This is a genomic window from Pseudomonas sp. MWU12-2037, from assembly GCF_023242345.1.
In the GTDB taxonomy this organism is placed as follows: domain Bacteria; phylum Pseudomonadota; class Gammaproteobacteria; order Pseudomonadales; family Pseudomonadaceae; genus Aquipseudomonas; species Aquipseudomonas gingeri_D.
On the sequence record NZ_JALLIZ010000016.1, the window covers coordinates 57,386 to 113,884 of the forward strand.

A 56,499-nucleotide genomic window follows, 5' to 3' on the forward strand; every position below is an offset into this window, starting at 1 on the left:
GCAGTTTCGGGATCTGCGGAGTGAACGGCGTGTATTGCAGCTCCGGATGACTGTCCAGGCCGGTGATGCTGAACAGCCGTGTCAGGTTCACCGGACCGTTGACCTGGTACAGCTCGCTCTCGTTCAGGTTGAACTGCTTGAGCAGGTAGTCCGACAGGTGTTTCGGGCAGGTATCGGCCACTTCCAGGCGCACGGCGTCACCGTAGCGGCGCGAGAACAGCTCGCCGCGCAGGGCGCGGGCCAGGTCTTCGACGTCTTCGGAATCCAGCGCCAGGTCGGCGTTGCGGGTCAGGCGGAACTGGTAGCAGCCCTTGACCTTCATGCCCTGGAACAGGTCGTCGGCGTGTGCGTGGATCATCGACGACAGGAATACATAGTTATCGCCAGGCCCACCCACGTCTTCGGGTACCTTGATGATCCTCGGCAGCAGGCGCGGCGCCGGGATGATCGCCAGGCCCGAATCGCGACCGAAGGCGTCGATACCTTCGAGCTCGACGATAAAGTTCAGGCTCTTGTTCACCAGCAACGGGAACGGGTGCGTCGGATCGAGGCCGATCGGGGTGATGATCGGTGCGATCTCGTCACGGAAATAACGACGGACCCAAGTCTTCAGCTTGGTGGTCCAGTAGCGGCGGCGGATAAAGCGGACCTGATGTTTTTCCAGCTCCGGCAACAGGATGTCGTTGAGGATCGCGTACTGGCGATCGACATGCCCGTGCACCAGCTCGCTGATCCGCGCCAGGGCCTGGTGCGGCTGCAGGCCGTCGGCGCCGGCCTGTTCGCGGGCGAAGGTGATCTGCTTCTTCAGCCCGGCGACACGGATTTCGAAGAACTCATCCAGGTTGCTGGAGAAGATCAGCAGGAACTTGAGGCGTTCCAGCAGCGGATAGGACTCGTCCAGCGCCTGCTCCAGCACACGGATGTTGAACTGCAGCTGCGACAGCTCACGGTGGATATACAGGCTGCTGTCATCCAGGCTCGGAATCACCACCGCCGACGGCACCGCCACATGGGGGGCTTCGACCACCACCGGCGCGGGTTCCAGCTCCGGCGGGGTTTCGACGATCGGCTCGACCACCGCTTGAGCGTCTTTTACTTCAACTTCGCTGAGTCCTTCGGTATTCATCGAGTGTTCCTGTGAGGGCTATTTCTGCTCTCGTAGCAGTTGGGCGGCGCGGGCGGCAAAGTAGGTCAGGATGCCATCGGCACCCGCCCGTTTAAAAGCGGTCAGGGATTCAAGAATAACGCCTTCGCCCAGCCAGCCATTCTGGATGGCCGCCATGTGCATGGCGTACTCACCGCTAACCTGATAGACAAAAGTCGGCACCTTGAATTCATCCTTGACCCGAAAAAGGATATCCAGATACGGCATACCCGGCTTGACCATGACCATGTCGGCGCCTTCGGCGAGGTCGGCGGCCACTTCATGCAGGGCTTCGTGGCTGTTGGCCGGGTCCATCTGGTACGACGCCTTGTTCGCCTTGCCCAGGTTCAGGGCCGAGCCGACGGCATCGCGGAAAGGTCCATAGTAGGCGCTGGCGTACTTGGCCGAATAGGCCATGATCCGCACGTTGACGTGATCGGCCAGTTCCAGGGCTTCGCGGATCGCCTGGATGCGTCCGTCCATCATATCGGAAGGCGCCACCACCTGGGCGCCCGCCTCGGCGTGGGACAAGGCCTGCTTGACCAGTGCATCGACGGTAATGTCGTTCTGGACGTAACCGTGCTCGTCGAGGATACCGTCCTGCCCGTGGGTGGTGAACGGGTCCAGGGCGACGTCGGTGATCACCCCCAGTTCCGGGAAGCGGGCACGCAGGGCGCGGGTGGCGCGCTGGGCAATGCCTTCCGGGTTCCAGGCCTCGCTGGCGTCCAGGGACTTGAGTTCGGGCGGTGTCACCGGGAACAGTGCCAGTGCCGGAATCCCCAGCTCGACCCAGTTCGCCGCTTCTTCGAGCAGCAGGTCGATGGTCAGGCGCTCGACCCCTGGCATCGACGCCACGGCTTCGCGGCGATTCTCACCGTCCAGCACAAACACCGGCAGGATCAAATCATCGACTGTCAGAACATTCTCACGCACCAGGCGGCGAGAAAAATCATCACGGCGATTGCGACGCAGGCGGGTGGCGGGAAACAAGCGATTGGCGGGGGTAAAGCTCACGGCAGACTCCTGAGCCCGCACAAGCGGGCGAGCATGGCAGTTATAAGCGGCCATTATGACGAAGGAATTACAGTTGTGCTTACTCCTGCGACCCGTCGCCACAGCCGCTACCCTTGTAGGAAATGTTAACGTCGAGACACATTTCGACACTTTCCTCTCTGTCCTCGAAGGGTTAGGCTGCGCGTTCATTTCGCCAGCATCCAGACAATGCTCCAACAATTTCTGCAGGATTTCGGCTACTTCGCCTTGTTTCTCGGCACGTTTTTCGAAGGCGAGACCATTCTGGTACTGGCCGGCTTCCTCGCGTTCCGCGGATACATGGACATCAACCTGGTGGTTATCGTGGCGTTCTTCGGCAGCTATGCCGGCGACCAGCTGTGGTATTTCCTGGGGCGCAAGCATGGCCGCAAACTTCTGGCACGCAAGCCGCGCTGGCAATTGATGGGTGATCGAGCGCTGGAGCATATCCGCCGCCATCCGGATATCTGGGTGCTGACCTTCCGCTTTGTCTACGGTTTGCGCACGGTGATGCCGGTGGCGATCGGCCTGTCGGGTTATCCGCCGGGCCGCTACCTGTTGCTCAACGGCATCGGCGCGGCGATCTGGGCCGCGGCCCTGGCGGCGGCGGCCTATCACTTCGGGGCGATTCTCGAAGGGATGCTCGGCAGCGTGAAGAAATACGAGCTGTGGGTGCTCGGCGGCCTGCTGGTGGCCGGCCTGCTGCTCTGGAGCTGGCGACGCATCCGCAGCGCGCGCCTGGCCCGGGCCGAGGCCCGCCTGGCCGAAACTACGAACCGGCCAGACGAATGACCCGCGGCTTGCTGCAGTAGTACAGGCCGATCAGGCTCAACAGGCTGTAGCTGAACACGCCGATCCAGCCCAATGGGCTGGCTGGCCACAGCCCGACCAACGGTGCCCACCAGACCAACGGCAGGTTGGACGCCAGGCGGACCAGCTCCAGCCGCAACGCCCAGGGGCGATTCTCCAGCGCCGCGCCGAGCACGAACAACCCCAGCACCAGGGTGCCACAGCCCAGCAGCAGCGCCGCCAGCGGCAAATGCTCGCCGAAGTTCATCAGGTAGCTGCCCAAACCGACATAGACCGCGAATTGCAGGGCCAGGTAGATCTGCTGACGGATCTCCAGGGGCACCTCGAATTTGCGGAACTGGCTCAGGTCCGGCTTGTTCAGCGGGTATCTGGCCGCGACATCGGCCGGACGCCAGCCAGTGCGCATAAACCAGATCCGCAGCTTGTCCCAATAGCTTTCCGTACGCCGGGCATCGGCCCATAGCTGCGCATAGAACTGCAGGTTGGCCCACAGCGGGTTCCAGCTGGCCAGCGGCGTGGTCACGCCGAAGATCACCGGCTCGCGCTCGTCCTCTTCCTGGAAGGTGCCGAACAGGCGGTCCCAGAGAATAAACACCCCGCCGTAGTTGCGATCCATATACAGCGCGTTTTGCGCATGGTGCGCCCGATGGTTGGACGGCGTGACAAAGAACCACTCGTACCAACCCAGCTTGGGCACGTGCCGGGTGTGTACCCAGAACTGATACAACAGGTTCAGCGAGGCCACGCTGATAAACACCACCAGCGGCACGCCGAGCACGGCCAGCGGCAGATAGAAGATCCAGCTCAGGAGGAAGCCGGTGCTGGTCTGGCGCAGGGCGGTGCTGAGGTTGTAGTCCTCGCTCTGGTGATGCACCGAGTGGGCGGCCCAGAGGATATTGCGCTCGTGCCCCATACGGTGCAGCCAGTAGTAGCAGAAGTCGTAGGCGACAAAGGCGAACACCCAGACCCAGGGTCTTTGCGCGGACAGCTCGAACAGCGCCAGGTGCTGCAGCGCAAAGGCGTAGGTGAGGATCCCGACGCCCTTGGTCAACAGCCCGGTGGTGGTCGACAGCACGCCGGTGCTCATGCTGTTGATGGCATCCGCCATGCGATAGTTGCTCACGCCACGCCAGCGATCGGCGAGCAGCTCGATGACGATCAATGCAATGAAAAACGGTACCGCGTAAGGCACGAAGTCCATGGGGCCAACCTTCCAGAGTCGATCTGCAAAGATTAGGGGCTATGGCGGGAAAATCCGCTGACAATGAATGCCAAAGCTGTAGACATTTAACGCCAGAAACCAGGGAACGTCGAACGCGCTCCCTGTAGGTTCACGCGGCCCCTGTGGGAGCTGGCTTGCCCGCGAAGAGGCCCTCGAATCTTGCGCCGCTCATACGAACGTCTTCGCCGGCAAACCCGCATTATCAGGCCGCCTGGACCCGACGCTTTTCCGCCAACCGACTGCGGCTGTACAGCACCCCAATCGCCAGCAACGCCAACGCCTGGGCACCCAGCGAGTAGGCGTCGGCATGAATCCCCAGCCAGTCGAATTCAAAGAACGCCACCGGCCGCGTACCGAAGATCCCGGCTTCCTGCAATGCCTTGACCCCGTGTCCGGCAAATACCACCGACAAGGCGCACAGCAACCCGGCATTGATCCCGAAAAACAACGCCAGCGGCAGCTTCGCCGAACCGCGCAGGATCACCCAGGCCAGGCCGATCAGCAGCACCAGCGCGGTGCCGGCACCGGCCAGCACGGCGTTATGTCCCGCCGGCCCCGCCTGCAACCAGAGGGTTTCATAGAACAGGATGACTTCGAACAATTCCCGGTACACTGAGAAGAACGCCAGCAGCGCAAAGCCGAAGCGCCCGCCACCACTGACCAGGCTGCTCTTGATGTAGTCCTGCCAGGCCGCCGCGTGCCGGCGGTCATGCATCCAGACCCCGAGCCAGAGCACCATGACGCTGGCAAACAAAGCCGTGAAGCCTTCAAGCAATTCACGCTGGGCGCCACTGACATCGATCAGGTAAGCCGCCGCCGCCCAGGTCAGCAACCCGGCGACCAGCGCCAGCCCCCAGCCGACATGTACGCTGCGCACCGCCGACTGCTGGCCGGTATTGCGCAGGAAAGCCAGCACCGCCGCCAGGACCAGGATCGCTTCCAGGCCTTCACGCAGCAGGATCAGCAACCCGGAGATAAAGCTCAGCGACTGACTCAGGCCATCATTGCCCAGCAGATCGGCGGACTCCTTGAGCTTGCCCTTGGCAAAATCCAGGCGCTGCTCGACCTGCTCCAGCGGCAAGCCGTCCTGCAACGATTGCCGATAGGCCATCAGCGACTTCTCGGTGTCCTTGCGCACCGTGGCATTGACGTTGTCCAGGGAGCTTTCCACCAGCTCGAAGCCCTCCAGATAGGCAGCAACGGACAGGTCGTAGGCTTGCTCATGCTCGCCGGCGCGGTAGGCCGCGAGACTCTTGTCCAGGGTTGTCGCGGTGTAGTCGAGCAATTGCCCCGGACCGCGCTTGACCTGGGGCGGCTGGGCGCGCTGGGCACGGAAGGCGACGGCGGCGGCCGGACCTTCGGCGGCCTGTACTTCAGCCGGCGTCGAACGGGCCAGGTCGGCCAGGTTGTAGGTTTTCCCGTCGTTGGCGGCGGCAGGAGCGGCACTGAATCCGGCAATGTAAGTCGCCAGGTCCCAACGTTGACGCTCATCCAACTGGTCGGCGAACGCCGGCATATCGGTGCCTTCGACACCCAGGCCGAGGGTGGTGTAGATCGCGTAGAGGCTCAACCTATCCAGCCGCGCGGCATCGCGCAGGTTGGCGGGTGGCGGTGTCAGGCCGACACCGGCCGGACCGTCGCCCGCCCCCGCCTCGCCGTGACACACCGAACAATGCTGGGCATACAGCGGCGCACCACGAGTCGGGTCCGGGGTGATGATCGGTGCCTGGCTGACTTCATAGGCCACGGCCAGCTTCGCCCCCAGTTGCCGGGCCTGGCGGGCAACGCGTTCACCCTCCTCCCGAGCCGTCACGGCCGCCTGCAAACCCTCGATACCCTGAACCAGCTCAGCCTGTTCCGGCTTGGCCGGCAACGAGGCGACCAGCCCTTGCAGGACCTTGATAAATTCCAGCTGCTCGCGGTATTCGCCATCGTCGACCACCTGGCCCGCGTGCACCGTGGGCGGGTAATCGGCGCCGATATAGTCCAGCAGATGCAGGGCCTGGGGTGCGCCCTCCGCTGTTTCGGCCAACAGGTTGAAGCTGCAGAGAGCGAACAGCGGCAGCATCAGCCACGCGAGGAAACGAGAGGGAAAAGTCATGGAAAGCCTAAATCTAAATGCGAAGTAACACATTGTTCCCTCTCAATACGTTTGGCTCAACCCTGATCGGTCCGATTCCTCAATGTTTTGCTCTGGGTCATGTATCGAGATGGCCATGAGAATGCCATCTCGACCACGGCTTTGTGCATAATCCCCGCCCTCAAGTCCCACTGCCCGTCAGCCAAGGAAAGGACCGACACGCCATGCCCTCGCGCCTCTTACTCACACTGCTGTCCTGTGCGTTGCTCCTGGGCGGCTGCGGACTGCTGCACAACTACGACCGGGAACTCCAGGCCACCAACGAGCAGTTGATCTCGGGCAACGTCGATGGCGCGCTGCAGTTGCTCGAGCAACACAACCCCTGGGACGACAAGGACCTGCTCTATTCCCTGGAAAAAGGCGAACTGCTGCGGCTCAAGGGCGATCTACCCCGCAGCCAGGACGCCTGGCGCACGGCGGACCAACAGGTGTCCCAGTACGAAGAAGGGACGCAGGTCGTCGCCACCCTGAAAAACCTGGGGCTCGACCAGATCCTCGGCATCGGACTCATCGGCGACAAGTTTCATCGCTACGAGGGCTATGACTACGAGAAGGTCATGCTGACCACGCAAATGGCCCTCAACCAGCTGGCCCGGAACGACTTCGACGGCGCCCGCGTCGATATCAAGAAAAGCCACGAACGCGAAGCCCTGATCGCCACAGCGCGTGACAAGCAATACCTGGCGGTCGAAGACCAGGCCAAGGCCAAAGGCATCAAGCTGCGCTACAAGGACCTGCAGGGTTACCCGGTGACCACCCTCGACTCGCCGCAGGTCATTGCCCTGAAAAACGGCTACCAGAGTGCGTTCAGCCATTACCTCGCCGGCTTCGTCTATGAAGCCCTGGGCGAACGCGACCTCGCCGCGCCGGGTTACCGCCAGGCCATCGAATTGCGGCCCAATACACCGCTGCTGGAAAAAGCCCTGGCCAACCTGGGCAAACCCGCCGACACCTCTCCTGACAGCGACGTGCTGATCGTCGTCCAGACCGGCCTGGCCCCGGCGCTCGTTTCGCTGCGCGTGCCCATCCAGGTGCAAACCGAGGACGGCCAGGCGATCACCGTGAACCAGCCTTTTCCGGTGCTGGTAGCCGACAAGTCGACAGCGCCCCTCAAGCAGATCAGCGTGGATGGCAAACCACAGTCGCTGACCCTGCTCAACAGCACGACCCACATGTCATTGCGCACCTTGCACGACGACATGCCCGCGATCATCAACTTCGCCCTTGCGAGCGTGCGTTTCAATGCCGAACTGCAAGCCAAGGAGAACAAACGCAAGCCGGACAAGGCTTCGTCGGTTTACCAGGGCTTCACCGGTGACTCCGACACCCGCACCTGGCGCACCCTGCCGGACAACACCCAGGTCGTGCGCCTGCGCCTCAAGCCCGGCGCGCACAAATTGCTGCTGCCAGGTGTCAAAGGCGCGGTACCGGTCAGCCTGAATATCGAACATCCCTTCCAGGTGGTGAGCCTGCGGGTCATCGGCAACCAGGTCTTCCTCCTGCCCGGATGACGCTAAAAAGCCATTACATAGCCAATAGCCATGGTTATACTGCCCTGCCTTCGTTATTGCGATATGGCATTAAAAGCTCCTCGTTTAATGAGGAATTGGCAGGGTAGCCGCTTTCCCTCTCAATGGGTCCATCTCAGCCCGACCAGCATGCTCGGCTGATTTTTTCATCAGGGAAGATCCCATGGCATCCCGTGCCCTCCTCTCGTTCGCCCTCGGCGCCGCGACCTTGCTGTCCGGCTGTTCGATGATGCGCAGCTACGACACCGAACTGGCGCAAACCAACCAGCAACTGGCCTCGGGCAATGTTGACGGGGCGTTGGCCCTGCTGGAAAAGAACAACGGCGATGCCGACAAGGACCTGCTGTATTTCTTCGAAAAAGGCGAGTTGCTGCAAGCCAAGGGTGACCTGGCCGGTAGCCAGAAAGCCTGGGGCAGCGCCGACCAGATGGTGGGTCAGTGGGAAGACGCGGTCAAACTGGACAGCGCCAGGTACCTCGCCCAGTTCGGCAGCTTCCTGATCAACGACAAGGTCCGCCGCTACGAAGGCTATGACTACGAAAAGGTCATGCTGACCACGCAGATGGCGCTGAACCAGCTGGCCCTGAACGACTTCGACGGCGCACGTATCGCGATCAAGAAAACCCATGAGCGCGAAGCGGTGATCGCCGATCTGCGCGACAAGCAATACCTCAAGAGCGAAACCGAAGCCGACCAGCAAGGCATCAAGACCCAGTACAAGGACCTTCAGGGCTATCCGGTGGCCAGCCTCGACGCGCCGGAAGTGGTCGGCCTGAAGAACAGCTACCAGAGCGCGTTCAGCCATTACCTGGCCGGGTTCGTCTACGAAGCCATCGGCGAGAAAGATCTCGCCGCCCCCGGTTATCGCCAGGCCATCGAACTGCGCCCGAACACGCCGCTGCTGGAGCAGGCACTGGTCAATCTCGACAAGCCTGCCGGCAAGGATGACGACAGCGACATCCTGATCGTGGTGCAGAGCGGCCTGGCGCCGTCCCGTGCCTCCATCAGCATTCCGCTGCCGTTGCCGATCGACAAGCATCTGGTCATTACCCCGCTGTCGTTCCCGGTCATCCAGGCCGACACCTCGACGGCCACCTTCGCCCAGATCGGCGTCGACGGCCTGCCGCAGAACCTGACCCTGCTCAACAGCACCACCGCCATGTCCCGTCGTGCCCTGCGTGACGACATGCCGGGGATCATCCTGCGCACCAGCGTGCGGGCCATCAGCCGCGGCGCCGCGCAGGCCAAGCTGAACAAGACCAATCCGCTGGCCGGCCTGGCCGTGGGCATCACTTCCGCGGTCCTAGAAGGCGCCGACACCCGCACCTGGCGGACCCTGCCGGACACCACCCAAGTGCTACGCCTGCGCCTGAAAAAGGGTGAGCATCAGGTGACCCTGCCCAACGCCCTCGGCGGTTCCCGCGTGGCCTTCACCGTCGACCGACGCTATCAGGTGATCAGCCTGCGCGCCGTCGGCAACCAGGTGTTCACCAGCGGTGTCGCCACCGTGCGGATGGCGGATGCCGGGCCAACGGCCGTGGCCAGCCTCAAACAACCTTGAAGAAAGGAGTCTCGTGCATGCGTTTCAAACTGACTGTTGCCGTTGCCCTGGCCCTGCTGGCCGGGTGCGTCACCCCGCCGCCACCACCACCGGCCCCCGGTAGCGCGGCGAGCAAGATCGTCGCCATGGGCGAAATGGAGAACATCGAGGTCGGTGCCATCCGCGTCGCCCGGGAAAACGGCTTCCTGACCGTCAAGGTGCAGCTGAGCAACACCCGCACCAAGAACAAGATGATGTATTACCGCTTTGCCTGGTTGGGCAACGACGGTTTCCCGGTGAGTGACGACGAAGTCTGGAAGACCCTGAACCTGTATGGCGCCCAGAGCACCTTCCTGCCGGCCATCGCCCCGACGCCCAAGGCCACCGATTTCCGTCTTGAAGTCAAAACCCCCTGAGTCGACGCCGCCCTCTCGCGTCCTTTTGAAGAGAATCAGTCCATGTTTGCACGCCTGTCCCTCCTCGCCGTCGTCGCCCTGCTGGCCAGCGGCTGCGCCAACAACACCTCGCCCGTACTGGGCGGCGGAAACATCAGCTACGGCGATACCAAGGCCGTGGAACTGGTGACCAACGAGTTCGGCTCCACCGACCTGCAGATGATCGCCGAGTCCATGACCCGCTCCCTGGCCCAGTCCGGTGTCCTGCAAGGGCGTCCGGTGGTGCAGGTCTACGATGTGAAGAACAAGACCAGCGAGTACATCGATACCCGCGAGATCACCACTTCGATCAAGACCCAGTTGATGAAGAGCGGCACCGCCCGTTTCGCCAGCGACAACACCGAGATGCAGAGCCAGGTCGACCAGTTGAAGTTGCAGAACCAGAGCGGCCTGTACAAGAAGAGCACCGTCAGCAAGACCGGCAACATGATTGCCGCCAAGTATCGCCTGGAAGGTTCGATCAGCTCGATCGTCAAGCGCAGCAGCGACTACAAGGACGTGTTCTACAAGTTCAGCCTGCAACTGATCGACGTCGAAAGCGGCCTGGCCGAATGGATGGACGAAAAAGAGATCCGCAAAACCACGGAGCGTTGAACAATGCGTGCATGGATTGGCATGATCGGCCTGGTCTGCGCCTTTGGCGTCCAGGCCGCGCCCAAGGTGGCGGTGGCGGACCTGGCGTACCAGGCGCAAGTGGAGCAGTACATCCACACTATTTCGGCGCGGGACAATCACCAGGAAAGTTATTACGGCGCCAACGGCTCGTCGAGCTATGACGAGTACGAAAGCCGCAACAGCTATATCGAGCAGGGCGAGCTGCGCCGCTTCACCGGCGATATCAAGGGCGAGATCCTGCGCAGCGGGATGTTCCAGCTGATCCAGGGCACGCCTTATACCGCCAGTTCCAAGGGCGATGTCTACGACGTCATCAAGCGGATCAAGGGCGGCAACTTCAAGGGTGCCGACTACGTGCTGTTCGGTACGGTGTCGGACATCGACTTCACCCAGGACATCAACGAGCTGGCCAATACCAACAGCTACTCGGCAGTGCTGGGGCTGACCCTGGTGGGCGATTTCAGCCTGATCAATACCCGCACCTACGAGATCACCTCGGCGTTCACCGCCATGGGCGAAGGCCAGGACACCAAGCTGGTCAACAGCCGGGATGTCCACGTGTCGCTGAACCGTCCACGGGTGATCCGCGATGTGTCCAAGGCGCTGGGCGAGGATGTGGCACGGCAGTTGAGCCTGCAGTTGGGTGGGCCGGATATGGGCCCGGGGGCAGCGCCGCCGCTGCGTAATAACCTGCCGCCGGATGAGGCGCCACGGGTTCTGCACTGATCCGCAACCGAGTCGCCCCCTTCGCGGCGGTGCGGCATCTCGACAAGCTCCGCTCCCACAGAGGACAGGGTGTCCCCGGATTCCGGGGTCGACACAAAACCTGTGGGAGCAGAGCTTGCTCGCGAAGGCGTCCGCTCAGGCAACGATGAGCTTCAGGTGGTCGCCTTGTGCAAGGTCGCCAGAAAACCCGCCGCCCCCACGAACAAGCCAGCAAAGGTACGGTTCATCCGGCGCTGCTGCTTGGGCGTGCGCAACAGGCGCAGGACCTTGGCCGCCAGGCCCGTGTAGCCAGCCATGACGATCATGTCGACGCCGATCATGGTCACGCCGAGGATCAGGTACTGATGCACCAGCGGTGCATGGGGATCGATAAACTGCGGCAGCACCGCCAGCATGAACACCAGGGCCTTGGGGTTGCTGACGTTCACCAGGAAACCACGGAACATCAAGGTCAACGGCTTGCCCACCGGACGAATCGTCGACTCTTCAGCCATATTGCTGGGCAACGCGCGCCACTGCTTGACCGCCAGGTACACCAGGTAGACCACGCCGAACCATTTGATGGCGTAGAAAGCCGAGGAAGAGGCTGCCAGGATCGCCCCGACGCCCGCGGCAATCACCGCGATCTGCGCCGCCAGGCCCAGTTGCAGGCCTAGGGCATTCCAGTAGCCACGCAGGAAACCGTATTGCAGGCCGCTGGACATCGAGGCGATGGCACCGGCACCCGGGGATAGGCTGATTACCCAGCACGCGGCAAAAAAGGCCAGCCATGTCTCAAGCAGCATCACGCACCTCGGATCTCAAGAGTTGTTACAAACCCCTAAGCTAATCCGTGGGCGTGAAATTGACTATCGTTTTTTGTCGCTCAGGACAACGCTTCCAGCTCCGCCTGCATGCTTTCCAGCAGCTCCAGGGCTTCCATCCAGGCTTCTTCCAGCTGGGACTCGCGCACTTTCAACTTGGCCTGTTCGGCCAGCAGATCACGCAGCTCATCCTTGCGCGCCGCCTCGTAGACCGCGCTGTCACCCAGGCTCGCTTCGATCTTCGCCAGCTTCTCGTGCAGCTTGCCCAACTCGGCTTCGAGCTTGTCGGCTTCACGCTTGTGCGGCGCCAGTTGCTGACGCAACGCGGCGGCCTGCTGGCGCTGGGCTTTCTTGTCGGTCTTGTCGGCATTGACTGGCGTATTGCTCACCGGCGCATTGCGCTGGCGATACTCCACCAGCCAGCGGGCGTAGTCTTCCAGGTCGCCGTCGAACTCTTCGACCTTGCCGTCCGCCACCAGGTAGAAATTATCCGTGGTGCTCTTGAGCAGGTGACGGTCGTGGGAGACCACCAGCACCGCACCGCTGAACTCCTGCAAGGCCATGGTCAGCGCCAGGCGCATTTCCAGGTCGAGGTGGTTGGTCGGTTCGTCGAGCAGCAACAGGTTCGGCCGCTCCCAGGCGATCAAGGCCAACGCCAGGCGGGCCTTTTCGCCACCGGAGAAGTTCAGCACCGGCTCGTCGATGCGCGCGCCACGGAAGTCGAAACCGCCGAGGAAGTCGCGCAGGGTCTGCTCGCGCTCGGTCGGCGCCAGGCGTTGCAGATGCAGCAACGGGCTGGCCTTGGAGTCCAGCGAGTCGAGCTGGTGCTGGGCAAAGTAGCCGACCACGGTGTTTTCACCACGGGTCATGCGCCCCGCCAGCGGCGACAGCTCGCCGGCGAGGTTCTTGATCAGCGTCGACTTGCCCGCGCCGTTGGGGCCGAGCAGGCCGATCCGGGCACCCGGGGTCAGTTGCAGTTTGACCTTCTCCAGGACGGTCTTGTCGCCATAACCCAGGCGTGCGTCGGACAGGTCGAGCAGCGGGCTGGAAATCTTATGCGATTCGCGGAAGACAAAGTCGAACGGCGAATCGACGTGGGCCGCGGACAACTCTTCCATCCGCTCCAGGGCCTTGATCCGGCTCTGGGCCTGGCGGGCCTTGGTGGCCTGGGCCTTGAAGCGGGCGATGTAGCTTTCCATGTGCGCGCGCTGCGCCTGCTGCTTCTCGTAGGCCTGTTGCTGCTGGGCCAGACGCTCGGCACGGGCACGCTCGAACGCGGTGTAGCCACCCCGGTAGAGGGTGATCTTGCGCTGGTCGACATGGGCCACGTGATCGACCACTTCATCGAGGAAGTCACGGTCGTGGGAGATCAGCAGCAAGGTACCGGGGTAACTCTTGAGCCAGTCTTCCAGCCAGATGATCGCGTCGAGGTCCAGGTGGTTGGTCGGCTCGTCGAGCAGCAACAGGTCCGACGGGCACATCAGCGCCTGCGCCAGGTTCAGGCGCATCCGCCAGCCACCGGAGAATGCCGAGACCTGATGGTCCATCTGGTCGTTGGTGAAGCCCAGGCCGGCCAGCAGCTTGCGCGCGCGGGCATCGGCGGTGTAACCGTCGGCGCTGTCGAGCTCCGAGTGCAGACGGGCCTGGGCGGCGCCGTCATGGACCGCCTCGGCCGCCGCCAGGTCGTGTTGCACCTGGCGCAGGCGCACGTCACCATCGAGCACGTAGTCGACCGCCAGGCGTTCGAGGGTGTCGACCTCCTGGCGCATGTGGGCGATACGCCAATCGGCCGGCAGGAAGCAATCACCCGAGTCCGGGTGCAGCTCGCCCCGCAGCAGGGCGAACAGGCTGGATTTGCCGGCGCCGTTGGCACCGATCAGGCCGGCTTTATGGCCGGCGTGCAGGGTCAGCTCGGCGTCTTCTAGCAGACGTTGCGGGCCACGCTGTAAAGTCAGGTTCTGAAGTCGAATCATAATGGCGGCGGAGTCTACCAGCTTCCCTCGCAACTGGCGCGGATCTCACCATGCATGCTGACCTGTGGACGTTTTCCCTGAACACTTACGCCAAGCCCGGCGTGGAACAAACCTGCCTGGTGCTCCAGGCCCAGGGGGCGAATGTCTGCCTGCTGCTCTGCGCGGCCTGGCTGGGCCGACGCGGAGTGCGCTGCGAGGCCGAACGCGCGGGGCAATTGCAGGCTCTCGCCGAGCCCTGGCACGACCAGGTGGTGCAGCCACTGCGGCAGTTGCGCACGCAATGGCGCACGGCGGCCTTGGAGGACGTCGAGTTGAAAGTGCTGAGGGATCAGGTCAAGGCGTTGGAACTGGCCGCCGAGCAGCAGCTGTTGCAGCGACTGGAAGCGTTGGCTCGGGATTGGCCCGAGGTCGGCGCGGAAGATCTGGACACGTGGCTGGAGGCGGTGACCGCCCAGGCCACAGGCCTGAATAGCGACGCGCTGCAGCAGCTGCGCGTCGCGGTGAACCAGGCTTAGGAAGCGCTGGTCGGGGTTACGGCAGCAGGCGCGGCTGGCGCTGGAGCAGCCGGTGCGGCTGCGGCGACGCTGGCGGGCGCGACCGATGCAGGTGCCGCCGGCTTGGCTGCTACGGCTGGCTTGGCGGCGGTGACAGCAGGCTTTGCGGCCGGTTTGGCAGCGGCAGGCTTGGCAGCCACGGCTTTTGCAGCGGGCTTGACAGCAGCTGGTTTAGCGGCAACAGCTTTTGCAGCTGGCTTGGCAGCGGCAGGTTTAGCGGCAACAGCTTTTGCAGCTGGCTTGGCAGCGGCCGGTTTAGCGGCAGCAGCTTTTGCAGCAGGCTTGGCGGCAGCCGGTTTGGCAGCTACAGCTTTTGCAGCTGGCTTGGCAGCGGCTGGTTTGGCAGCAGCCACTTTTGCAGCAGGCTTGGCGGCGGCAGGTTTAGCGGCAGCAGCTTTTGCAGCTGGCTTGGCGGCGGCCGGTTTGGCAGCTACAGCTTTTGCAGCGGGCTTGGCAGCGGCTGGTTTAGCGGCAGCCACTTTTGCAGCGGGCTTGGCAGCAACTGGCTTAGCGGCAGCAGCTTTTGCAGCAGGCTTGGCAGCAGCCACTTTTGCAGCAGGCTTGGCGACAACCGGTTTGGCGGCAGCGGGTTTGGCGGCAGCGGGTTTAGCCGCGGCAGGTTTGGCAGCACGAGTCGACAGTGCCTTGGTGACAGCCTCTTTCACACGGCCAACACCCTGGGCCAGTTTCAGGCTTTCCTGGGCATCGCGCTTGAGTTGCAGGATGTAGCCACGGGTGTCCGACTGGCTGGCTTTCAGCTTGTCCAGCAACTCTTCGAGCTCGCCGACCGCGCTCTTGGCTTTGGCTTGTGCCTTGGCTTTTCCGGCAGTGGCCGAGTCCTGCAATTTGGTCCGCGCCTTGTGCAGTTTTTCCTGGGCTTTACCGCGTTGCTTTTCCAGTTTGGCGAGCAGTTTTTCAGCATCAGCCAAAGCCTGGGTGCAAGCAGTTTCCAGATGTTCGAGCAGGCTGCCCGACAACTGTTGGAGCAGATGCAACGGAGTATTTACGGGCTTCTTGGTGGCCGACATGGTGTACCTCCTGACTGATGTGAATGCGGCTCATACTAGCCCTCTGGGACTACCGCCGCTAGGGCATGTTGACAGTATCGAAGGGCCCGCGTTGCATGCCTTGAAAAATGCTTCTTCAACAACTCATCCAGAGCACTGGCATAATCCTCCGAACCTGAGGTCGGAGAGTGCTTATGCCGCGTTATTTTCTGCTGTCACTGTGTGTGTTCTGGTCGCTTGCGCACGCCGCGCCAGAGGTCGCGAACGATGACGCCCACGACCTGGCCTACAGCCTCGGCGCCAGCCTCGGCGAGCGTCTGCGCCAGGATGCTCCGGACCTGCAGATCAAGGCCCTGCTCGACGGTTTGAAGCAGGCCTACCAGGGCAAGCCGCTGGCCTTGAAGGACGAACGCATCCAGCAGATTCTCGCCGCGCATGATGCCCAGGTCGCTCAGGACGCGGCCAAACCCCAGAGCGAAATCGCGCTGGAAGCCGAGCGAAAATTCCTCACTGAAGAAAAGGCCAAGCCCGGCGTCCACGAATTGGCCGACGGCATCCTGATGACGGAACTGACGCCTGGCAGCGGAGAAAAAGTCGCGGCCAACGGCAAGGTCCAGGTGCGCTATGTCGGACGCCTGCCCAACGGCACGGTGTTCGATCAGAACCGACAGCCGCAATGGTTCCGCCTGGACAGTGTGATCAATGGCTGGCGCAGCGCCCTGCCCCAGATGCCTGTCGGTGCGAAATGGCGTCTGGTACTGCCCTCGGCACAAGCGTATGGCGCCGACGGTGCTGGCGATCTGATCGCGCCGTACACACCGCTGGTGTTCGAAATCGAGCTGCTCGGCGTGGCCAGCTGACGCTGGCACCAGAACGAAAAACGGTGCGCCTGAGCGCACCGTTTTCATGTGTAGCCATCGGGATCAGGCCTGGGCTTCAGCCTTTTCCTTGTGCGCGGTATGCAACACTTCGATCAGGCAATCCTCCAGCTCGAAGCGCTCGTGCAGCAAGCCGCCCAGTTCCTGGAATTTATGCGCCACACACTCGCCTTCATCGCACAGATCGTTGAAGGCCAGCAGCTTCTCGGTAATCACATCGATACGCGGGTAGATCGTCTCCGCCAGCTCCAGGCCACGCTTGTCGCCAAAGGCCTTGGCCTCGCCGGTCAACTGCTCGTAGATCTCGAAGTGGCCGGCCGAAACATAGTCAACCAGCAGACCGCAGAACTCCTGCAAGGGCTTGGGGTTCTGCGCCAGTGCACCCGGCTCGGCACCGAGGGCATCGTAGGCCCCCACGAGCTCGTGACGCTCCTTGAGCCAGCGATCGATCAGCAGATGCACTCCACCCCAGCGTTCCTGAGCATTCCGACAACTTTCGAGCATGGTGATCTCTTCCCTTCTGGGTCATGCCGACCGACGCCTCGGACACATCGAGGCTCCTGACTTGGCCAAACAGAACAAGCTGATTGCGATAACGCGATGCGGGCCAGATTATGCCCGCTCGACACCTGCTTCAAGGTACGCAGGAGAGAAAGTTCATACAAGTGTTTAATCCGAGGCACGACTGCCGGTTACTTTTACGCCCCGCCCGACACCGAATCCGGCCCCACCAGCTGATAGATCATCAGCAGGCTCATACCCACGAAAGCCAGCAGGCTCCACTCGGGAATGCTCAGGTCAAAGAGGGTCCACTGGATCTCCGCGCATTCGGCCGTGGCCCGGAACATCAACTTGAACGCCTGGAGGGTGGGTACCTGCTGGATCAGGCAATGCAGGTCAGGCTGGCAGATCATCAGCTGCTCGGCCGGCACCCGCTGCAACAGGACCTGCCGCGCCGCCGTGGCGGCACCGGCGAGGGCCAGCAGCAGGTCGAGGCCACCATAGACCCAGCGGCCGATACGGCCCGGGCCGTGCAGCACCGCCACCAGGCTGACCAGGCAGAACCCGGCGAGGAAAAAGCGCTGGACGATGCACAGCGAGCAAGGCTCCAGCCCGGTCACACGCTCCAGGTACAGCGACGCCCCCATGACCAGGGCACCTGTCAACAAGGCCAGGGAGAACAGAGAACGTGAGCGGGCCAAGAACATGGCTTATCCGTAACAGGAGAGACAGGCAGTTACGGTAGAGGAAAGCCCTTGGCCCTTTCAAGGCGAGCCAGAGCAGACAATTCCTTAAGCCTGTAAGGAATTACCGACGGACATCCTATGAAACCATTAATCCAGAAGTAGGAATCAGACTTCGTCACGGCAAGGGAAGCATCCTGACACGCAAAGACGGGATGCCTGAAGCCGCATCCCGTCTTCCAGGCCACCTCACACCGGTAGTGGCGAGGCCAGCAGACGCTTGTCCAACAGACCCAGGCCCTCCTGGAACAACTGGTTGCTGCGCTCGGTATCACCGAGTTGGGCCAGCAGTCGCGCCAGCTCCGCGCAGGCTTCAGGGTGGCGCTGCACCCGCAGGCTGCTTTCCAGGTAGTCGCGGGCCTTGCCCCACAGACTGTTTTGCAGGCTCAGGCGTCCCAGCGTCAGCAACAGGCTGGCATCCTCGGGATGGTCTTTCAACCAGCCTTCGGCAGTCTGCAACTGTCGGGCCGGGTCACGTCCGCGCAACAAGCCGTACAGACGTGCCAGATGGCTGTCGTACTGGCGCTTGAGCGCCTCGCGCAGGGCTTCTTCAGCCTGGGCGTCGGCGCCGAGCTGGCGTAGTTGCTCGGCATAAGCCAGCACCAATGGCGGCTCCTGGCGCTGGGCCGAGCTCAATTGCTGCCAGGCCCGCTCCAGCGCCTGCAGGCCCGCTTCGCCGTCCTCGCGCTGGGCCGCCAGGCTCAGATTCTCACCCCAGGCACGGCGTTCCAACTCGGCCAGTTCAGCCTTGGCCAGCACCTTGTCCTTGCGCAACTCCGGCAACAGACGGATCAACGCCGACCAGTCGCCACGTTGCTGATACAGGCGCTGCAACTGACGCAGGACCTGGATGCTATGGGGATGACGCTCGTGCATGGCCTGCAGGGTATTCAAAGCCCCCTCGCTGTCGCCACGGTCCACTTGCAACTGCGCGTGACTGAGGGCAATCGCCAACTCGGCCTGGGGCTGGCGGTCGAGGGCGCGCTCCAGCAGGCTGTCGCACTCCTCGTGCTTGCCTTGTTCGTTGGCCGCCCGGGCCGCGCCGAGGTAGTACAGCAGCGGCTGGCGTTCGGCCTCGGCGGCCCGTTGCAAATGGCGCTGGGCACTGGCCCAGCGGCCCTCGGCCAGGTCCATCTGGCCTTGCTCGATGGCCACCTGGGTGCGCCGGCTGCGATTGCGCCGGGACCAGGGATTGGCCACGGAGCCCGAGGTGGTCACCAACCCCACCAGGAATTTCACCAGCCACAGCACCAGCCATGCCAGCAGCAGCACGGCCAGGAAGGCCCACAGGCTCGATTCGTAACGGAAGCTGTCATAGGCGATCAGGACGTAACCCGCGTGCCGCGAGATCGCATAGCCGAGGCCCGCCGCAATGGCGACGACCAGTACCAGGATCAGGAGGAAGCGCTTCATGGGCTGGTCCCCTCGACCGGGGTCACGCTCGGACTGACCGGGGTCTCGATCTCGACATGTCGCCGCTCGAGATAGGCCTGCACCGCCGCCAGGGTTCCGGCCAGATCAGGCGTGACCACCGTCACCGGCTGTTTGCTCAGCTCGGCCAGGCGCTCGAGCATGACCTTGCTCTGCGGATTGTCCGGATTGAAGCTACCGGTCAGCACGTCGCGGGCCTCGGTCAAGGCCTGGGTGTAGACCCCGGCCTGACCGTTCAAGGCGGCCCACTGGGCCTGTTCCAGGGCCAGGCCAAGGGCCAGACGGACCTGCGCCAGGCTCTGCCCGGCGAGCAACGGCCGGATGTTCTTGTTGGCATTGAAGTCGATGCGGATATAACGCGAGATCTCATCCCACCACAGGGCCCAGCGGCTGGCGCCATCGCCGTCGGCGGTCAGGCCGAGCAGGGAGTCGCCGCGATCCTTGTACTCCGGCGCCAGCTCGTTGAGCTGGGGCAACTGGTCGCGCAAGGCGCCCAGTTGCAGGAACAGGCCGGTGCGGTCCGGTTGCCCGGTGCTGCGCAGCGCGGCCAGGCTCTTGGCCACCTGCTCGCGGGCGGCAAAGGAGCCCGGATCGTTCTGTTCACGCAGGATATCGTCGGCGCCCTGCACCAGGGCCAGGGCACTGGTGATGTCCTGCAACGCCGACAAGCGCAGGCTGGCCAGGCGCAGCAGATGCTCGGCCTCGGCCAGGCGCCAGTCCTTGCGGCTGGCACCCAGCACGCTTTCCAGCTTCTGGTTCAGACGCTGCTGATCGCCCTGCAACTGCGTCACCAGGCGACGACGCTCCTCCAGTTCACCGGCACCCGGCAACTGATCCAGGCGCGCGGCCAGTTGCTGTTCGGTCAGCTTGAGGGACTGCGCCTGGCTGCCCAGGTCTTGCAGTTGTCCGCTCTGCTGCTGATGGTTGGCTTGCAGGTTGCGCACCTGCCAGACACCCCAGCCACCCGCCGCCGCGCCGGCGGCGCCGAGCAACAGGGCGAGGAGCGCCAGGCCATTGCCACGACGCGCCACGGGCGCCACCGGCGATTGAACCGGGGTATCGACCACCGGCTGGGCTTCTTCTTTCGGCAAGGCTGTTTCGCTCACGTGTCCATCCTTTGCATTCTAGAGAGCGGGTACGGGATGCTCCCGCAACGCCGCTAGCAAAGCCGTGGCACTGGCACCACGACAATCCACCACATGTTGGGCCCCTGCGGCGCGGGCCATTTCGGCCACCCGCGGGCTTGGAACAAACAACGGCAGGCGCGCCAGTTCCGGCCAGGCCGTCGCCGCCAACTGGAGCAGGTGTTCAAAACCCTGCCCACTGCTGACCACCAGGGCGTTCAGGCGTTCCGCCGCGACACGCTGGGCCAGGATGCCCTCGGCATACTCGGGCAGCAGCCGACGGTACAACTCAAGGTAGTCGACACTAGCACCCTGGCCGCGCAAACGCTCGGCCAGCAGCTCGCGTCCGCCCTCTCCGCGCAGGATCAATACCCGCGGCTCGGGGCACGCCAGCGCCTGCTGCAACGTCGGCAACGCCAACAAGGCCTCACTGTCGTCGCCCTCGGCGGGATAATCAACCTCGAGGCCGTAATCGGCGAGGATCCCCGCAGTCGCGGCACCCACCGTGAACCATGGCAGGAACGGCGGCTGCGGCCAGTACTGGTCCACCAGCTCAACCGCCAGGCGCGCCGCCGGCTTGCTGACCACGATCACCGCACTGTAGTGGGCCAGGTCGTAGATCATCGTCCGCCCGGCACCGTCGAGGGGCACGGGTTCGATCTCCAGCAGCGGCAGGCTGCTGCTGAACATCCCGGCCGCGGCCAGGGCGCTCGCCAGCTCCGCCGACTCTGACGCCGGCCGGGTCAACAACAGGCGCCAACCACTCACTCTTCGCCAGCCTCGCCATAGACGGCCTGGAGAATCGCGTCCGCGCCCTGGGCCAGCAGCGCTTGTGCGACCTGCACGCCGAGGGCCTGGGCATCAGCTTGCGGCGCCCGGGCATCGGCACTGAGCAGCAGGCCGCCCTTGGGATCGCCGACCAGCCCACGCAGCCAGATCTGCTCGCCTTCGAGCACGGCGTAACAGGCAATCGGCACCTGGCAACCGCCGTTCAGATGTTTATTCAAGGCGCGCTCGGCGGTGACCCGCACGGCGGTGTCGGCATGGTGCAGGGGTGCCAGCAGGGCATGGATTTCCGTGTCGGCGCTGCGGCATTCGATACCCACCGCGCCCTGGCCACCGGCCGGCAAACTGTCTTCGACACTGATGGCCGAGGTGATGCGATCTTCAAAACCGAGGCGGATCAGGCCGGCGGCGGCGAGGATGATCGCGTCGTACTCGCCGGCGTCCAGCTTGGCCAGGCGGGTGTTGACGTTGCCACGCAGGAAGCGGATCTGCAGGTCAGGCCGACGGGTCAGCAATTGTGCCTGGCGGCGCAGGCTCGAAGTGCCGACCACGCTGCCGGCCGGCAGATCCTCAAGACTGGCGAAGGTATTGGAAACGAAGGCATCGCGCGGGTCTTCGCGCTCGCAGATGCAGAACAGGCCGAGGCCTTCGGGGAAATCCATCGGCACGTCTTTCATCGAATGCACGGCGATATCGGCCTCGTGCTCGAGCAGCGCGGTTTCCAGCTCCTTGACGAACAAGCCCTTGCCGCCGATTTTCGACAGCGGTGAGTCCAGCAGCTTGTCGCCGCGACTGACCATGGGGACCAGGACCACCGACAAACCGGGATGAGCCTGCTCCAGGCGGGCCTTGACGTATTCGGCCTGCCACAGGGCCAGCGCACTTTTACGGGTAGCGATGCGGATTTCGCGAGAAGACATGGATCGATCCGTACTGAATAGATACGGCAGATAATAACAGCTCGGCCCGGCCCGCTTTGACTTGTATCAGCCAATAAGCGGCCTCCCTGGCCTGGAAATACCGGGTAGACGGTACCTTGCGCCACGCGCAAGGCACGGATTAAAGCTGTTGCATCATCTTGCGCACGCCGGCGACATGGCGTCGGCTGACGATCAGCGCGTCACCGCCCAGGCCCTTGAGGAACAGCTGGAAGTGGCCCAACGGCGTACGTTGCAGGCGCTCGATGCGTTCGCGGGCCACCAGCGCGTTGCGATGGATACGCACGAAGCGGTCGCCGAACTCGTCTTCCAGGGCCTTCAACGGCTCGTCCAGCAGCACTTCGCCACCCTCGTGGCGCAGGGTCACGTACTTGTGGTCGGCAATGAAGTAGATCACCTGGTCCAGGGGAATCAGCTCGATGCCCTTGCGGGTGCGGGCGCTGATATGACTGCGCGGACCGGCACCGGATTCAGCGGCGGGTCGTGTCAGGGCTGCCAGTTGCACGCGGTTGGGACGCTCGGCCTTCTTCAGCGCTTCGAGCAGGTGCTCGGCGCGCACCGGCTTGACCAGGTAACCCACGGCGCTGACCTGGAACGCTTCCAGGGCAAACTCGTCATGGGCGGTGCAGAACACCACGGCGGGCGGTGCTTCGCGCTCGCACAACCGCGCAGCCACTTGCAGGCCATCGAGGCCGGGCATGCGGATATCGAGCAGGACCACATCGGGCCTCAAGCTCTCGATCAGGGACAATGCCTCTTCGCCATTGGTGGCGCTGGGCTCCAGGACACTGTAACCCTCGAGTTCGCCGACCAAACGGCTCAGGCGCTCGCGGGCCAGGGGTTCGTCATCAACGATCAGGACATTCATATTGCACTGGATTCCTGCGTGAGTCTCGCACAAGGATAGCGTAGACAGGTGAAGTGACGACCGTCACGGCGATCCACGCTAAGACTAGCGCGAGGCCCGAAAAGTGCCGTAAGTCGGGCACCGATATTTGCCAGTGCCAATTGAGTACCGCCCGACACCTGCCGCGGTGCGGCATCGTCGTAGGGATTGCTGATACACAATATGAACTCTCCCTCTTTGTAGTCGGCTTCGACCCTGACCACGCCGCCTTCGATGCGCGGTGCGATGCCGTAGATCAGAGCGTTTTCCAACAGTGGTTGCAAGGTTAATTGCGGGATCGGCAAATCCTCTGGAATTGTGCCCACCCTCCAGTCCAACTGTAGACGGTTGCCAAGACGATATTGCTCAATCGACAAATATCGTTGCGCTAATTCCAGCTCGTCACGCCAGGTCACCAGGTTGCCGGGCCTGGCCAGGCTGGCGCGGAACAGGTCGGACAGATCCAGCACGGCCTGCTCGGCCTGTCGCGGATCGCTCACCACCAGGCTGGCGATGCTGTTCAGGCTGTTGAACAGGAAGTGCGGGCGGATCCTCGACTGCAAGGCTTCGATGCGCGCCTGCAACTCCGCCTGCTGCTGGCGACGCCACTGACTCTGCAGATAAAAGTAGCGCAACATCAGGGCCGACATGATGAGGCTGATCAAACCATGGCGCAGATAGTGCCCAAGCGTACCTTCACCCGAGGGCGGGCCGGCCAGGGAAAAGTACTCGGTCAGGCCGGTACAGGCCAGGCTCAACCCGACCACCAGGGCACAGCACAGCACCCCGGCCAGCCCCGGGCGCAAGCGCGCCAACCAGGCCCGCGCACTGCACAACAACGCTGCCGACAACAGCACGATCCACTGCACATACAAGGAAGTCAGCGCCAGGCGCACCCAGTCGAAACCGACGGGCATCGGCTCGGCCAGCACCAGCACCATGACCAGCAGCTCGGCCAACACCACCAGCACCAGCAGCGCCTCGGGCAGGCAGAGTTCCGGAAGGAAGAATTCCTGGGTCGCGGGCGCGTCACGCCCTTCGGTCGATCGTGAAATAGGCATAGGCCCAGTCTCTGCGCCCGCGCCCGTGCCGACAAGCCGTTCGACAGATTCGGTCGAAATTTAATCCACCACGACCGCAAATCCACCCTGTGCACGCCGGCCGGCTGACGGGCCTCGGCGCAACCCTGTTATGATCGGTGACAACTTTTCCGGCAACCCACTTTCAGCAGATCACGAGCGAATCCATGAGCACCGACAAGACCAACCAGTCCTGGGGCGGCCGCTTCAGTGAACCCGTCGACGCCTTCGTCGCACGCTTCACCGCCTCCGTCACGTTCGACCAGCGCCTCTATCGCCACGACATCATGGGCTCCATCGCCCACGCCACGATGCTGGCCAAGGTCGGCGTGCTGACCGATGCCGAACGCGACAGCATCGCCGACGGCCTGAAAACCATCCAGGGTGAAATCGAGGCCGGCCAGTTCGACTGGCGCGTGGACCTGGAAGACGTGCACATGAATATCGAAGCGCGCCTGACCGACCGTATCGGTATCACCGGCAAGAAGCTGCACACCGGTCGCAGCCGCAACGACCAGGTGGCCACCGATATCCGCCTGTGGCTGCGGGACGAGATCGACCTGATCCTGGCTGAAATCACCCGCCTGCAAAAAGGCCTGCTGGAACAGGCCGAGCGCGAAGCCGGCAGCATCATGCCCGGCTTCACACACTTGCAGACCGCCCAGCCGGTGACCTTCGGGCACCATATGCTGGCCTGGTTCGAAATGCTCAGCCGCGACTACGAACGCCTGGTCGACTGCCGCAAGCGCACCAACCGCATGCCCCTGGGCAGCGCGGCGCTGGCCGGCACCACCTACCCGATCGACCGTGAATACACCGCCCAACTGCTGGGCTTCGACGCGGTCGGCGGCAACTCCCTGGACAACGTCTCGGATCGTGACTTCGCCATCGAGTTCTGCTCGGCGGCCAGCATCGCGATGATGCACCTGTCGCGCTTCTCCGAAGAGCTGGTGCTGTGGACCAGCGCGCAGTTCCAGTTCATCGACCTGCCGGACCGCTTCTGCACCGGCAGCTCGATCATGCCCCAGAAGAAGAACCCCGACGTGCCAGAGCTGGTGCGCGGCAAGACCGGCCGGGTGTTCGGCGCGCTGATGGGCCTGCTGACCTTGATGAAGGGCCAGCCGCTGGCCTACAACAAGGACAACCAGGAAGACAAGGAACCGCTGTTCGACGCCGCCGACACCCTGCGTGATTCGTTGCGGGCGTTTGCCGACATGATCCCGGCGATCAAACCCAAGCACGCGGTGATGCGCGAAGCGGCGCTGCGGGGTTTCTCCACCGCGACCGACCTGGCGGATTATCTGGTGCGTCGTGGCCTGCCGTTCCGTGATTGCCACGAGATCGTCGGCCATGCGGTGAAGTACGGCGTGGAAACCGGCAAGGACCTGGCGGAAATGAGCCTGGAAGAACTGCGTACGTTCAGCGACCAGATCGATGACGACGTGTTTGCGGTATTGACCCTGGAAGGCTCGGTCAATGCCCGCAACCATATCGGCGGGACTGCACCGGCGCAGGTGAAGTTGGCCGTTGCCCGCGGTCAGGCGCTGCTCGCCAGCCGCTGATCCCTGTGTAGGAGCCGGCTTGCCGACGATGAGGCCGGCAAGCCTTGTATTGATCTTGCGGGCGCCATCGCCAGCAAGCCGGCTCCCACAGAACCGTGTTTCACCGCGAGATACCGTCGAGCCCCGCTCCTTGTAGGAGCCCGGCTTGCCGGCGATGGCGTCCTGATGAGCGCTACAAAGCTATTTCTTGGCCGCAACCATCGCCAGGAACGCCGGCATCCCGGCTTCCTTGTCCGCGGCTATCCGCCGCACATTCGGCCACTGCTGCAAGCGTTCCAGCAACGCTTTGGCCTCAGGCATCTCGGCCAACAAATCAATCCCGAACAGCTTCTGGCCGACCGCGCAGGCCAGGTCGACGCTGTAGAGAAAGTAGATATCCGCCACGCTGAACTCGCTGCCCGCCACATAAGGGCCGAACGAGCCATGACGCTTGAGCGAGGCAAAACCCAGCAGCAATTCGGCCCGGGTCTTCTCCTTGATCGCCTCCGGCACCGGCATCCCGAAGAAGGCCTCGGCGAACGACGCCCGCGCCGGCAACTCGATGTACAACTCGATTTCCTTGGCCAGCGCCAACACCCGGGCCCGCTGGAAAGGATCGGCCGGCAGCAGCTTCACCCCCGGCTGGGTGTCATCGATATAGGGCAGGATCACCGCGGTTTCGTTGATAAAACCCTGCTCTACGCCCAGCACCGGGACCTTGCCACGGGGGCTTATCGCCAGAGCCTCCGGGGTCTGCCCGGCATAAAACGGCACTTCCTCGAAAGGCAGGCCCTTTTCCAGCAGCGCCAACTTGACCATGTTGTAATAGTTGCTGACCGCGAATCCATAAAGTTTGAGCATCACAAAGCCTCCAGGCCGTGCAGGGGGTTGGCCCCGGCAGTTATAGAACCTCGAAGGCTCTCTCGCCAGCAGCATCACGCCCCTGAATGCAGTTAAACTGGCCGCCTTTCCTTGAGGAGTCCGCCATGAGCGAGCCAACCGATATCGACAACGACGACGAAGCGTTCGCCGAAAGCACCCTGGTCCAGGCCATCGAAAACCAGATCGAGACCGATAACCCGCCGGCGGCCAAGGCGATCTTCAACAAGCTGACCCTGGTGGGTTACGAGCGCGAAGAGATCCTCAACCTGATGGCCCACGTGCTGGCCGTGGAGATCGATGCGATGTTGGATGAAGATCGCCCGTTCAATACAGAATGGTACGAGACCGCCTTGCGTGCCCTGCCGGAACTGCCTCCCGAGATTCAGTAACCCCACTGGATTTGCAGCGCCCCCTGTCTACACTGATATCGCCCCCTCACCACTCGGTCCCGGGGCGCTGTCCCCACCGTTCGACCGCATCCACATCGAAGACTGGACAGAGCGCTCAACTGCGATCACCTTAGGGGCGCTGTCGTCCAATAATTCCTAGAAAGTCTGGAGTCCTTATGTCGTATACCCCTGAGTTGGTTGCCGAACTGGAAATCCTTGCACTGTTCAATCTGGGCAATTCCCAGGAAGGCCTGAAAATTCATCAGACCGCCGCGCCAAAAGCCATCGCCGCCGCCCAACGCCTGTTCGAGAAAGAGCTGATCACCCAAGCCGACGGCGGTTACCTGACCAGCCTGGGCCGTGACGCAGCCGAGCATGCCCAAGGCCTGCTGACCATCCTGGCGATCAAAGAAGCCGCCTGACCCTTCGCCGCGCCCACGGGATCTCCTTCTGCCGGATCTCGCGGGCGCCGACGACAAAAACACTGAAAAACCGGCAGCACGAAGAAATTCTGTTTAAGCGTCCTGGCACTTCGGCGCTAAACTGCCACCCTTGCGAACCCCTTCCTTTCGAGCCCCGCGAGCCGGTTTGAGTTAGACATGACGCGTACCCACGAAATTCGCCCGAACCTGGACGAGGGAATCGATCGCAAAGTCCTCAGCCAACTGCGTGCGCGCTTCCTGAAGCTCAACCAGGGGCGCATGAGTCGTGCCCTCGAAGGTCTGTCACCACGCCAACAGGTGGTGCTCAACCTGCTGCCGCTGTTTTTCCACGTCAATCACCCGTTGCTGCCCGGTTATGTCTCCGGTAGCACACCGGCCGGACTGTCGGACTATGAGCCCGGCGAGCTGGCCCTGGCCGAAGCCCAGCGCCTGACCCGCTCGTTTTCCTACAAGACCCGCCACGGCAATCCACCGCGGCCGATCCACGGCCTGTTCCTGATGGGCAGCCTCGGCACCCTGGCCCAGGCCGAGCAGAGCGACATGGACATGTGGGTCTGCCACGCCAGCGATCTGAGCCAGGGCGAGTTGGCCGAACTGCGCAAGAAGTGCCAGCTGCTGGAGGAGTGGGCCGCCAGCCAGGGCGCCGAAGCGCATTTCTTCCTGATCGACCCGAGCCGCTTCGTGCGCGGCGAGCGCGATACGCAACTGAGTTCGGAAGACTGCGGCACCACCCAGCATTACCTGTTGCTGGACGAGTTCTACCGCACCGCCATCTGGCTCGCCGGGCGCACGCCGCTGTGGTGGCTGGTGCCGGTGTATGAGGAACAGCACTACGACCAGTACACCCACACCTTGTTGTCCAAGCGCTTTATCCGCGCCAACGAAACCCTCGACCTCGGCCATCTGGCGCGGATTCCGCCGGGGGAATTTATCGGCGCCGGGCTCTGGCAACTGTTCAAAGGCATCGAGTCGCCCTACAAATCGGTGCTCAAGCTGCTGCTGATCGAGGTCTACGCCAGCGAACATCCCCACGTCGAGTGCCTGAGCCTGCGCTTCAAGCAGGCGGTGTTCGCCAATCACCTGGACCTCGACGAGCTGGACCCCTATGTCGTGGTCTACCGACGTATCGAGGAGTACCTCAAGGCCCGCAATGAACCGGAACGCCTGGAACTGGTGCGGCGCAGCCTGTACCTGAAGGTCAACCGCAAGCTTACCGGCCAGAGCACGCGCAACCAGAGCTGGCAGCGCCTGCTGCTGATGCGACTGGCCGCCGAGTGGGGCTGGGACCGCCGGCAACTGGCGCTGCTCGACAGCCGCAGCCAGTGGAAGGTCCGCCAGGTCAGCGCCGAACGCCGGGCCCTGGTCAACGAACTCAACTACAGCTACCGCTTCCTGACCCAGTTCGCCCGCACCGAGCAGGCAGTCAGCCTGATCAACAAGCGCGACCTGAATGTCCTCGGCCGCCGTCTGTACGCCGCGTTCGAGCGCAAGGCCGGCAAGATCGAGTTCATCAACCCCGGCATCGCCCCGGACCTGGCCGAAGACACCCTTACCCTGGTCCAGTCGCCCAACCGCAAGGAACCGGGGCAAACCCACTGGGCCCTGTACAACGGCAGCCTGAATGCCCTCGAATGGGAAAACTTCGCCCCGATCAAGCGCAGCCGCGAACTGCTGGAACTGCTGGCCTGGAGTCATCGCAATGGTGTGATCGACCCCACCACACGCCTGTCGCTGCACCCCGGCAGCAGCGACCTGACCGAGTTCGAACTGTTCAACCTGCTCGGCAGCCTGCAACAGACCATCGCCCTGCCCCTGGGCAGCGTCAGCGAGGACCAGTTGCTGCGCCCGAGTATTGCGGCCGAAGTGCTGATCCTAGTGAATATCGGGGTCGACCCGCTCAAGCACCACCGCGACCTGAATATCCTGATGACCACCGAGCGCACCGACTCCCTGAGTTACGCCGGCGTCAGGGAAAACCTGGTGCTGACCCTCGACCAGGTCACGCTCAACAGCTGGAACGAAGTGCTGATCAACCGTTACGACGGCCCTCACGCGCTGCTCGACTGCCTGTGCAACTACCTCAACCACCTGCCGGTCGGGCGCCAGCTGCCGCGCTTGCGGGTGCGCTGCTTCTGCCACAACCGCGCGCAGTTCATCGCCCAACGGGTCGAGGAAGTGCTCAACACCGCCCAGGAACTGTTGCTCGGCAACCTCAATCATCGTTATCTGGTCCAGGTCCAGCAGCACTATCACGTCCTGGAGCTGGTGCAGGGCCGTGTCAAACATATCGCCCTGGACAGCCTGGCGGAGTTGCTCAGCTACCTGAACCAGGAACTGTCCGCCTACAGCCCGCTGTACGTGGACATCCGGGCGATGGAGGAGCACGACCTGGCGCAGGTGCTGCCCATCGGCCAGCCCGAATGCGTGCAGGTGTTCTACCGGATCAACGACACCTACGCCGAGCTGTACGTGCTGGATGAGTTCAATGCCCTCTGGCAACAGCGCCTGCCGTTCCATGACGAGCAAAGCCTGCTGGTGCCGCTGCAACGCTTCCTGCAGTCGATTCTCTACCGCCGCGAGGCGCTGATGCCCATGGAGACGACAGCGTCTTCGGCGGCGCTGGAAATCCTCTACTACCAGGTGCTGCCCTCGGGACCCGGGCGAGCACGCCGGATTGAACCCCGGCCGGCGCCGCAAACCCCGGTCAACAAGCCGTTCTATGACGTCCAGGCGATTGTCGGCAAAACCGGGACGGATACGGTCCAGGTCACCCTGTACTGCAATCAGCGGGAGTTTTCCGAACTGGAATACGGCGACCAGTTGTTTATCACGGTCGCCCGGGAAATCGTCGGGCAGCGCCGGGAAATCGAACGCTACCGCTGCTACATCACCGACCTGGACCTGAGTGCGCTGATCGGTGACGGACAGGGTTCGAGCAATCTCTACCTGCGCTACAAGGCCGAACTGGAAAGCGCGCTGAACCTGGCACTGGACCAGGTCTGAGGGCGCCAGGGTGGGCTCAGAGGTGGAAGTCGCCGGCGGCTTCCGGCTGATATTCCACTTCCAGCAGGTTCAGCTTCAGGGTCTTGCCGCCCGGAGCGGGCCAATCGATGTGCTGGCCGACCTGCAAACCGAGCAAGGCGCTGCCCACCGGCGCGAGAATGGAAATCCGCCCTTCATCGGCATTGGCGTCCTGCGGGTACACCAGGGTCAGGCGATAATCCTTGCCGCTGACCTCTTCACGGCAGTGCACCCGGGAATTCATGGTCACGACACCGGCCGGCACTTCTTCGTGGCCTACCACGCTGTCGGCACGGTCCAGTTCGGCTTGCAACGCGATGACACCGGGCAGCGTTTCGTCCAGGCTGTCGATCAGGCGCTCCAGACGTTGCACGTCAAGGCGGGTGAGGATGATGGAAGGTGCGGTGCTCATGATCCAGGCAGACTCCTTTTTTCTGCACGATAAAAGCAAAACCCCGCCACGAAAGGCGGGGTTTTCACAGGCCTCGTCGACACAAGGCGTACCCGGACACTACCACAGCGGCGTAAATACACAACCCGAGGCGGAAGGGGTTTGCCCCCGACAATCCGTCAGGCCTGCGCCTGGCGCTGCCGGGCCTGCTCGCAGATCTCCCGCCGGCGCGCATCATCCGCCGCGCGCCACTCGCGGATATCCTCGACGTGCCGAAAACAGCCGATACAAATTTTCTGCTCGTCCAGCCGACAAAGGCTCACACAAGGCGACGGCACGGCCGGGCTGACGTTGCTGTACAACGGCTTGGCGGGGCGTGCCGGAGCGGTTTGCTGCGTCACGATCAGATCTCTTCGAAGTCCAGGTCGACACCGGCCTGTTCCAGGGTAAAGCGCGCCAGGATCTCGTTGAGCTTCTCTTCGCTCTTCACACAGAACCAATAGCTGCCGTCTTCATCCTCGCTGCTGCTTTCCTTGTACTCGAAGTGATAACCACCGGTGGGCTTGGCCGTCGCCAGCCAGAGCTGACGCAGCGGCTCCTGGCGACTGAAGATCAGCTGGCTGCCGCCTTCGAACTTCGCGGTGAGCACACCGGCGGAGTTTTCCAGGTCCACATCCAGGCCACTCTCATCGAACACTTCTTCCAGGTTTTCCAGGGTGGAATCGACCAGATCGTGAAAACGGGCTTCAGTCAAACTCATTGCGCGAACCTCGAAAAATGCGTGTCCCTTCAAGCGCCGCAAGATACGAGCGCTCCCGGACGATTGCAAAGCATAACCACGTGAAGCCAAGAGTGACATCAATAATCCACAAACGGTGCCCGGGTGCCGCCGGACGGGCAGCGGCCCGCATAGGCAAGCCGCCGGGTGGCCGGTATACTCCGGCGCAATTAATGCTTTTTCAAAGGATTTCGCCATGAAGCGCCTGATCTCTTCCCTTGCTGCGCTCCTCGCGATCGCTTGCCTCGTCTCCGCCTGTGGTCAAAAAGGTCCGCTGTATCTGCCCGATGGCAGCCAGAACCCGGACGACCAGGCCAAGTCCTCGCAGGCCAAAGCGCACCAGCACGACACCTACTAAGGGATCACCATGGAAGCTTTTAACTACCGTGGCGGTGAGCTGTTCGCGGAAGGTGTAGCTTTGTCCGCCATTGCCGAGCGCTTTGGCACGCCGACCTACGTCTATTCCCGCGCCCACATCGAGGCGCAGTACAACGCCTATGCCAATGCCCTCGAAGGCATGCCGCACCTGGTCTGCTTCGCGGTCAAGGCCAACTCCAACCTGGGCGTGCTGAACGTCCTGGCGCGCCTCGGTGCCGGTTTCGACATCGTTTCCCGTGGTGAACTGGAGCGGGTCCTGGCCGCCGGCGGCAGCGCCGACAAGATCGTCTTCTCCGGCGTCGGCAAGACCCGTGAAGACATGCGCCGCGCCCTGGAAGTCGGTGTGCACTGCTTCAACATCGAGTCCACCGACGAGCTGGAACGCCTGCAAGTAGTGGCCGCCGAGCTGGGCGTGCGTGCGCCGATCTCGTTGCGGGTCAACCCGGATGTCGACGCCGGCACCCACCCGTACATCTCCACCGGCCTTAAAGAGAACAAATTCGGTATCGCCATTGCCGATGCCGAGGATGTCTACATCCGCGCCGCACAGCTGCCGAACCTGGAAGTGCTGGGCGTCGATTGCCATATCGGCTCACAACTGACCACCCTCGAGCCCTTCCTCGATGCCCTCGACCGCCTGCTGGCGCTGATCGACCGCCTCGGCGAATGCGGCATCTACCTGCAGCACATCGACCTCGGTGGCGGCGTCGGCGTGCGTTATCGCGACGAAGAGCCACCGCTGGTCGGCGACTACATCAAGGCCGTGCGCGAGCGTATCGCCGGTCGCGACCTGGGGCTGATGTTCGAGCCGGGCCGCTATATCGTCGCCAATGCCGGCGTGTTGCTGACCCAGGTCGAGTACCTCAAGCACACCGAACACAAGGATTTCGCCATCGTCGACGCGGCGATGAACGACCTGATCCGTCCGGCCCTGTACCAGGCCTGGATGGGCGTCAGCGCCGTACGTCCGCGCGAAGCCGCCGGGCGGGTCTACGATATCGTCGGGCCGATCTGCGAGACCGGCGACTTCCTGGCCAAGGAACGTCAGCTGGCCCTCGAGGAAGGTGACCTGCTGGCCGTGCACTCGGCCGGCGCCTACGGTTTCGTCATGAGCTCCAACTACAACACTCGCGGCCGCGCCGCCGAAGTGCTGGTGGATGGCGAGCAGATGTTCGAAGTGCGTCGTCGCGAGACGCTCGCCGAGTTGTATGCCGGCGAAAGCCTGCTGCCGGAGTAAGACCATGCTGCTGCGTTTTACCAAGATGCACGGCCTGGGCAACGACTTCATGGTCCTCGACCTGGTCAGCCAGCACGCGCATATCCAGCCCAAGCACGCCAAGCAATGGGGCGACCGCCACACCGGTATCGGCTTCGACCAGTTGCTGATCGTCGAGGCACCGAGCAATCCGGAAGTGGATTTCCGCTATCGGATCTTCAACTCCGACGGTTCGGAAGTGGAGCAGTGCGGCAACGGTGCGCGCTGTTTCGCCCGTTTCGTGCTCGACAAACGCCTGACCGCCAAGCGCCTGATCCGCGTCGAAACCAAGAGCGGGGTCATCGAGCTGGATGTCCGCCAGGACGGCCAGATCAGCGTGAACATGGGCCCGCCGCGCCTGGTGCCGGCCGAAATCCCGTTCCAGGCCGAGCAACAGGCCACGAGCTACGCCGTGGATGTCGACGGCCAGAACGTCGACCTGGCGGCCGTGTCCATGGGCAATCCCCATGCGGTGCTGCGGGTCAGCGATATCAACAGCGCGCCGGTGCATGAACTGGGACCGAAGATCGAACATCACCCGCGCTTTCCGGCCCGGGTCAATGTCGGCTTCCTGCAAGTGATTGACCGCCACCGCGGACAACTGCGAGTCTGGGAACGTGGCGCCGGGGAAACCCAGGCCTGCGGGACCGGTGCCTGCGCCGCCGCGGTGGCAGCCATCAGCCAGGGCTGGATGGATTCACCGGTGACCCTCGACCTGCCCGGCGGACGCCTGTCCATCGAATGGGCGGGTGTCGGCGAACCGGTGATGATGACGGGTCCTGCCGTTCGGGTGTATGAAGGACAAGTGCGTCTATAAGCGAGCCAATACCATGACCGACCAGCCTCAGGTTCCAGCCGAACAGCCCAACGAGTCGCCTGCACAGAGCCTTGAGGCGGCGCAGGTCGCCGCCTATCTGGAGGCCAATCCGGATTTCTTCGTCGAGCACGAGGAACTGCTGCCGGCGCTGCGCATTCCTCATCGACGCGGCGATACGGTGTCGCTGGTCGAGCGCCAGATGAAGATCCTCCGCGAGCGCAACATCGAGATGCGTCATCGCCTGTCGCAACTGATGGATGTGGCCCGGGACAACGATCGCCTGTTCGAGAAGACCCGCCGCCTGATCCTCGCGCTGATGGACGCCACCAGCCTGGATGACCTGGTCATGGCCGTGGAAGACAGCCTGCGCCAGGACTTCCAGGTGCCCTTCGTCAGCCTGATCCTGTTCGGCGACAACGCCATGCCGGTGGGCCGCTGGGTCAGCCATGCCGAAGCCCAGCAAGCCATCGGCGGCCTGCTCTCGGAAGGCAAGAGCATCAGCGGCAGCCTGCGTGAGCACGAGCTGGACTTCCTGTTCGGCGAAGAACAACGCAAGCAGATCGGCTCCACCGCGGTGGTCGCCATCAGCTATCAGGGCGTACATGGCGTCCTGGCCGTGGCCAGCCGTGACCCGCAGCACTACAAAAGCTCGGTGGGCACCCTGTTCCTCAGCTACATCGCCGAAGTCATGGGCCGCGTGGTTCCGCGCTTCACCCCCGCCCTGCGCTCGGTGCGCTAGCCATGGAGCGGCAGCTGGACGCCTACTGCGAGCACCTGCGCAGTGAGCGCCAGGTGTCGCCCCATACGCTGCTGGCTTATCGCCGCGATCTGGACAAGGTCCTGGGCTTTTGCACCAAGGAACAGATCGGCAGCTGGAGCGCTTTGGATATCCAACGCCTGCGCCGCCTGATCGCCCGCCTGCACCAGCAGGGCCAGTCCTCCCGCAGCCTGGCCCGCCTGCTGTCGGCGGTGCGCGGGCTGTACCAGTACCTCAACCGCGAAGGCCTCTGCACCCACGACCCGGCCACCGGCCTGGCACCGCCCAAGGGCGAACGCCGCCTGCCCAAGACCCTGGATACCGACCGCGCCCTGCAATTGCTGGACGGCGGGGTGGAGGATGACTTTATCGCCCGTCGCGACCAGGCCATTCTCGAGCTGTTCTACTCCTCGGGCCTGCGCCTGTCGGAGCTGACCGGGCTCGATCTGGAGCAATTGGACCTGGCCGACGGCCTGGTGCAGGTTCACGGCAAGGGCAGCAAGACCCGCGTCCTGCCCATCGGCCGCAAAGCCCGGGAAGCCTTGCAGAGCTGGTTGCCGCTGCGCGCCCTGAGCAATCCCCCCGACGACGCCGTATTCGTCAGCCAGCAAGGCCGTCGCCTGGGTCCACGGGCCATTCAACTGCGGGTCAAGGCCGCCGGCGAGCGAGAACTGGGGCAGAACCTGCACCCGCACATGCTCCGGCACTCCTTCGCCAGCCACCTGCTGGAGTCGTCCCAGGATTTGCGCGCCGTGCAGGAGCTGCTCGGCCACTCGGATATCAAGACCACGCAGATCTACACCCACCTGGACTTCCAGCACCTGGCAACCGTCTATGACAGCGCCCATCCCCGGGCCAAACGCAGCAAGGACAGTGAGTAATGACGATTCAGCTGATCACCTTCGACCTCGACGATACCCTGTGGGATACCGCGCCGGTTATCCACAGCGCGGAGGCCGTTTTGCGTGAATGGCTGGCCGAGCATGCCCCGAACCTGGGCGGCGTGCCGGTGGAACACCTGTGGGCGATTCGCGAACGGGTATTGCTCAAGGAGCCGACGCTCAAGCACCGCATCAGCGCCTTGCGCCGGCGGGTTCTGTTCCACGCCCTGGAAGAGGCCGGTTATCCTCATGCGCAGGCTTCGCAGCTGGCGGAGGAGAGCTTCGAGGTGTTTATCCACGCCCGGCACCAGATCGAGGTGTTTCCGGAGGTCGAGCCGACCCTGGAGGCTTTGGGCCGCTCCTTTGCCCTGGGAGTGGTCACCAATGGCAATGCCGACGTGCGCCGCCTCGGGCTCGCCGACTATTTCCGCTTTGCGCTGTGTGCCGAAGACCTCGGCATCGCCAAGCCGGATGCACGGCTGTTCCACGAAGCCCTGGTGCGCGGCGGCAATGTCCCGGCCAGCGCGGCGGTGCATATCGGCGATCACCCCGGGGATGATATCGCCGGGGCCCAGCAGGCCGGCCTGCGGGCGATCTGGTACAACCCGACGGGCAAGGCCTGGGAAGCAGAGCGGCAGCCGGATGCACAGGTTCGCAGCCTGAGCGAGCTACCGGCACTGCTGGCCGGTTGGAATATCCCTGCCTGAGCGCATGCCCCTGTAGGAGCAAGCTTGCTCGCGATCACCGGCGCAGCCGGTGCCAAACACCTCTGTCCGCCCATGAAAAAGCCCGCAGCGACGGCGGGCTTTTTCAACAAAGCAGAAAACCGACGCTGAGACTCAGATAGGCCGGCTGCCGTATTTGTTATCGGGCTTCTTGGGCGGATCGGCCACCACATTGGCCTCGACTTCCTGCACCTTGCCGCCACGCGCCAGGAACTCTTCCATGGCCTTGGCCAGGGCGTCGCGTTCCTTGTTCTTGGCTTCAACGCTCGGCAGTTCGTCAACCGACACCGCAGCCTTGGCTTTGCCCTTGGCAGTCGGTACCGGTGCATCACCACCGTCGTCATCGGCAACATCTACATCTTCAGCTGACGCCGCTTCCAGACCTTCTTCGGTTTCGTCGTCTTCACCGACCTCGAGGTCGTCGTTTTCCAGATCATCGTCGCTCATGTTCTACCTCATGACTTGCGAAAAGCAGATTAGTTATAGCCCAGCTGTGCCGACTGTCGAAGGCCGCCGGAAAAAAATCAACATCCGCTGCATACCAGCGGCTTATGCCCCGTCACCGTAAAGGGTGGCAAGGACTTTACGAGCACCGCCATGATCCCGGTGCTCGCCCAGATAGACACCTTGCCAGCTACCCAGAGCCAACCGTCCCGCCGTCACCGGCAAAGTCAGCTGACAGCCTAGCAAACTGGCCTTGAAGTGCGCCGGCAGGTCGTCCGCGCCTTCGTCGTTGTGTTCATAATCGGCCTTGACCTGGGGTACCAGCCGGTTGAAAAAACGCTCGAAGTCGCGACGGACCGCCGGATCGGCATTCTCGTTGATGGTCAACGAGGCCGAGGTATGCTGCAGCCACAGATGCAAAAGACCGACCTGGCACGCCTGGAGTTCAGGCAAACCGTCGAGCAACTCCTGGGTCACCAAATGAAAACCCCGGGGCCTGGCCCGCAAGGTAATCAGGGTCTGTTGCCACATACAGTTCTCCGCCCTTCGGCGCGCATTCTAGCGCGCTGTGGAAAAAAGCAAAGCGCCTAATCCTCTTGCTTTGCTGTAAGCAATCGACCCTTACAAAAACGCCCTGGGGTTTTGGCCGTAATGCCTTTGGATAAATCCTTTCAGTCCCTTTTTCAATGACAAACTCCAGGCAAAAAAATGCCCGGCAAGCCGGGCATTTTTTTCAGTGCGGTTACACGTTCAAGCCACGCTCGTTGTGTTGCGCCAGGTCCAGGCCCACCGACTCTTCTTCGTCGGTCACACGCAGCCCCATCACGGCATCCAGCACCTTGAGGATGATGAAGGTGACGATCGCGGTGTAGATGACGGTGAAGCCGACGCCTTTGCACTGAATCCAGACTTGTGCGGCGACATCGGTGGTAGCGGTGTTGAAGCCGCCCATGGACGGTGCGGCGAACACACCGGTCAGGATCGCGCCGAGCATACCGCCGATACCGTGCACGCCGAAGGCGTCCAGGGAGTCGTCGTAGCCCAGTTTGCGTTTCAGCGTGGTGGCGCAGAAGAAGCACACCACACCGGCCGCCAGGCCGATGATCAGCGAGCCCATAGGGCCCACGGTGCCGGCAGCAGGCGTAATGGCAACCAGACCGGCGACCACACCCGAAGCGATGCCCAGGGCACTTGGCTTACCGTGGGTCAGCCACTCGGCGAACATCCAGCCCAGCGCAGCGGCGGCGGTAGCGATCTGGGTGACCAGCATCGCCATACCGGCGGTGCCGTTGGCCGCTGAGGCGGAACCGGCGTTGAAGCCGAACCAGCCGACCCACAGCATGGCCGCGCCCATCAGGGTGTAACCGAGGTTGTGTGGCGCCATCGGGGTGCTCGGGAAGCCTTTGCGCTTGCCCAGCACCAGGCAGGCCACCAGGCCGGCAACACCAGCGTTGATGTGCACCACGGTGCCGCCGGCGAAGTCGAGCACGCCCCAGTCGCCCAGCAGGGAACCCGGGCCGCTCCAGACCATATGCGCAATCGGCGCATAGACCAGGGTGAACCACACGCCCATGAACACCAGCATCGCGGAGAACTTCATGCGTTCGGCGAAGGCACCGACGATCAGCGCCGGGGTGATGATGGCGAAGGTCATCTGGAAGGTGACGAACACCGCCTCGGGGAACAGCGCCGTCGGCCCGGTGATGCTGGCCGGCGTGATGCCCGCGAGGAAGGCCTTGGCCATACTGCCGACGAAGGAGTTGTAGTTGACGACGTTGGCTTCCATCCCGGTGGTATCGAACGCAAGACTGTAGCCATAAATGAACCACAGAACGGTGATCAGCCCGGTAATGGCGAAGCACTGCATCATCACGGAAAGAATGTTTTTCGAACGCACCATGCCGCCGTAGAACAGCGCGAGGCCTGGGATCGTCATGAACAGCACGAGGGCTGTGGAGGTCAGCATCCAGCTGGTATCGCCGGAATTGAGGACTGGAGCAGGTACCGGGTCCGCCGCCATGGCCAAGGCCGGCATTACGAGGGACAACAGGGCTCCTAGCCCTGCGAATTTACGCAGAGTCATATTGTTTTCTCCTGGGGCGTTGGGGTTTGGCGGCTTAGATTGCGTCGGTATCGGTTTCGCCGGTACGGATGCGAATAGCCTGTTCCAGATTGACCACAAAGATCTTGCCGTCACCAATCTTGCCGGTGTTGGCCGCCTTGGTTATCGCCTCGATAACCCGGTCAAGATCCTTGTCGTCAATGGCGACATCAATCTTCACCTTGGGCAGGAAGTCGACCACGTATTCCGCGCCGCGATACAGCTCGGTGTGACCCTTCTGCCGACCGAAGCCTTTGACCTCAGTAACGGTAATGCCCTGCACGCCGATCTCGGACAACGACTCGCGCACGTCGTCCAACTTGAACGGCTTGATGATGGCAGTGACTAGCTTCATGAAAACTCTCTCCCGAATTGGTGGACTTGCCCCAGGAAAACAAACCCGACTCAAGTCTAAGCGCAGTGCCTGGCTTTGTAACGCATCGTCGGTCCACATCTACCGCCCGACGCCAGCTAACCGCTGCCGGCAAAACTTCCCAGCTTCGCCTGCCGCACTGCATTCGTCACAGCGACTGCATCAGTGCATGGGTCACTGGCAACTAAGCAGAAAGCTTGCCAGCTCCGTAAAAACCAATGATTTCAGTCCCTTGGTCGCTATGGAGGGTGAAAAAGCACGTTGCGCCCGGGCTATACGCACAACAACGGTGCGCACTGCGCCAGCGCGATGCGCGATAACCGTGCGCCCGCCCCATGGAAATGACTATAGACACTGCGTGGTACACTGGTCGGTAATCTGTTTCCGGAACCTTAGCCATGCTTGCACCCAAAGCTTTCCTCGATGCCCTGAGCGGCCACGCCTCCCGTTTGTTCAGCGGTGAAACACCCCTGCCCCGCCAGGAATTCGAAAGCCAGTTCAAGGTGCTGTTGCAGAGCGGCTTCAGCAAGCTGGACCTGGTCAGCCGGGAAGAGTTCGACAGCCAGATGGTGGTGTTGGCCCGGACTCGCGCGCGGCTGGAGAGTCTGGAGGCGAAGGTGGCGGAGCTGGAGGCGCGGCTGGCTCCAGCCCAGCAATAACCAGCATCAGGCCGCTAAGTAGCTACCCGAACGCATTCGGTGCATGGGCAAGTCAGTACCATTCCTGGCACATAGGGTCAGAGGCGGAAACGGCTGACCAGCGTGTTGAACGAAAGGGCCAGGTTCGACAATTCCTGGCTCGAAGCGCTGGTCTGGTGCGCACCGGCGGCGGACTGGGTCGAGAGATTCTGGATATTCACCAGGTTGCGATCGACCTCACGGGCCACATGGGCCTGCTCCTCCGAAGCCGTGGCGATCACCAGGTTACGGTCATTGATCTGCGCAATACCGTCGGCGATCTGCTCCAGGGCCTCGCCAGTGGTCTGGGCCAGGCCCTGGGTCTCGGTCACCAGCGCCTGGCTCTTGCCCATGGCCTCGACTGCGCTGTCGGCACGGTTCTGTACCGAGCGAATCATGCTCTCGATTTCACCGGTGGACGCCTGGGTGCGCGCAGCCAGGGCGCGAACCTCATCGGCGACCACGGCGAAGCCGCGCCCCTGCTCACCGGCGCGGGCGGCCTCGATGGCCGCATTGAGGGCCAGCAGGTTGGTCTGTTCGGCGATCCCGCGAATCACGTCCAGCACCTTGCCGATATCGCGAACCTGCACGGCAAGGTCCCTGACCAAGCCGGTGGATGACGTGATTTCCAGGGTTGCATTGTTGATCGCCAGCATCGCGTTACGTGCCTGGTCGCGGCCATTGCTGGCCTGCAGACTGGTCGATTGCGAAGCTTGCGAGGTGGAGACGGCATTGCGAGCCACCTCTTCGACTGCCGAGGTCATTTCAGTCACAGCCGTGGCCGCCTGCTGGATCTCGTCATTCTGCCGGGTCAAGGCACGGCTTCCATCGTCGGTGACAGCCGTCAGTTCCTCGGCGGCGGAAGCCAACTGATCCGAAGCGCTGGCAATCTGCTGGATCGTCGACTTCAGGCTGGCCTGCATGTCCCCCAGGGCCTGGAGCAACTGGCCGGCTTCATCGCGGCGCGGGCTGGTGATGGGCTGGGTCAGGTTGCCCTGGGCGATGCGTTGCGCGCAATCGACCGCCGTGGCAATCGGTCGGCTGATCAGGCGGCTGATAAACAGGCCCAACAGCAACGCAGCTACAAAGGCCGCGATAATGCCGCTGTACAACAGGGTCCTGGCCGACACCTCTTGAAGCTTGGCAGCCTTGGCATCTTCACTGATCTGGCGATCATTGGAGTCGATCATGATAGTCAACTGATCCATCACTTTGCGATAAGCCTTCTGCAGGTCACCCAGCAGCAGGGGGTACCCCTTCTCCAGGTCGCCGGCCGCCATCAGTGCCACATACTGCTGCACCATCGCCTGGTAGACCGGCCAGTCGCGGGCCATCTGGTCGCCGGCAATGCGCTCGTCTTCAGCCAGGAGCCCTTTGCGATACGCGGCAAACGCCTGCTCGCTGGCCAACTGGTTGCCTTTCATCGAGGCGAGAAACTCATCCTTCATGCTCTGCGGGGCATTGCCGGCGGTGGCGACATAAAGCCGGTACATGTCGCGCATCTGGCCAACCGCCTTGGTCTTGGTCTGCGACGTGTTGGCGACCGAGACCAGGTTGTTGCCGAACACCGCCTGCAGGCGCGCCGACAGCGCGGAAACACCGCTGATGCCAAGCATTCCCACAGCGAGTGTGATCAAGGCACAGAGGACAAAGGAAGTGATCAGTTTGGTCGAGAATTTTGCATCATTGAGCCAGTTCATCGGTGGTTCCTCATAGGGTGCTGATCGCACAGCCCTGTTATGTGTGTATTTCCCCGCCCTGCGTAATGCCAGGTGAAGGGACCGTGTCGGTACTCCATCGCCACTCGGGCCCGCCTGGCGACAGTGCAGGCACCGCCAGCGCAATGCCTGGCACGTTTTCTTGAACATGACGTCGTACCACGCCACAAACGCACAAGCCAAAACACCCGCTGGCTCTCAAGTATGAGGGAGTCAAAAAGGACAACTTTCTTTCTTGCCGTCCCATCGCACTCACGATGTTTCCGGCCAACATCACGCTGAAATACCCATTCCAGAGCCATCTACTGGAAAAAATAAATAATGGCTATTTGCCATATTTGTTGAGAAAGATTACCTCATGTGAAATATTGATCGCAATGTACGACATCGTATGACTAGGAAAAAACTTTGGCCCTCCCCACCAAGATCACGCGTGTGGGCCAAACCATGAGGAGTTACCTATGCATCCGCAGAGGATGGGTCAGCCATTGCCAGGTGCGCGCAAGGCAAAACCCATGAAGATTACGATCGCAGGGTGCCTGGTCCTGACGGCGGTCAGCCTGGCGGCCCATGGCCAGGCGCTCGATGCCAGTGCTTCGCCAGGCAAGCGTCTGGCGGTGGCCGCTGATTGCGTGGCCTGCCATAGCAGCGACGCAGGCAAGCCCTTTGCCGGCGGTTACCCACTCAACTCGCCGATGGGTGTCATCTACTCGACGAATATCACCCCCTCGAAAACCGCCGGTATCGGCAATTACAGCCAGGCAGACTTCTCCCGCGCCGTACGCGACGGCGTGACCCCGGATGGCACCCGCCTGTACCCGGCGATGCCCTATACGTCCTACGCGAAGCTGACCGATAGCGATGTCGCCGCCCTGTATCAGTACTTCATGCAGGAAGTCGCGCCGGTGGATATGCCCAGCCGCAAGACCGAACTCGACTTTCCGTTCAATATCCGCACCTCGATGCTCGGCTGGAACCTCCTGTTCCACCGCCAGGAACGCTTCGTGGCGGATCCGGGCAAATCCAGGCAGGTCAATCGCGGCGACTACCTGGTCAATGCGCTGGCCCATTGCGACACCTGCCATACCCCCCGCAACTTCCTGATGGCCGCGGATAATGACAAGGCGCTGTCCGGCGGCTCGCTGGGGACTTGGTACGCACCGAACATCACCTCGGACAAGACCAGCGGGATCGGTGCCTGGTCGAACGACGAGATCGTCGCCTACCTGCGTAGCGGCCATGTCGAGGGCAAGGCACAGGCTGCCGGCCCCATGGCCGAGGCGGTCGAGCACAGCTTGCAGTACCTCGCCGAAGATGACCTCAAGGCCATCGCGGCCTACCTGTTGCAGACCCGCCCCATCACCAGCGACGAGCGCCAGGCCCGGCATACCTTCGGCCAGGCGTCGAGCGACGAGCTCAGCCTGCGCGGCGGCAACCCGCAGGACAATCCGGGCTGGCACATCTTCAGCGGCACCTGCGCCAACTGCCACCAGGCCAACGGCCAGGGCACCCGCGAGTACCCATCACTGTTCCATAACACCGCGACCAGCCGCCGCGACAACCTGATCGCGACCATCGTCTACGGTGTGCACCGCGAAGTCGACGGCGTGGCAATCGATATGCCGGCCTTCGGTCCCGACGCGCGGTTCACCGATCGCCTCGACGACCAGCAGATCGCCGATGTCAGCAACTATGTCCTGTCCCACTACGGCAATCCCGAACCGAGCGTGACCGCCGCCGATGTGGCGCGCGTACGCGAGGGCGGCCCCAAGGCGCCGCTCGCCGTGCTGGCGCAGCTCAGCGTGCCAGGCCTGATCATTCTCGGCCTGCTGATCATCCTGGCCCTGTTCAGGTTCAATGTTCGCCGTCGGTATAGGGAAGCCTGAGCAATGGAAACTTCGATGACTGACAAGCACGTGCCCGTTCCATCCGCCCCCTCCCATGCCTTGTCCCGCCGCAGCCTGCTAAGCGGCTCGGTCACCCTGGGCCTGGCGGCCCTGGTCGGCGGTCTCGGCCCCTGGCAACCGGTCATGGCCATGGCCGAAAGCGACCAGGACTTTATCGTTTTGTCGCAATTCCTGGTCAGCCGACCGGTCAACCCGGTCCTGGCGGCACGCTACTACCGCGCCCTGAGCCGGCGCGCGGCGAATTTCAGCGGCAATGTCGCTGCCCTCAAACAACTGATCGTCGGACAGGGCTTCAAGCATGTGGATGAATACCTCGCCCTGGCCAACCCCGACCCATCATTGAAGGCGACCGCGACCAGCATCATTTCGGCCTGGTATCTGGGCACCGTCGGCGAGCTCGCCGACGCCGAGCTGGTCAGCTACGCCGAGGCACTGATGTACCGCCCGACCCACGGCATCCTCATCATCCCAACTTACGGTGGCGGCCCCGACTCCTGGGGCAGCAAGCCAGCCGACACTCAGGATTTCAAACTATGAGCAGCATGGCTTACGACGCCGACGTGATCGTCATCGGTTCCGGCGTGATGGGTGGCCTGATTGCCAGCAACCTGGCCAAGGCGAACAAATCCGTGATCATCCTCGAAGCAGGCCCGCGGGTGAACCGTCGCGAGATCGTCGAGACCTTCCGCAATTCCGCAGTCAAACTGTCGCTGGCCAATACCAAGCTGCAGGGTGCCGGCTCGCCCTATCCGAGCCTGCCGCACGCGCCGTCCACCTATGGCGACTACCTGCAGCAGGTCGGCCCGGTCAAATACAACACCTCCTACCTGCGCGTGGTCGGCGGCACCACCTGGCACTTCGGCTCCTCGCTGTGGCGCATGCTACCCAACGACTTCCGCCTCAACGCCCTCTATGGCCGAGGGCGCGATTGGCCGATCAGCTACGACGAACTGGAGCCCTTCTACGCCCGTGCCGAAACCGAGCTGGGCGTCTCCGGGGTCGATGGCCAGGACGAAAGCGGCCAGGGTGGCAAGGCCTATCCGCCGCGCTCGATCCCCTACCCGATGCAGGGCCTGAAGCCGAGCTATATGTTCCAGCGCCTCTCGACCCTGCTGAGCAAGGGTGGCTACCACCCGATCCTCGAACCCAATGGCCGTGCCACCCGCCCCTATGGCAAGCGCCCGCCGTGCGCAGGCAACAACAACTGCAACCCGGTCTGTCCGATTGCCGCCAAGTACGATGGTTCGATGCATATCGACGAGGCCGAGCGTCATGGCGCCAAGCTCCTGGACAACTCGGTGGTCTACAAGATCGAGGCCGGCGACGATGGCAAGATTACCGCGATCTGGTACATGCGCCCGGACAAGACCCAGCATCGCCTGACCGCCCGTTACTTCGTGCTGGCGGCCTATGGCATCGAATCGCCGAAGCTGTTGCTGATGTCCACGTCCGAGAAATACCCCAACGGTATCGCCAACACTTCCGACCAGGTCGGCCGCAACCTGATGGATCACACCGGCGTCAGCATGAACGTGATGACCAAGGAGGACATGTGGCCCGGCGAGGGACCGACCCAATTGCTGGTGTACCTGAACAGCCGCGACGGCGCCTTCCGCAAGGACTACCCGAGCTACAAGATCAAGGTCCGCAACACGGTCCCGACCTCGCAGATCACCAGCAACCTGATCGCCAAGGGCGTGCTCGGCTCGAAGCTCGACGAACAGATACGCCTGCAATCGGCACGCTCGCTGAACTGGGCAGTGGACTTCGAGACCTTGCCGCTGCCGGAAAACCGCATCACCCCGAGCAAGACGCGCTTCGATGCGATTGGCCTGCCGATGCCGGAGATCTACTACAGTGTCCCTGACTACTGGCATGCCGGTAAGGAAAAGGCGCTGGAGGATCTCAAGCAGTTCGCCCACCTGCTCGACGCCGATATCCTCGGCACCGATGTCAACTTCCAGAACCGCCAGCACATCATGGGCACCACCATCATGGGCGACGATCCAAAAAACTCGGTGGTCGACCGCGACTGCCGCAGCCATGACCACGCCAACCTGTTTATCGCCGGAACCAGCGTGATGCCCTCGTCGTCTTGCGTGAACCCCACATTGACCGGCGCCGCGCTGAGCATTCGTATCGCCGATCAATTGCTGGGGGAGGTCTAGACCTCTACCGTGACAAGCCAACCTGGCTTGTCACGCGCCCTCGGGCACTGAGCGAATTGTCTCTTTATTAGAATCAATGATTCCCTTTTTTGCCGGATTGTCCCGAGAGATATTGAACAATAAAGTACACCCATGCCGCAGCCACTGACCGAAACGACAAGCTGCTGCCGAATTCAATCTCTCAACACTCCCGACTCATAAGGAAATCAATCATGTCCAACCGCGAACTGCTCAACCCAACCAACTCCACCCTGATCCTGATCGACCACCAACCGCAAATGTCCTTCGGCGTGCAATCGATCGATCGCCAGACGCTGAAGAACAACACCGTGGGCCTGGCCAAGGCAGCGAAGATCTTCAACGTACCGACGATCTATACCTCGGTGGAAACCAAGAGCTTCAGCGGTTACATCTGGCCTGAGTTGCTGGCAGTGAACCCGGGCGCACAGCCGATCGAGCGCACCTCGATGAACTCCTGGGAAGACAAGAAATTCGTCGAGGCGGTGAAGGCCACCGGTCGCAAGAAGCTGATCATGGCCGCACTGTGGACCGAGGTGTGCCTGAACTTCCCGGCCCTGGAAGCCCTGGCCGAAGGTTTCGAGGTGTACATCGTCACCGACGCGTCCGGCGGCACCACCCAGGAAGCCCACGACATGTCCGTGCAACGGATGATCCAGGCCGGTGCCGTCCCGGTGACCTGGCAGCAGGTACTGCTGGAGTTCCAGCGTGACTGGGCGCACAAGGAAACCTACGACGCGGTGATGGATCTGGTGCGCGAGCACAGCGGCGCCTACGGCATGGGCGTGGATTACGCCTACACCATGGTGCACAACGCACCGCAGCGCACCCTGAGCTGATTCTCCCGACAATTTGCCCGCCAGGCTGCATGCTGGCGGGCTTGCATTGTATTTTCCAGAATCAAGGGAGCTCTCCCATGCCACATGAAGGCAGCCTGCTGCAGGCCTCGGTCATTCTCCTGATGGCCGCCGTCATCATCGTTCCCCTGGCCAAGCGCCTTCAGCTCGGTGCCGTGCTCGGGTACTTGCTGGCTGGCGTACTCATCGGCCCACAGGCGCTGAAATTGCTGGGCAACGCGGAAAACGTCGCGAGCTTCTCCGAGATGGGGGTGGTATTCCTGCTGTTCATCATTGGCCTGGAGCTATCGCCCAAGCGCCTCTGGCTGATGCGCAAGGCGGTATTCGGCGTCGGGCTGGCCCAGGTGCTGCTCACCGGATTGGTGATCGGCACGCTGGCCATCGTCGCCTTCGGCCAGACCCTCCAGGCGGCGGTCATCCTCGGCTTGGGCCTGGCACTGTCATCGACGGCACTGGGATTGCAGAGCCTCGCCGAGAGCCGCCAATTGAACAGCCCCCACGGCCGGCTCGCCTTCGCCATCCTACTGTTCCAGGACATCGCCGCCATCCCCCTCATCGCCCTGGTACCACTGTTGGCGGTCACCGGCGCGCAGGCCACCGGCGAAAGCGGCCTGGCCCACGGGCTGAAGGTGCTCGGCAGCATCGCCGTAGTGGTGGTGGGGGGTCGCTACCTGCTGCGCCCGTTGTTCCGCGCCGTGGCTCGCACCGGCCTGCCGGAAGTCGCCACCGCCACCGCACTGCTGGTGGTGCTCGGTACCGCCTGGCTGATGGAACTGGCGGGAGTGTCGATGGCGCTGGGGGCGTTCCTTGCGGGCCTGCTGCTGGCCGACTCGGAATATCGCCATGAGCTGGAGTCACAGATCGAGCCATTCAAGGGTCTGCTGCTGGGCTTGTTCTTCATGAGCGTGGGCATGGGCGCCAACCTGGCGCTGCTGTTCGAGAATCCCGGCCTGATCGTCGGCCTGACCCTCCTGCTGATCGCCCTCAAGCTGCCCTTGCTGATGTTCGTCGCACGCATGGCCGGTGGTCTGTCGCGCATCGCGGCACTGCGCCTGGGCCTGGTACTGGCCGCCGGCGGGGAGTTCGCCTTTGTGGTATTCAAGCTTGGCCAGAACCTGGGGCTGTTCGATGCCCGCACCTACGATACCCTGATCATGACCATCACCCTGTCGATGGCCGTCACTCCGCTGCTGCTGGCCTGCGCGCGAGGGCTGAAGACGCGTCCACAGCCGACCAGGGAGGTGCCGGAAAGTCTCAAGGCGATCCAGAGCGAAGGGCCGCGAGTGGTCATCGCCGGCATGGGTCGCGTCGGCCAGATCATTGCGCGGATCCTGCATGCGCAGGACATTCCTTTCGTCGCGCTGGACACCTCGATCGATACCATCGAGATGACCCGCAGCTTCGAGCACGCGCCGGTGTTCTATGGCGACCCCCTGCGCCCGGAAATCCTGAGTGCCGCCAAGGTCGGCGAGGCCGAATATTTCATCGTCGCCCTGGACGACCCGGAGAAAGCCGTGAAGACCGCGCAAGCGGTGCAGCGCCTGTATCCACAGGTCAAAGTCCTGGCCCGGGCCCGCAATCGACAGCACGTGCACCAACTGCTCGATGCCGGTGCCGAGCCCGTGCGAGAGACCTTTTATTCGAGTCTGGAGATGACCCGCCGCACCCTGGAAGGACTCGGTATCTCCCCAACCCAGGCCGAGCACCGGATCCAGCAGTTCATGGCACATGATGAACAGGTGCTGGCCGCCCAACGGCTGGTACGCGACGACACCTCGAAGATCAGGCAGACCGCGCAGGAAGCCCGCCTGGAGCTGGCCCGGCTGTTCGAAAGCGATACAGGCGAGCCGGAACAGGCGGTGCCACTCGATGCCCGGTAGATCGGCGCAAATAAATCAGCCGTGGACCAGACGGCAAGATGTTCCCCATAGGTCCATCGCTAAAATAGTTAGCCTATAGGCGTACAAAAAGTAGATTTTTGTATGCCTATAGGCTAACAAATCGAGCTATGGGGAATGACGAGCTAGCCTTGCGCTCTCGCGAAGGCAGGGGCCATGTAGTCTTGCTCACGCTGCGAAAGGCCCAGGACTATTGACGAGTTTTTCGAGCATGCAACCAGCCGAGACGCTGCGACCCATCCAGCCCGTCCCAGTCGGCGTAAACCCCAATCATGGTGCTCATTACTTGTCAGTCCTCCGACGAGGCGGGATCAAGGCAGCCAGTGAGTCGCTACTGATTGCTCCACTGTCGCTTCGGATTACAACCTGGGAGGCCGCCGGTTTCTCGGAGGCACGCACTTTGTGAGCCGCGACTTTCCCCAACGGATCCTGCGGCGTGCTCCTTTGAGGCGTTGGCGCTTCGCCTGGGGCTCGTACAGCGGTAAGTGTTTTCTTCTTGCCCGGAAGAAGACTCACATCCTGAAGATGGCGGCCAAGCTCATCCTCGCCAGCGAGCTTGGCCAGGTCCTTCTCAAGTCCCAGCACCTGCATTATTGCCAAGTAGGCACCGATGGTGCTGCCAGACGAGCCGTGCTCCAGGGCGCGAAGGGTCATCTGGGACATACCGGCGCGCTCGGCGGCCTGTTTGGCCGTGATTTTGCGTCGTAACCGGGCAAGCTTAAGCCGCTCGCCGAGGTCAGCAAGCAAGCGTTCAGTTGCCGGCAGAAGCGGTGCAGTTTTCTTGGCCATGCTGTTATTCCTTCACTTAAGCGAAGTAAGTGCAAGAATAATAGCACTTCACCGGAGCCACTCAAGTGCAATTATTCTTGCTATATTTACGCCTGGATACCAATTTAATTGCACTTTTACTCAGCCCCCCTGGACGGACGCCTTCCCTGATCATCGTTCGCCTCAGAAATCTCCAACGGCCCTGGCATGGCGAACGCCCCTCCTGTGAACCGGACATCGAATCGTCTGGACACATAAAAGCCCCCAAGCCCCTCCCCCGCTCAACTAATCTTCCAGAACCGCAGGAAGCGGCCCCTTCGCGTTCAAGGAAAGAACATGTCCCTGGCCATCGTCCACAGTCGCGCCCAGGTGGGCGTGGAAGCCCCCGCCGTCACCGTCGAAACCCATCTGGCCAACGGCTTGCCGATGCTGACGCTGGTCGGGCTGCCCGAAACCGCCGTGAAGGAAAGCAAGGACCGGGTCCGCAGTGCGATCCTCAACTCGGCCCTCGATTTTCCAGCCCGACGCATCACCCTGAACCTCGCTCCGGCGGATCTGCCCAAGGACGGCGGACGCTTCGACCTGGCAATCGCCCTCGGTATCCTGGCCGCCAGCGTGCAGGTGCCCGCCCTGGCACTGGACAACCTGGAATGCCTGGGCGAACTGGCCTTGTCCGGCGCCATTCGCCCGGTGCAAGGCGTGCTGCCGGCGGCACTAGCCGCTCGCGCCGCCGGACGTACGCTGGTGGTGCCGCAAGCCAACGCCGAGGAGGCCTCGCTGGCCTCCGGGCTAACAGTGATTGCCGTCGACCATCTGCTGCAACTGGTGGCCCATCTCAATGGACATGCGCCGATCAAACCCTTCGAATCCAACGGCCTGCTGCACTTGAGCAAGCCCTACCCGGACCTGAGCGAAGTGCAAGGCCAACTCGCCGCCAAACGCGCCCTGCTGATCGCCGCCGCCGGGGCGCATAACCTGCTGTTCAGCGGCCCGCCCGGTACCGGCAAAACCCTGCTCGCCAGCCGCCTCCCCGGATTGCTACCACCGCTGGACGAACAGGAAGCCCTGGAGGTCGCGGCCATCCAATCGGTCGCCAGCCACGTACCGCTGAGCAGTTGGCCCCAGCGGCCTTTTCGCCAACCGCATCACTCGGCCTCGGGACCCGCGCTGGTGGGGGGCGGATCGCGACCACAACCCGGCGAAATCACCCTGGCCCATCACGGCGTGCTGTTCCTTGACGAACTACCGGAATTCGACCGCCGGGTATTGGAGGTCTTGCGCGAACCGCTGGAGTCCGGCCATATCGTGATTTCCCGCGCCCGCGACCGGGTGCGCTTCCCCGCACGCTTCCAACTGGTGGCAGCGATGAATCCCTGCCCCTGTGGATATCTTGGCGATCCCAGTGGACGTTGCCGCTGCACCCCGGAACAGATCCAGCGCTACAGCAACAAACTCTCCGGCCCGCTGCTGGATCGTATCGACCTGCACCTGACCGTGGCTCGCGAAGCCACGGCGCTCAGCCCCAGCCGGCAAGACGGCGACAACACCGCTCAGGCCGCCGCCAGAGTCGCCGAAGCTCGACAACGTCAGCAACAGCGCCAGGGATGCGCCAACGCGTTTCTCGATTTACCGGCATTGCGCGTGCACTGCAAGTTATCCACAGGCGATGAAAAATGGCTGGAGACGGCGTGCGAACGACTGACGCTTTCTCTGCGGGCAGCCCATCGGCTGCTCAAGGTGGCGCGCACCTTGGCGGATCTGGAGCAGGAGGAAAACATAAGCCGGGAGCATCTGGCCGAAGCGTTGCAGTATCGACCAAGCTCCAGCTAGATAAATCTCTTCTATCCGCTCAGTTGGGAACGCCTGGATCAGAATCCAAGTTTCCAGCAATAGCCATCTCTGCATAGACCTTCTGCTGGCCTATGCCCAAACACTTCTCCCACCAATCAGGGGGATTTGAAACGACCTCCCCCGTCACGTCTCGAATTATTTTGACCAGATCATATGATCGAAGCCCATCAACGTGTTCACTCAAACTACGGCTCGTGTTAGCCCACATGGGATCCAGTATAAAATCGATACCTTTCATACGCGCCAACTTAGCGGCAGGAACAAAATCAGAATCTCCAGCAACCAATATGACAACGTCCACCAACTTGTCGAGAGTGAGTGTTGTTATATCCATCCCAAGCTTCGTATCAACTGCTTTCTGCTGAACCTTGTAATGAAAATCGCCGTTCGTCAGTTCTGCCCATTGCCGTGCCCCCCTAAGCAGATCCTTCAGAGTATGGGCGTTAAGCTGCCATTCCCCGGTTTTAGCCAACTCTCCCAGACGCAACGCGGTCTTTCGGCTTGATCGCAGATGATCGTGCAGATCCCGCCGAAGCTGGTAAGGCGGATGGCTTTTGAAATTCAAATGATCTGCCGAGGTTTGTCCTTCCGATGCTATTGGCAGACGCACCTGATTTGACGGTGGCGGACAATCGTAATAGTAAACCCGGTACAGCTCTCGGGTTGCAGTTCGTGAGTCTTCAATATGAAGCCGAACGATTTTTCTGATAACTCGCGCTAATTGCTCCGCAGTAATAGAAAAATCTTTCCTAAAGTATTTTCGAATAAAAAACATGATTCTCTGGAAGAAGAATCCTCCGTCAATGAGGACGGCTGTTCGCTTCATTGGCTTTCTCCAGGCAAAAAAAAGCCCAGGACCGCTGGGCAGGTTCTAACTATTGCCTGCGCGCTGTACTGGGCTGTTGATCGAATAATATTCGCCTATGACGAAACAGTCAAACCAATGTCATATGCTGTTTCAAAACTCAGTGACAACAGGAATATCACGCGAACAAGGTCTGACCGACACACCACACCATCGGCCAACCCATCCCCTCCAGGTTATTCCTTGCTCAAATCCACCAACGGCGTGCCCCGTACCTCCGTCTTGCGCCCGTCCTGAATCTGCGTCACCCGCTGCACCGCCTTATCCACAGCCGCCTTGTCCGCCAGCAGGCTGTAGCTGATCTGGAACTGGCGTTTCTGCCCGGCCTCGATGGTCGGCACCAGCCCCAGCGGACGCTGGTAATGGCGGTTATAGGAGAAGCTGGTCCCCGGCTCCAGCCCGGTGACATAACCCTGCCCCTGGGTATCGGTGTTTTTCCACAGGGAGAACACCGGCAACTGTTGGGTATTGAACCCGAGCGAAACCCCGAGACTGCCGGCCTTGTTGTGCAACACCGCCAAGGTGTCGCCCTTGGCATCGGCATACGGCACGACGTTGTAGACGGTCTCGTCATAGTCCTTGGTCGGCGCGCGATAGGTCTGCCAGTCCGGCAGGTCGCCCTTGGCCTTGTCGTTGAATGGCGAGACCTGCTTCACCGGCGCCACGAAGCGCGCGCCCTGCTCCAGGAACGGAGTGCTGAAGTTGCTGTGGTACAGCGCCTGGTATTCCTTCGGATAGTCGCCGTTGTTGGTCAGCGTGTCGTTGAGCGCAAAGCTCACGCTCCCAGGCACCGTCGACAGTTCGGTGACCACCGAGAAGTCGACTTTCTTGAACGCTTGCTCCTTCAGCTCGCCTTGCAAACGAATGGCATAAGGCGGCTTCTCATCGATATGCAACGTGACCTTGCTGGCCGGAATATTCGCCGCCCGCCCGTGCAAGGTGAGCAGTTCACCGTTATCGAGCCCCGGATGCCCGACCCACTCATAGCCGCAACGCACCACCAACTCGTTGAAGCCCTCCAGCCAGCCCAGGCCGCCACGGCCGTTGAGCTCGATAAAGGCCGGGTTGACCACTTCCTTGACCGGCGAGTCCCAGCCCAGGCGCACATTGCCCACGGACGCGTGCAGGACGTTCATGCCCCGCGTCGGGACCACCGAGAGTTTCATCGTGCCGTTGTCGATATCGACGATGCTGACCCCTTCCTGGCGGCCGCCATGCAAGGTGCGCATCGTCACGGAAAAAGGTTTGTCGGTCTTGATCCCCAGTTGTTGGCTGGTGATCTGCCGGTTCTGCGCGGGCGTGTCGCTGTCGAGCAGCACGTAGTCCCAGGCCATGGCGTGGGAAGCAGCGGTCAGGGCGGTGACACCGAAGAGCAAGCGGAGGGAAGTCATGGGCGGTCCTTATTGGAATTGTCCGACTTTTATAGCGCTGATGAAACGATTCAGCAAGTCGACCAGACAAATTCCCCGCCAGCTCGATGAGCGCATGCACTACCACCCGTATTTCAGCGCCTGTGACGAGGCGCCGCCTCAGCGAAACTGATCCACTTCCTGGCGCAGCTCCGTAGCCAGGGTCTCCAGCTCCCGGGCCGTGAGCGCCAGGTTGGAGACAACTTCGCGCTGCTCGCTATTGGCCAGGGCAATACCCTGCAGGTTGCTGCTGAGCTGGGTCGCGGTGTTGCTCTGCTCCTGCGTTGCGCCGGTGATGACGGCGAACTGCTGCCCGGCCGACCGGCTCTGCTCGTCGATCTGCGCCAGGGCCGACGCCACATTGGCATTGCGTGACAGGCCTTCCTGCATCAGCCGATTGCCCTCTTCCATGGTGCTGATGGCGTGGCCGGTCTGTTGCTGGATGCTCTGGATCATTCCGGAAATCTGGTCGGTGGCTTCACGGGTACGCCCCGCCAGGCTGCGCACCTCATCGGCTACCACGGCAAAGCCGCGACCTTGCTCGCCGGCACGGGCCGCTTCGATAGCCGCGTTCAGCGCCAGCAGGTTGGTCTGGTCGGCAATCGAGGTAATCACCCCGACAATCCCGCCGATTTCCTCGGAACGTTGCCCCAGGGCGTTGATCACCTCTGCCGTGCCACCGAGGGAGCCGGCGATCTGCTCCAGGGAAGCCGAAGCCTCCTCCATGGCGGTGCGACCGATTCGTGTCTGCCGGGCATTTTCCTGGGCCAGCCGTTCGGTATTGCCCATGTTGTCGGCGATATTCAGCGAGGTGGCACTGAACTGCTCCACGGCACCGGCCATGCTGCTGATCTCGCCGGATTGCTGCTCGATCCCTTCATAGGCACCGCCGGACAAGCCGGTGAGTACATGGGCACGACTGCTGACCTCTGCAGCCGCCTTGCGGATGTGCTCGACCATCGAGGACAGCGCCTGCCCCATCTGGTTGAAACTCTCGGCCAACTGGCCGATCTCGTCATGGCTGGACACGTTCAACCGTACACTCAAATCCCCCGCCCCCAGGGCTTGCGCCTGGCGCACCAGGTCGCCCAAGGGCCGCAACTTGCTACGCAGCAGCCAGATCGCCGCGCCGACGGCCAGCAGCATGGCCAGCAGGCTGCCGATCACCAGTTGAATGCCGACGCTCCAGGTCACGGCGCGGATCTCGGACTTGGGCATGCTCGCCACCACGGTCCACGGCCCGCCGTCAAAGGTCGCCGCAACGCTGTAGAAGTCCTCGTTCTTGTCACTCCAGAAGCGCCCGTGGCCCGGTTGCCGGAGCAAATCGACAACCACCGGGATCGCCTGTGCAAGATCCGTCACCCCGGCCGGTGGCACCAGCCAATGTTTCTGCTCATCGAGCAAGGCCAGGGAGCCGGCCGTGCCGATGCGGAAGCGCTTGAGGTTGTCGAACTGGGCATTCTGCGCATCGGTGTAGTCGAAACCGACGAACAGCACCGCGATCACCTTGCCGCCGGCATCGCGTACCGGTGTGTACTGGGTCATGTAGGAACGATCGAACAGCAGCGCCCGCCCGACGTACGCCTGACCCGCCAGCAAATGCTGGTAGGCCGGATGCTGGTGATCGAGCAAGGTGCCGATGGCGCGGCTGCCGTCCTGCTTGGTCAGGGAAGTGCTGACCCGGACGAAGTCCTCACCACTGCGCACGAACAGGGTCGCGACACCCGCGGACATCTGTTTGAACGCATCCACCTCGGTAAAGTTGTTGTTCAGCAGTTCATTGCCCAGGTACAAGCCCGGAGCTTGCACGCTGCCCACGGCGATCATTTGCTCGGGACGCACGCTTAGGCCACTGCTGAAACGTCTTTCGAACAACCCGCTCAGGCGCTGGGTACTTTCGCGCAAGGTGCCGTGGAAAGTGCTCAACTGGTCGGCGAGCAAACGCGCTTCGCTGGCCAGGTGCTCTTCGCGGGTGTCGAGGTTGGCGGAATCCAGCGAACGCAGGGCAAACACGGTGCTGCCACTGATCACCAACGCCAGGATAACGGCGAGTGCCAACCCCAGTTGCGAGGCTATACGGGCACGAGGTCGAGACATGATACGGCTCCTGGGCGGGCGGCGAATCCTGTGGGTACTTCAGGCCGCGCGGAAACATTTTCAATGAACAAGGTATGAGCGAGCCGCTTGGGACTGCGGTTCCATGTCGGTAGATTCGGCGGCACCGACGAATACTTGAGTCATTTGGGCGGATATCAGTGGCCACCAAAAACAGCGTATCAGCCCAGACGCTCGACTTCGGGCAAGACCATGGCCGCGACCTCACCCTGGAGGAAATCACTGAGCCGCCGCAGACGCTCCCCGCCCGGTCGGGTTTTCGGCCAGACCAGGTAATATTTCTCACCGCTGTCGACGGCGGTCGGCCACGGCAAACTCAAACGCCCCTGGGCCACATCCTCGGCCACCATCAGCAAGTCGCCCATGGAAACCCCATAACCCCGCGCAGCGGCAATCATCCCCAGCTCCAGGGTATCGAACAGTTGGCCGCCCTTGAGGGAGACCCGTTCGGACAGACCCATGCGCCCCAGCCAACTGCGCCAGTCGCGCCGATCGGGCGTCGGGTGCAGCAGCTCGACGCTGGCCAGACGCTCGGCATCCCAAGGCTGCTCATTGAGCAGCGTAGGTGCTCCCACCGGAATCAACCACTCGGAAAACAGGTAGCTGGCCTCCCAGTCGGGCGGGAAATGGCCGTTGCTGAGCAGCACCGCACAATCGAACGGCTCCTGGTTGAAGTCCACGCTGTCCACATCCATCCAGGCACTGGTGAGCTGCACCTCATTGCCTTGCTGCAAATGCCGGAAACGGCTCAGCCGCGCCAGCAGCCAACGCATGGTCAGGGTCGAGGGGGCCTTCATGCGCAGGATGTCGTCTTCGGCGCGCAAGGTATTGCAGGCCCGCTCCAGGGCACCGAAGCCCTCGCGAATACCCGGCAGCAGCAAACGCGCGGATTCGGTCAGTTGCAGATTGCGCCCGTTGCGCTGGAACAGCCGGCAGGCGAAGTGTTCTTCGAGCGTACGAATATGTCGGCTGACCGCACTCTGGGTAATCGACAGTTCCTCCGCCGCCCGGGTAAACGAGCTATGGCGGGCCGCCGCTTCGAAAGCGCGCAAGGCATACAAGGGAGGCAGACGACGGGACATGGGAAGCGCTCCGATAACGCAATGCGCCAACCCTAGCAGAAAGCGCCTTGCATGAGTTTTTATCATGCGAGCAA

General features: G+C 62.5%; 54 protein-coding genes (1 of these 54 running past the window's edge). 25 read left to right on the forward strand and 29 right to left on the reverse strand.

Annotation, left to right across the window (positions count from 1 at the left end; all coding sequences use genetic code 11):
* Together ppk1 and hemB are read right to left on the reverse strand one after the other, a co-directional pair.
* Positions 1-1,126, reverse strand: the 5' portion of a protein-coding gene (ppk1, locus tag M5B42_RS24185) for a polyphosphate kinase 1 (protein ID WP_152736717.1). 1,097 nt of this gene lie to the left of the window's left edge; the window shows 1,126 of its 2,223 coding nt (coding positions 1-1,126); the start codon lies at positions 1,124-1,126; its stop codon lies beyond the left edge, outside the window.
* Between the two features lie 18 nt (positions 1,127-1,144).
* On the reverse strand, positions 1,145-2,158 hold the full coding sequence (hemB, locus tag M5B42_RS24190; protein ID WP_103496072.1) for a porphobilinogen synthase: 1,014 nt from the start codon (positions 2,156-2,158) through the stop codon (positions 1,145-1,147).
* 207 nt (positions 2,159-2,365) lie between these two features.
* On the opposite strand from hemB, the gene M5B42_RS24195 reads away from it, so the two are divergent.
* The gene (locus tag M5B42_RS24195; RefSeq protein WP_100942109.1) at positions 2,366-2,968 is read left to right on the forward strand and encodes a DedA family protein; all 603 of its coding nucleotides are present in this window, start codon (positions 2,366-2,368) and stop codon (positions 2,966-2,968) included.
* Here M5B42_RS24195 and M5B42_RS24200 read toward each other — a convergent pair.
* A complete protein-coding gene (locus tag M5B42_RS24200) occupies positions 2,946-4,187 on the reverse strand; it encodes a sterol desaturase family protein (RefSeq protein WP_248747229.1) in 1,242 nt (413 codons plus the stop codon). The genes M5B42_RS24195 and M5B42_RS24200 overlap by 23 nt on opposite strands.
* 223 nt (positions 4,188-4,410) lie before the next feature.
* Positions 4,411-6,309, reverse strand: a complete 1,899-nt coding sequence (locus M5B42_RS24205; protein ID WP_248747230.1) for a cytochrome c/FTR1 family iron permease — start codon at positions 6,307-6,309, stop codon at positions 4,411-4,413.
* Between the two features lie 203 nt (positions 6,310-6,512).
* Here M5B42_RS24205 and M5B42_RS24210 point away from each other — a divergent pair, with 203 nt between their 5' ends.
* The 5 genes from M5B42_RS24210 to M5B42_RS24230 all read left to right on the forward strand — a co-directional run bounded on the left by M5B42_RS24210 (position 6,513) and on the right by M5B42_RS24230 (position 11,213).
* On the forward strand, positions 6,513-7,859 hold the full coding sequence (locus M5B42_RS24210; RefSeq protein WP_248747231.1) for a hypothetical protein: 1,347 nt from the start codon (positions 6,513-6,515) through the stop codon (positions 7,857-7,859).
* Between the two features lie 181 nt (positions 7,860-8,040).
* The gene (locus tag M5B42_RS24215) at positions 8,041-9,438 is read left to right on the forward strand and encodes a hypothetical protein (RefSeq protein ID WP_103496068.1); all 1,398 of its coding nucleotides are present in this window, start codon (positions 8,041-8,043) and stop codon (positions 9,436-9,438) included.
* A 17-nt stretch (positions 9,439-9,455) separates the two neighbouring features.
* Positions 9,456-9,833 (forward strand): YcfL family protein, encoded by a 378-nt coding sequence (locus tag M5B42_RS24220; protein WP_248747232.1) that lies wholly within the window; start codon positions 9,456-9,458, stop codon positions 9,831-9,833.
* Positions 9,834-9,875: 42 nt separating this feature from the next.
* On the forward strand, positions 9,876-10,466 hold the full coding sequence (gene lpoB, locus M5B42_RS24225) for a penicillin-binding protein activator LpoB (RefSeq protein ID WP_100942115.1): 591 nt from the start codon (positions 9,876-9,878) through the stop codon (positions 10,464-10,466).
* A 3-nt stretch (positions 10,467-10,469) separates the two neighbouring features.
* Positions 10,470-11,213 (forward strand): penicillin-binding protein activator LpoB, encoded by a 744-nt coding sequence (locus M5B42_RS24230; protein WP_248747233.1) that lies wholly within the window; start codon positions 10,470-10,472, stop codon positions 11,211-11,213.
* A gap of 152 nt (positions 11,214-11,365) precedes the next feature.
* Here the strand turns inward: M5B42_RS24230 and M5B42_RS24235 are convergent, their stop codons facing one another.
* Positions 11,366-11,998, reverse strand: a complete 633-nt coding sequence (locus M5B42_RS24235; protein WP_100942213.1) for a LysE family transporter — start codon at positions 11,996-11,998, stop codon at positions 11,366-11,368.
* 80 nt (positions 11,999-12,078) lie between these two features.
* Positions 12,079-13,989 (reverse strand): ATP-binding cassette domain-containing protein, encoded by a 1,911-nt coding sequence (locus M5B42_RS24240; RefSeq protein ID WP_248747234.1) that lies wholly within the window; start codon positions 13,987-13,989, stop codon positions 12,079-12,081.
* Positions 13,990-14,039: 50 nt separating this feature from the next.
* On the opposite strand from M5B42_RS24240, the gene M5B42_RS24245 reads away from it, so the two are divergent.
* On the forward strand, positions 14,040-14,504 hold the full coding sequence (locus M5B42_RS24245; RefSeq protein WP_248747235.1) for a TIGR02444 family protein: 465 nt from the start codon (positions 14,040-14,042) through the stop codon (positions 14,502-14,504).
* On the opposite strand, the gene M5B42_RS24250 is transcribed toward M5B42_RS24245, so the two are convergent.
* Entirely contained in the window at positions 14,501-15,571 is a 1,071-nt protein-coding gene (locus tag M5B42_RS24250) for an AlgP family protein (RefSeq protein WP_248747236.1), read from the reverse strand. The two genes, M5B42_RS24245 and M5B42_RS24250, sit on opposite strands and share 4 nt — an antisense overlap.
* Positions 15,572-15,744: 173 nt before the next feature.
* On the opposite strand from M5B42_RS24250, the gene M5B42_RS24255 reads away from it, so the two are divergent.
* Positions 15,745-16,410 (forward strand): FKBP-type peptidyl-prolyl cis-trans isomerase, encoded by a 666-nt coding sequence (locus tag M5B42_RS24255; protein WP_248747237.1) that lies wholly within the window; start codon positions 15,745-15,747, stop codon positions 16,408-16,410.
* A 63-nt stretch (positions 16,411-16,473) separates the two neighbouring features.
* On the opposite strand, the gene rsd is transcribed toward M5B42_RS24255, so the two are convergent.
* The 8 genes from rsd to M5B42_RS24295 all read right to left on the reverse strand — a co-directional run bounded on the left by rsd (position 16,474) and on the right by M5B42_RS24295 (position 23,898).
* The gene (gene rsd / locus M5B42_RS24260) at positions 16,474-16,932 is read right to left on the reverse strand and encodes a sigma D regulator (RefSeq protein ID WP_103499007.1); all 459 of its coding nucleotides are present in this window, start codon (positions 16,930-16,932) and stop codon (positions 16,474-16,476) included.
* Positions 16,933-17,126: 194 nt separating this feature from the next.
* Positions 17,127-17,636, reverse strand: coding sequence for a disulfide bond formation protein B (locus tag M5B42_RS24265; protein WP_103499008.1), 510 nt, complete (start codon positions 17,634-17,636; stop codon positions 17,127-17,129).
* Between the two features lie 225 nt (positions 17,637-17,861).
* Positions 17,862-19,085, reverse strand: coding sequence for a heme biosynthesis HemY N-terminal domain-containing protein (locus tag M5B42_RS24270; RefSeq protein ID WP_248747238.1), 1,224 nt, complete (start codon positions 19,083-19,085; stop codon positions 17,862-17,864).
* Positions 19,082-20,209: a uroporphyrinogen-III C-methyltransferase gene (locus M5B42_RS24275; RefSeq protein WP_248747239.1), complete on the reverse strand. Its 1,128-nt coding sequence runs from the start codon at positions 20,207-20,209 to the stop codon at positions 19,082-19,084. Before M5B42_RS24275 ends, M5B42_RS24270 begins: the two co-directional genes overlap by 4 nt.
* An 18-nt stretch (positions 20,210-20,227) precedes the next feature.
* Positions 20,228-20,995, reverse strand: a complete 768-nt coding sequence (locus tag M5B42_RS24280; protein ID WP_248747240.1) for a uroporphyrinogen-III synthase — start codon at positions 20,993-20,995, stop codon at positions 20,228-20,230.
* A complete protein-coding gene (hemC, locus tag M5B42_RS24285) occupies positions 20,992-21,933 on the reverse strand; it encodes a hydroxymethylbilane synthase (protein WP_103499010.1) in 942 nt (313 codons plus the stop codon). The genes M5B42_RS24280 and hemC overlap by 4 nt, the downstream gene beginning before the upstream one ends.
* 139 nt (positions 21,934-22,072) lie before the next feature.
* Positions 22,073-22,819 (reverse strand): LytTR family DNA-binding domain-containing protein, encoded by a 747-nt coding sequence (locus M5B42_RS24290; protein ID WP_100942125.1) that lies wholly within the window; start codon positions 22,817-22,819, stop codon positions 22,073-22,075.
* On the reverse strand, positions 22,816-23,898 hold the full coding sequence (locus M5B42_RS24295) for a sensor histidine kinase (protein WP_103499012.1): 1,083 nt from the start codon (positions 23,896-23,898) through the stop codon (positions 22,816-22,818). The genes M5B42_RS24290 and M5B42_RS24295 overlap by 4 nt, the downstream gene beginning before the upstream one ends.
* 185 nt (positions 23,899-24,083) lie before the next feature.
* Here M5B42_RS24295 and argH point away from each other — a divergent pair, with 185 nt between their 5' ends.
* Positions 24,084-25,478: an argininosuccinate lyase gene (gene argH / locus M5B42_RS24300; protein WP_103499013.1), complete on the forward strand. Its 1,395-nt coding sequence runs from the start codon at positions 24,084-24,086 to the stop codon at positions 25,476-25,478.
* Between the two features lie 180 nt (positions 25,479-25,658).
* Here argH and M5B42_RS24305 read toward each other — a convergent pair whose 3' ends face one another.
* On the reverse strand, positions 25,659-26,318 hold the full coding sequence (locus M5B42_RS24305; RefSeq protein ID WP_248747241.1) for a glutathione S-transferase: 660 nt from the start codon (positions 26,316-26,318) through the stop codon (positions 25,659-25,661).
* Positions 26,319-26,443: 125 nt separating this feature from the next.
* Between M5B42_RS24305 and M5B42_RS24310 the strand changes: the two genes are divergently transcribed.
* The 3 genes from M5B42_RS24310 to M5B42_RS24320 all read left to right on the forward strand — a co-directional run bounded on the left by M5B42_RS24310 (position 26,444) and on the right by M5B42_RS24320 (position 30,174).
* A complete protein-coding gene (locus tag M5B42_RS24310) occupies positions 26,444-26,728 on the forward strand; it encodes a hypothetical protein (RefSeq protein WP_152736702.1) in 285 nt (94 codons plus the stop codon).
* A gap of 176 nt (positions 26,729-26,904) precedes the next feature.
* Positions 26,905-27,150, forward strand: a complete 246-nt coding sequence (locus tag M5B42_RS24315; RefSeq protein WP_100942130.1) for a TIGR02647 family protein — start codon at positions 26,905-26,907, stop codon at positions 27,148-27,150.
* A 177-nt stretch (positions 27,151-27,327) separates the two neighbouring features.
* Positions 27,328-30,174 carry a class I adenylate cyclase gene (locus tag M5B42_RS24320; RefSeq protein ID WP_248747242.1) on the forward strand — a complete coding sequence of 949 codons (2,847 nt, stop codon included), beginning with the start codon at positions 27,328-27,330 and terminating at the stop codon, positions 30,172-30,174.
* 16 nt (positions 30,175-30,190) lie between these two features.
* On the opposite strand, the gene rnk is transcribed toward M5B42_RS24320, so the two are convergent.
* From rnk to cyaY, 3 genes are all read right to left on the reverse strand, one after another.
* Positions 30,191-30,604, reverse strand: coding sequence for a nucleoside diphosphate kinase regulator (gene rnk / locus M5B42_RS24325; RefSeq protein ID WP_152736700.1), 414 nt, complete (start codon positions 30,602-30,604; stop codon positions 30,191-30,193).
* A 158-nt stretch (positions 30,605-30,762) separates the two neighbouring features.
* Positions 30,763-30,987: a DUF1289 domain-containing protein gene (locus M5B42_RS24330; protein ID WP_177101007.1), complete on the reverse strand. Its 225-nt coding sequence runs from the start codon at positions 30,985-30,987 to the stop codon at positions 30,763-30,765.
* Positions 30,987-31,343, reverse strand: coding sequence for an iron donor protein CyaY (gene cyaY / locus M5B42_RS24335; RefSeq protein WP_103499017.1), 357 nt, complete (start codon positions 31,341-31,343; stop codon positions 30,987-30,989). Before cyaY ends, M5B42_RS24330 begins: the two co-directional genes overlap by 1 nt.
* Positions 31,344-31,557: 214 nt before the next feature.
* On the opposite strand from cyaY, the gene M5B42_RS24340 reads away from it, so the two are divergent.
* The 6 genes from M5B42_RS24340 to M5B42_RS24365 are packed head-to-tail and all read left to right on the forward strand — an operon-like array spanning position 31,558 to position 36,156.
* Positions 31,558-31,719, forward strand: coding sequence for a lipoprotein (locus M5B42_RS24340; protein WP_103499018.1), 162 nt, complete (start codon positions 31,558-31,560; stop codon positions 31,717-31,719).
* Between the two features lie 9 nt (positions 31,720-31,728).
* Positions 31,729-32,976: a diaminopimelate decarboxylase gene (gene lysA / locus M5B42_RS24345; protein ID WP_177100847.1), complete on the forward strand. Its 1,248-nt coding sequence runs from the start codon at positions 31,729-31,731 to the stop codon at positions 32,974-32,976.
* 4 nt (positions 32,977-32,980) lie between these two features.
* Complete coding sequence (gene dapF, locus M5B42_RS24350) at positions 32,981-33,811, forward strand: diaminopimelate epimerase (protein ID WP_103499020.1); 831 nt, start codon at positions 32,981-32,983, stop codon at positions 33,809-33,811.
* Between the two features lie 13 nt (positions 33,812-33,824).
* A complete protein-coding gene (locus tag M5B42_RS24355) occupies positions 33,825-34,550 on the forward strand; it encodes a DUF484 family protein (protein ID WP_103499021.1) in 726 nt (241 codons plus the stop codon).
* A gap of 2 nt (positions 34,551-34,552) precedes the next feature.
* Positions 34,553-35,449, forward strand: a complete 897-nt coding sequence (xerC, locus tag M5B42_RS24360) for a tyrosine recombinase XerC (protein ID WP_103499022.1) — start codon at positions 34,553-34,555, stop codon at positions 35,447-35,449.
* Complete coding sequence (locus M5B42_RS24365) at positions 35,449-36,156, forward strand: HAD family hydrolase (RefSeq protein ID WP_248747243.1); 708 nt, start codon at positions 35,449-35,451, stop codon at positions 36,154-36,156. The genes xerC and M5B42_RS24365 overlap by 1 nt, the downstream gene beginning before the upstream one ends.
* Before the next feature lie 132 nt (positions 36,157-36,288).
* On the opposite strand, the gene sutA is transcribed toward M5B42_RS24365, so the two are convergent.
* The 4 genes from sutA to glnK form a co-directional block, all read right to left on the reverse strand.
* Positions 36,289-36,621, reverse strand: a complete 333-nt coding sequence (sutA, locus tag M5B42_RS24370) for a transcriptional regulator SutA (RefSeq protein ID WP_100942140.1) — start codon at positions 36,619-36,621, stop codon at positions 36,289-36,291.
* A 102-nt stretch (positions 36,622-36,723) separates the two neighbouring features.
* Positions 36,724-37,149, reverse strand: a complete 426-nt coding sequence (locus M5B42_RS24375; RefSeq protein ID WP_100942141.1) for a secondary thiamine-phosphate synthase enzyme YjbQ — start codon at positions 37,147-37,149, stop codon at positions 36,724-36,726.
* Positions 37,150-37,360: 211 nt separating this feature from the next.
* Positions 37,361-38,701 (reverse strand): ammonium transporter, encoded by a 1,341-nt coding sequence (locus M5B42_RS24380; RefSeq protein ID WP_103499024.1) that lies wholly within the window; start codon positions 38,699-38,701, stop codon positions 37,361-37,363.
* A gap of 34 nt (positions 38,702-38,735) precedes the next feature.
* Entirely contained in the window at positions 38,736-39,074 is a 339-nt protein-coding gene (glnK, locus tag M5B42_RS24385) for a P-II family nitrogen regulator (protein WP_002555808.1), read from the reverse strand.
* Between the two features lie 416 nt (positions 39,075-39,490).
* Between glnK and M5B42_RS24390 the strand changes: the two genes are divergently transcribed.
* Positions 39,491-39,751 (forward strand): accessory factor UbiK family protein, encoded by a 261-nt coding sequence (locus M5B42_RS24390; RefSeq protein WP_103499025.1) that lies wholly within the window; start codon positions 39,491-39,493, stop codon positions 39,749-39,751.
* 77 nt (positions 39,752-39,828) lie between these two features.
* Here M5B42_RS24390 and M5B42_RS24395 read toward each other — a convergent pair whose 3' ends face one another.
* A complete protein-coding gene (locus tag M5B42_RS24395) occupies positions 39,829-41,469 on the reverse strand; it encodes a methyl-accepting chemotaxis protein (protein ID WP_248747244.1) in 1,641 nt (546 codons plus the stop codon).
* 533 nt (positions 41,470-42,002) lie between these two features.
* On the opposite strand from M5B42_RS24395, the gene M5B42_RS24400 reads away from it, so the two are divergent.
* From M5B42_RS24400 to M5B42_RS24420, 5 genes are all read left to right on the forward strand, one after another.
* On the forward strand, positions 42,003-43,373 hold the full coding sequence (locus M5B42_RS24400; RefSeq protein ID WP_248747245.1) for a cytochrome c: 1,371 nt from the start codon (positions 42,003-42,005) through the stop codon (positions 43,371-43,373).
* 15 nt (positions 43,374-43,388) lie between these two features.
* On the forward strand, positions 43,389-43,931 hold the full coding sequence (locus tag M5B42_RS24405) for a sorbitol dehydrogenase family protein (RefSeq protein WP_248747246.1): 543 nt from the start codon (positions 43,389-43,391) through the stop codon (positions 43,929-43,931).
* A complete protein-coding gene (locus tag M5B42_RS24410) occupies positions 43,928-45,562 on the forward strand; it encodes a GMC family oxidoreductase (protein WP_248747247.1) in 1,635 nt (544 codons plus the stop codon). Before M5B42_RS24405 ends, M5B42_RS24410 begins: the two co-directional genes overlap by 4 nt.
* 212 nt (positions 45,563-45,774) lie before the next feature.
* A complete protein-coding gene (locus tag M5B42_RS24415; protein ID WP_152736695.1) occupies positions 45,775-46,419 on the forward strand; it encodes a hydrolase in 645 nt (214 codons plus the stop codon).
* A gap of 77 nt (positions 46,420-46,496) precedes the next feature.
* On the forward strand, positions 46,497-48,317 hold the full coding sequence (locus M5B42_RS24420) for a monovalent cation:proton antiporter-2 (CPA2) family protein (protein ID WP_248747248.1): 1,821 nt from the start codon (positions 46,497-46,499) through the stop codon (positions 48,315-48,317).
* 300 nt (positions 48,318-48,617) lie between these two features.
* Here M5B42_RS24420 and M5B42_RS24425 read toward each other — a convergent pair whose 3' ends face one another.
* A complete protein-coding gene (locus M5B42_RS24425; protein ID WP_248747249.1) occupies positions 48,618-49,124 on the reverse strand; it encodes a helix-turn-helix transcriptional regulator in 507 nt (168 codons plus the stop codon).
* 315 nt (positions 49,125-49,439) lie between these two features.
* Between M5B42_RS24425 and M5B42_RS24430 the strand changes: the two genes are divergently transcribed.
* Positions 49,440-50,933, forward strand: a complete 1,494-nt coding sequence (locus M5B42_RS24430) for a YifB family Mg chelatase-like AAA ATPase (RefSeq protein ID WP_248747250.1) — start codon at positions 49,440-49,442, stop codon at positions 50,931-50,933.
* Between the two features lie 19 nt (positions 50,934-50,952).
* Here the strand turns inward: M5B42_RS24430 and M5B42_RS24435 are convergent, their stop codons facing one another.
* The 4 genes from M5B42_RS24435 to M5B42_RS24450 all read right to left on the reverse strand — a co-directional run bounded on the left by M5B42_RS24435 (position 50,953) and on the right by M5B42_RS24450 (position 56,425).
* A complete protein-coding gene (locus M5B42_RS24435; RefSeq protein ID WP_248747251.1) occupies positions 50,953-51,780 on the reverse strand; it encodes an NYN domain-containing protein in 828 nt (275 codons plus the stop codon).
* A 215-nt stretch (positions 51,781-51,995) separates the two neighbouring features.
* Positions 51,996-53,210, reverse strand: a complete 1,215-nt coding sequence (locus tag M5B42_RS24440; RefSeq protein WP_152736684.1) for an aldose 1-epimerase family protein — start codon at positions 53,208-53,210, stop codon at positions 51,996-51,998.
* A gap of 138 nt (positions 53,211-53,348) precedes the next feature.
* Positions 53,349-55,325: a methyl-accepting chemotaxis protein gene (locus M5B42_RS24445; RefSeq protein WP_248747252.1), complete on the reverse strand. Its 1,977-nt coding sequence runs from the start codon at positions 55,323-55,325 to the stop codon at positions 53,349-53,351.
* A gap of 179 nt (positions 55,326-55,504) precedes the next feature.
* A complete protein-coding gene (locus tag M5B42_RS24450) occupies positions 55,505-56,425 on the reverse strand; it encodes a LysR substrate-binding domain-containing protein (protein ID WP_152736682.1) in 921 nt (306 codons plus the stop codon).
* Positions 56,426-56,499: the final 74 nt, after the last annotated feature.

Bases quoted from the DNA above. Each gene is read 5' to 3' on its own strand.
- M5B42_RS24230 (WP_248747233.1), top strand. From the start codon at position 10,470: ATGCGTGCATGGATTGGCATGATCGGCCTGGTCTGCGCCTTTGGCGTC.
- M5B42_RS24235 (WP_100942213.1), bottom strand. From the start codon at position 11,998: ATGCTGCTTGAGACATGGCTGGCCTTTTTTGCCGCGTGCTGGGTAATC.
- M5B42_RS24240 (WP_248747234.1), bottom strand. From the start codon at position 13,989: ATGATTCGACTTCAGAACCTGACTTTACAGCGTGGCCCGCAACGTCTG.
- rnk (WP_152736700.1), bottom strand. From the start codon at position 30,604: ATGAGCACCGCACCTTCCATCATCCTCACCCGCCTTGACGTGCAACGT.
- dapF (WP_103499020.1), top strand. From the start codon at position 32,981: ATGCTGCTGCGTTTTACCAAGATGCACGGCCTGGGCAACGACTTCATG.
- M5B42_RS24195 (WP_100942109.1), top strand. From the start codon at position 2,366: ATGCTCCAACAATTTCTGCAGGATTTCGGCTACTTCGCCTTGTTTCTC.
- M5B42_RS24215 (WP_103496068.1), top strand. From the start codon at position 8,041: ATGGCATCCCGTGCCCTCCTCTCGTTCGCCCTCGGCGCCGCGACCTTG.
- M5B42_RS24415 (WP_152736695.1), top strand. From the start codon at position 45,775: ATGTCCAACCGCGAACTGCTCAACCCAACCAACTCCACCCTGATCCTG.
- M5B42_RS24290 (WP_100942125.1), bottom strand. From the start codon at position 22,819: ATGAATGTCCTGATCGTTGATGACGAACCCCTGGCCCGCGAGCGCCTG.
- xerC (WP_103499022.1), top strand. From the start codon at position 34,553: ATGGAGCGGCAGCTGGACGCCTACTGCGAGCACCTGCGCAGTGAGCGC.
- M5B42_RS24435 (WP_248747251.1), bottom strand. From the start codon at position 51,780: ATGAAGCGAACAGCCGTCCTCATTGACGGAGGATTCTTCTTCCAGAGA.
- M5B42_RS24445 (WP_248747252.1), bottom strand. From the start codon at position 55,325: ATGTCTCGACCTCGTGCCCGTATAGCCTCGCAACTGGGGTTGGCACTC.
- M5B42_RS24255 (WP_248747237.1), top strand. From the start codon at position 15,745: ATGCCGCGTTATTTTCTGCTGTCACTGTGTGTGTTCTGGTCGCTTGCG.
- sutA (WP_100942140.1), bottom strand. From the start codon at position 36,621: ATGAGCGACGATGATCTGGAAAACGACGACCTCGAGGTCGGTGAAGAC.
- glnK (WP_002555808.1), bottom strand. From the start codon at position 39,074: ATGAAGCTAGTCACTGCCATCATCAAGCCGTTCAAGTTGGACGACGTG.
- M5B42_RS24410 (WP_248747247.1), top strand. From the start codon at position 43,928: ATGAGCAGCATGGCTTACGACGCCGACGTGATCGTCATCGGTTCCGGC.
- lysA (WP_177100847.1), top strand. From the start codon at position 31,729: ATGGAAGCTTTTAACTACCGTGGCGGTGAGCTGTTCGCGGAAGGTGTA.
- M5B42_RS24340 (WP_103499018.1), top strand. From the start codon at position 31,558: ATGAAGCGCCTGATCTCTTCCCTTGCTGCGCTCCTCGCGATCGCTTGC.
- M5B42_RS24305 (WP_248747241.1), bottom strand. From the start codon at position 26,318: ATGCTCAAACTTTATGGATTCGCGGTCAGCAACTATTACAACATGGTC.
- M5B42_RS24310 (WP_152736702.1), top strand. From the start codon at position 26,444: ATGAGCGAGCCAACCGATATCGACAACGACGACGAAGCGTTCGCCGAA.
- M5B42_RS24395 (WP_248747244.1), bottom strand. From the start codon at position 41,469: ATGAACTGGCTCAATGATGCAAAATTCTCGACCAAACTGATCACTTCC.
- M5B42_RS24220 (WP_248747232.1), top strand. From the start codon at position 9,456: ATGCGTTTCAAACTGACTGTTGCCGTTGCCCTGGCCCTGCTGGCCGGG.
- M5B42_RS24400 (WP_248747245.1), top strand. From the start codon at position 42,003: ATGAAGATTACGATCGCAGGGTGCCTGGTCCTGACGGCGGTCAGCCTG.
- hemC (WP_103499010.1), bottom strand. From the start codon at position 21,933: ATGTCTTCTCGCGAAATCCGCATCGCTACCCGTAAAAGTGCGCTGGCC.
- cyaY (WP_103499017.1), bottom strand. From the start codon at position 31,343: ATGAGTTTGACTGAAGCCCGTTTTCACGATCTGGTCGATTCCACCCTG.
- M5B42_RS24420 (WP_248747248.1), top strand. From the start codon at position 46,497: ATGCCACATGAAGGCAGCCTGCTGCAGGCCTCGGTCATTCTCCTGATG.
- rsd (WP_103499007.1), bottom strand. From the start codon at position 16,932: ATGCTCGAAAGTTGTCGGAATGCTCAGGAACGCTGGGGTGGAGTGCAT.
- M5B42_RS24425 (WP_248747249.1), bottom strand. From the start codon at position 49,124: ATGGCCAAGAAAACTGCACCGCTTCTGCCGGCAACTGAACGCTTGCTT.
- M5B42_RS24265 (WP_103499008.1), bottom strand. From the start codon at position 17,636: ATGTTCTTGGCCCGCTCACGTTCTCTGTTCTCCCTGGCCTTGTTGACA.
- M5B42_RS24440 (WP_152736684.1), bottom strand. From the start codon at position 53,210: ATGACTTCCCTCCGCTTGCTCTTCGGTGTCACCGCCCTGACCGCTGCT.
- M5B42_RS24320 (WP_248747242.1), top strand. From the start codon at position 27,328: ATGACGCGTACCCACGAAATTCGCCCGAACCTGGACGAGGGAATCGAT.
- M5B42_RS24405 (WP_248747246.1), top strand. From the start codon at position 43,389: ATGACTGACAAGCACGTGCCCGTTCCATCCGCCCCCTCCCATGCCTTG.
- M5B42_RS24365 (WP_248747243.1), top strand. From the start codon at position 35,449: ATGACGATTCAGCTGATCACCTTCGACCTCGACGATACCCTGTGGGAT.
- M5B42_RS24210 (WP_248747231.1), top strand. From the start codon at position 6,513: ATGCCCTCGCGCCTCTTACTCACACTGCTGTCCTGTGCGTTGCTCCTG.
- M5B42_RS24295 (WP_103499012.1), bottom strand. From the start codon at position 23,898: ATGCCTATTTCACGATCGACCGAAGGGCGTGACGCGCCCGCGACCCAG.
- M5B42_RS24375 (WP_100942141.1), bottom strand. From the start codon at position 37,149: ATGTGGCAACAGACCCTGATTACCTTGCGGGCCAGGCCCCGGGGTTTT.
- M5B42_RS24380 (WP_103499024.1), bottom strand. From the start codon at position 38,701: ATGACTCTGCGTAAATTCGCAGGGCTAGGAGCCCTGTTGTCCCTCGTA.
- M5B42_RS24245 (WP_248747235.1), top strand. From the start codon at position 14,040: ATGCATGCTGACCTGTGGACGTTTTCCCTGAACACTTACGCCAAGCCC.
- argH (WP_103499013.1), top strand. From the start codon at position 24,084: ATGAGCACCGACAAGACCAACCAGTCCTGGGGCGGCCGCTTCAGTGAA.
- M5B42_RS24450 (WP_152736682.1), bottom strand. From the start codon at position 56,425: ATGTCCCGTCGTCTGCCTCCCTTGTATGCCTTGCGCGCTTTCGAAGCG.
- M5B42_RS24200 (WP_248747229.1), bottom strand. From the start codon at position 4,187: ATGGACTTCGTGCCTTACGCGGTACCGTTTTTCATTGCATTGATCGTC.
- M5B42_RS24430 (WP_248747250.1), top strand. From the start codon at position 49,440: ATGTCCCTGGCCATCGTCCACAGTCGCGCCCAGGTGGGCGTGGAAGCC.
- M5B42_RS24205 (WP_248747230.1), bottom strand. From the start codon at position 6,309: ATGACTTTTCCCTCTCGTTTCCTCGCGTGGCTGATGCTGCCGCTGTTC.
- M5B42_RS24390 (WP_103499025.1), top strand. From the start codon at position 39,491: ATGCTTGCACCCAAAGCTTTCCTCGATGCCCTGAGCGGCCACGCCTCC.
- M5B42_RS24270 (WP_248747238.1), bottom strand. From the start codon at position 19,085: ATGAAGCGCTTCCTCCTGATCCTGGTACTGGTCGTCGCCATTGCGGCG.
- M5B42_RS24355 (WP_103499021.1), top strand. From the start codon at position 33,825: ATGACCGACCAGCCTCAGGTTCCAGCCGAACAGCCCAACGAGTCGCCT.
- lpoB (WP_100942115.1), top strand. From the start codon at position 9,876: ATGTTTGCACGCCTGTCCCTCCTCGCCGTCGTCGCCCTGCTGGCCAGC.
- M5B42_RS24250 (WP_248747236.1), bottom strand. From the start codon at position 15,571: ATGTCGGCCACCAAGAAGCCCGTAAATACTCCGTTGCATCTGCTCCAA.
- M5B42_RS24315 (WP_100942130.1), top strand. From the start codon at position 26,905: ATGTCGTATACCCCTGAGTTGGTTGCCGAACTGGAAATCCTTGCACTG.